The sequence below is a fragment of the Mycobacterium gastri genome, from assembly GCF_002102175.1.
GTDB classification, from domain to species: Bacteria; Actinomycetota; Actinomycetes; order Mycobacteriales; family Mycobacteriaceae; genus Mycobacterium; species Mycobacterium gastri.
The window spans coordinates 1-57,671 of sequence record NZ_LQOX01000146.1; the positions used below are offsets into that span (position 1 = coordinate 1).

Genomic DNA, 57,671 nt, shown 5'->3' on the forward strand with positions numbered 1-57,671 from the left:
CATCACTGGCAAACGGGTGGTCCCATGACCGTGGCTAAACCCTGCTCAAACCGGTCCCATCACGGTGGCGGTCGACATGATTTTTAGCCCAAGTGGTTGCGGGTCGGCGGTGGCAAGGCGCCCGTGTGCATTGCCCGCTCACACGAAGTACGTGTGGCTTGGGTCGAAAGGGCGAAGTCCTCCATGATGAATTGCTAGAGTTCCGGCTAATCACGGTGTCGCGGTAGCAGCCGAGATGAAGTGGCCGCCCGGACCCAGCCAGTAACCAGGAGGCGTCGTCGTTGCCAAGACTACGGCTCCGCGAGAACAACCCAGGTGCAGACCAATCGATAGCAGCAGGGCCGGTCCGCTATCCGATCCGGGTACTCACGGTAGGGACCGCGCCGACTGGACCCAACAGCCGCGGCGGCATGGCGGCGGTAACGAAATTGCTAGTCGAGGACAACGACCCGCGGTTTCACATCCGCTCCGTTCCTACCTACGTCGATGACTGCCTGCCCGCTTGGCTATGGACGGGTATCTCGGGCATGCTCAAGGCTTCGGCGCTGCTGTTGGCCGACGCGGTCGACGTACTGCATGTCCACTTTTCGTTGCGCGGCAGCGTCGTCCGCAAGTCCTTACCGCTATTCGTCGCGCGAATGCGGGGCATCCCGACGATCGTCCATTGTCACAGCTCGCACTTCTTCACCTGGTTCGACAGGCTGCCGTCGCCGCTGCGCCGCGCCGTACGCGCCGCGCTGCGCGCCGACTATGTGGTGCTGCTGGGAGAATCTCATATGGTGGCGTCCTCCGCGAGACTCGGATTCGAGGTGTCCAAAGCCCGACTCCTCTACAACCCCGTGGTCATGCCTCCCGATGCGCCGTCGCCGCGCACCCGCCGGCCATTGTCGGCGGTGTCTTTGGGCAGATTGGGCACCAACAAGGGAAGCTACGACCTCGTCCGGGCAATCGGCTTGCTGCCCAACGATATTCGGCCCAACCTGCGGATCACGTTGGCCGGTGACGGCGAGGTGGAGCAGGTACGTGAGTTCGTCCGCGCCAATGGGCTCGACGACACCATCGACGTCGCCGGGTGGGTCGGCCCTGCAGACAGGGACCGGCTGCTGGCCGAATCGGCGATCTTCGTGTTGCCCAGCTACAGCGAGGGTCTTCCGATGGCGTTGCTGGAGGCGATGGCCAACGGGGTGGTACCGGTGATTACGCCAGTGGGCGCGATACCGGAAGTGGTGGCCGACGGGGTGAACGGCATGCTCGTCAAGCCCGGCAATCCCGGACAGCTGGCGGCGGCGCTGCAGGAGCTCATCGTCGATGACGAGTTACGCAGTCGTCTGGCCGCGGCCGCTTACGCGCGCGCCGGCAAGTTCGACGTTGAGCGCTGGCGGGAAGCACTGCATGACGTGTGGCTCGCCGCCGCATCGCGGCGCCGCTAGGGTTTCAGCCTGCGCCGGCCATCCCGCGGCTACCGCCAAAGCGACGCGGCAGCCCGCCGGAGACCGTGAGCCGAAAGTAGTCGAACGACGAATCGCTGCCGACCGCCAACCGCGGCAATGCCAGCGGGTCACAGCGTCGATGGGCGAATCCCGCCGTGGTCGTCAACGCCCAGCGCACGCCACGCCGGCGCAAGACGTCTTTGGCGCGGGCGTCGAAATCCTGTGGCCGACCATTAGGGTAAGCGAAAATCGTTGGGGGCCAACCAGTCTCACGCTCGATCGCCGCACAGGAATCCACGATCTCCTGCTCGACCTTGTCATCGCTACAGCGGGCGAGGATCGGGTGGGTCACCGTATGCGGATACAGCGTCACCAAGCCTTCGCTGGCGATCTCACGCGCTTCGTCCCAGGAGAGCATCCGGAACGGACCGCTGTCGCCGCCGTCGGGGTAGCCCAGCACCCGGAGCACCTGGTCCAGCACGGCAATCCGTTGCGGGTCGGCAAGGCTTTTCAATCGCTCGACCGTGGTCGCGTAGACCGCACCGCGGTTAGCGGTACCGGCAAGCGATCGAGTGCCCAGCCCCAGGACGGTCAGATCGACCCGAGTCGCATTGGTGCGGGCGATCGCCAGCCAAAGCCGGTCGGGCCACAGGGCTTCGTCACTGCCAATCAAGCCCGTCGCCAGGAACACCGCCGCGGGCAGTTTCAGATCGCGCAACACGGGGACCGCATGCGTGGCGAGGTTACGGGTTCCGTCGTCGAACGTTATCGCCATGGCGCGCGGCGGCAACGTCCCTGCCGCAAGGCGATCGAGGGCCTCGTGGAGCGGAAGGACATTGAAGTGCTTGCGGATGTACTCGAGTTGACGTCGGTACAGCACCGAGCCGAGCACATGCCAACATGCCGGCGACAGCGGTTCGCTTTCCACACCGTGGAACATCACGATGGCGAGCAGGTTGCGGTGTCGCCGCCGGGCGAATGTCGGAACACCGGCGGCACACAGCATTCCAGCCGCAAAGTTCTTGAGGGAGGCGCGGGTCGCGGGCGGCGCGAGGTCCCTAAGTCGTGCCATCACCCATCGAACTCTAACGACCGCTCCCTGGGTCGGGCTGCAACTTTGTGTTCGGATTGTTCGCCAGGTGGCACGGTGTTGCGCGGGTGCGGTCGAGGACCCGCCGGGGATGGACCGGGTGTCAATTGAATTTGCTGCAATGGCCATCTTCCAGAAAGGCGCCCGGTATTGTGTGTCGGTGCCTGCCTTCGACACGGTGGTCGACGAGGACGTCCTTAGCTGCCCGCGTTGGGCCACCCCGGTTCGTCGTACAGATGGCCGGCGGTGATGCGCCATTGTTTCGGCGCGACTGAAACGCGTGATGACTGGCGCCGTCGCGGAGTGGAATCTGCTGTTTACCCAGAGCACCACAGCAACCGGCGGTGATCGATTGAGCAGCACACCATGGGACATCATCTCACCGTCGCGGCTTACCCACATCGTGGATGTCGGAGCCAGCCGGCGTTGCGGCGACTGGCCGTATGCGTCGATGCTCAACGCGGGCCTGTGTTTTGTGACAGGGTTCGAGCCGGGCCGGGAGGCGTTGCTCGAGTTGCAAACCCAGTGCGGCCCCAACGAGCGCTACCTGCCGTTTGCGCTGGGCGACGGCAGCTCCCAGACCCTGAAGGTCTGTCCGGCACCAGGGGCGATGACCAGCCTGCTCGAACTCGACCCGCTGACGCAGGGGCTGTTCAGTCTCTTCGATCGGTTCGGCCAGGTCATCGAGCGCGTCCCACTGGACACCCGCCGACTCGACGACATCCGCGAAATCGAGCATCTCGATTTGCTGAAGATTGACATCCAGGGAGGTGAGCTGGCCGTCTTTCAAAATGGGCGCAGCAAGCTGGCCGACGCGGTGGCAATTCAGACCGAGGTGTCATTTATTACCCTGTATCAACACCAGCCCCCATTCGGAGAGGTCGATTTGGAGCTGCGGCGTCAGGGTTTTGTTCCGCACTGCATCCCCGGCGACGTGAAGAAATGGGTGATCGGCGACTTCGCGGTCGGTGACCCCTTCCGGCCGCTGAATCAGATCTTGGAGACCGATATCGTCTATGTGCGCGACTTCGTCCATCCGGACGGGATGACCGACGAGCAGCTGAAGCATCTGGCGATGATCGCGCATTACTGCTATGGGTCGTTCGACCTCGCGTTGCGGTGTGTGCGGTTGTTGGAGGACAGGCGCGCGGTGGAGGCGGGGAGTTCACGCCGGTATCTGCGGCTTTGCCGGCGGACTGCTGGTTACAAGCGAGCGATCTGGTGGGCGCACTACAGTGCGGCCCGGCTGAAGTATCGGTTGAAGGCATGGGCCAATCCGGCCACCTCCGCCGATGGTCTTCGCTGAAGTGGCGCGGCCAACGGGTGACGTCCGCAGCCGCCGCTACGGTTTGGGTCACGGACGGGAAGCCGGTCGTCAATGAAACTTGCGGAGGATCAAGTGCGTACTCGGACGGAATTGCAGACCGTCGACACCTACAACGAGGAAGTGACGCTCGTTTCGTCGATCATCAAAGGTCTTGGCGGCCCACTGGAGATCCTGGAAGCCGGTTGCGGGCTCGACTGGCCACTCGATCTCGAAGGCGTCGACTATCGGCTGACCGGCATCGACCTGGATGCCGATGCGCTCCAAAGCCGTATCGACAAGATGGGAGACCTGGACGATGCGATCATCGGCGATCTGACGGTGCCAGCGACAATTCCGCCCGGCCGCTACGACGTCATCTACAACTCGTTCGTGCTCGAGCACATACCTGACGCCGAGAGCGCCCTGATGAACATGGTCAACGGGCTCAAATCGAAAGGGCTGCTGGTGCTGCGGATCCCGGACCGGGACTCAGTATACGGCTGGACCGCAAGGCGGATGCCCTTCGGGGTTCATGTCGCTTATTACCGGTACTTCGTTCGTTACCCGGGCGCTGGCAAGCCGGGCCACTCGCCGTTTCCCACCTACTATTCGCCCCTCATTTCCCGTGACGGGATACGCGACTTCTGCAGCAGAAACGGATGCTCCATCTTGGAAGAGCGCGGCCACACCTACTATGTGCGCGGCACCGGTGCTCGGGTCCGGGTGATTCGGGCATACGCGAAAGCCTTGTCGGCCTTGTCGTTTGGCGCTCTCGCCTGGCGGCACAACAATCTCACCTACGTCATACGCAAGTCGCCGCCTGGCCAGATCGACGGATGATCAAGCTTCATCCCCGGCGACCGAAAAACCTACGCCGGTCCGGTTTGAATGGCGACCAGCGACTTGACCAATCCGGCAAACCGTTCGTACCAGATGGTCGACGACGGGAAGTATCGACGCATCTGCGAAATACCAATCAAATCAATCTCATCGACCTGTTCCTGCGCCTCCGCACGAGTGCGCGTTCGAATGTGGCCGCGGTTCCAGTGCATCGATATCTGCACGCGCGCCTCGTAGGGCAACCATTGCATCCCGGGAAAAAGCCAGTGCGGTTCGATCGGAAAATAGCGATACGGTGTCTGCACCCAATGGCGGTCGGCCAGCGAGCGGACGTTGTCAGCCAATCGTTGGCGCCGCACGTGGCCGCCCACATGTTCGAGCAGCGAATTGGAATACACCAGATCGAAGTGGGTGCTCGCGATCGCGGCGGGCAGGTCACACGCGTCCGCTTGGATCGCGACGATACCCTTGGCCGGACCCTTGACCGGCGACTCCTGCGGCAGCAGGTTTACCACCGTGACCGATGTCGGCAGCACCGGCGCCAATCGCCACGACTCGGGTGTTCCGCCGAGGTCCAGCACTCGCATTTCCCGCAACGACGGGAAGGTCTCGATGAGGTGCCGCCACCGTCGCGCCCGAGCGCGCCCGGACAACGATCGTCTGGAATTGACGCCCGTAGCGGCATCCCGCAACCAGGTTGACATTCGCCCCGACTCTTTGAGGTCGCCCGTCCATGAATCTGCATTGCGGCGTTCGAAACACCTGCAGCCGGCAAGTGCCGCGTAGCGAGAGTAATCTGTCGCGCCGCCGTCCGCAAGAGCGCAATGTATTCAGACATAAAGCGAGACTGGGCAATTCCGGCCGGAATCGCCTTATGACGATCGGACGCCGAAGACGGCATAGATACTGACCGTGGTAAATCGGTCGAGCCGCCGAAACCGCTTGCGGGCCTTCTCGAGTACCGGCAGTAACCGTTTGTCGCCGCAGTTGTAGGCCAGGCGAATCATCCGCAGCCCGCTGTCGTCGAACGCGGCCCGGAACTGGTCGGGGGTATTGCCGTTGAGGCCGATGTCCAAGAGCGAGCCCACCGGATGTCCGTTGTGCCGGGCGGCGGCCGCATACACCACGCGCTTGGGCAAAACCGCGTGCGCCCACGGCACTTTCAGCCCGGTGCGACCATGGTCGCCGTAGGGGCTGTAATACAGCGGGCTGAAACCTGCGTAGAGAATTCCCTGCGGCCGGGCCAGTTGCTTGTCGAGCGCCTTCAGCAACGACGCGACGTCCGGGGCATGCTCGAAGGTGTCCTTGGAAACGATCACATCGAACGGCTCGGTCACCGGGAGGGACATCGCATCGGCCGTTCGGAATGTCACCCGGTCGAGCAGCTGGGGAAATTCCTGCACCACCTTGCGGTTGGCGAATGCGATGAGGTTCTCGTCCAGATCGACACCCAGCACGTTGGCCCCCGCTTGAGCCATTTCGATGGACAGCGCTCCCAGGCCGCAGCCGACATCGAGAACGCGTTTGCCGGCCCAGTCCGGGGCCGCGACTCCCAACCGGCGCCAATACTCTTTGTTGGACTCCGTCTGCAATTCGAAGAACTGCTCGGCGTACTCTTCGCTTTGCGTCAACGCGGCGCTTCCTGTCTGTGCGATGGTGTGGCAACTGAATTTAGCCGGTTCACCGATACGGTCGACACGAATCCACCTACCGCGAAAGCGCTGCCGACGTGCTCGCCAGGCGGGTCCACAGCTGCGTCAGCCGCTGATACCAACGGTCGAGTCCGAAGTCGCTCGCCCGCTCGCGTGCGGCGCCGCCAAGGCGCGCTCGCAGCTCCGCGTCGGTCACCAGTGCGCTCAGCGCTTCGGTAATCTCACCGGGGCAGCCGGGGCGGACGGTCAGGCCGTCGACGCGATCACTGACCACCTCCCCCATGCTGCCCACCATCGTGGTCACCGGCGCCAGCCCGTACGCCATTGCCTCCAGCAGCGCCACCGGCAGACCTTCGTTGTAGCTGGGCAATACGAAAACATGTGCACCGCAGAGCAATTCGTCGCGTGCCTCGGGGTCCAGCCAGCCCGCCACGCGAATCGTCGCATCCAGCCCGGCGCTGCTGACCGCCGCGCGCACCTCGTCGACGTCGCCGTCGCCGGCCAGCGTCACCCGCAGCCGGCTGCGTACCGTCGCGTCGAGCGAGGCGACGGCGGCGATCACGTCATAGCTGCCCTTGCGTGCGCCCAGCCGACCCAATGACACCGCATGGACCGGCTCCGCACCGACTTGGGTCACCGGTGTGTCCGGAATCCGGACTGCGTTGGGTAACACGCTGATTCGGCTGTCGGCCAACCGCAGCCGGCTGGCGTATTCATCGAGCTGGCGCTCGCCCAGCACCAGCCAGCAATCGGCGGCCAGCATGTGCCGCACCGCGGCCTGGACCAGCGGCGGCAGTCGATCGAACCAGCCGCCGAAGTCGTAGCTGTGGGCGTGCACCACCGTAGGTATGCCGGTTAGCCGCGCCGCCCACAGCGGGAGTGCCTTGCGGATCACGCTTCCGCCGTGTGCCAGGTGAATGTGCAGGACATCGGGGTGCCCGCGCAGCACCAGCCAGGTGGCGCGCACCATCCCGTGGACCCCGACCCACAGCCGCCGCCACCGGGGTTCGTCGACGAACGTCGGCACCACAGTGATCCGGATCCGCTCGTCGGGATGTGCCGCCATGAGCGCGATCACCGCAGCCATGCCGCCCCGGCTGTCCGCCGCGATCGGCGCCGGACCCACCACCAGCACCCGCAGCCGGTCGTCCACCGACATCTCCCCGACCGAATTCACCCGAGCCCACCGGTGAGCACCGGCGCCGTCGACTCCGCTTCCGGGGCGCTGGGCCGCGCGCCGGCGAACCCCATCGTCGCTCCCAGGGCCAGACCCAGTGAAACGGCGTCCGTCGGCATCTCCGGCAACGGCCACACGGTGGACATCGCGAGGAGGCCGGCGCTGACCGCCGCACTGATCTTCGCCGGCGCCGAGGCCCGGCGCAGCGCCCGAAACAGCGGCGTCAGCGCGAACACGGCAAACGCCGCCATGCCCACCGCCCCAGCCTTGGCTAGCCACCACAGGTAGAAGAGATGGGAGTAGGTCGGATAGAACTTCATAGTGAACTCGTTCGGGTCGTTCCCGTACGGCTGCTGATAGGCGTAGCCCAGACCGTGGCCGAACACCGGCGCCTGGGCGATCGCGCGGTCGAGGTTGTCAACTTCGCGCAGCCTGTCCAACGTCGATGGGTCCACCGCGAGCGCCCCCGTCGAAACCCCGCCGAGCACCCGTCGGTTGAATGCGCTGAACTGCTCGGCGGCCCACGCCCCGGTCGGCGAACCCTTCAGCAAGAACAGCGACCACGCCACCGTCGCCGTAATGACGACCGCGCCGATCGCGGTGAGGGTGACCGATCGGCGCAGGGTTGACCAGCTGAAGCCGGCAAGCAAGACGACGACGGCGGCCACCGCGAAAGAGATCAACGGGTTTCGGCTGAATGACAGCAGCGTGATGATCAACGCGGGTGGGCCCAGCGCCAGATACATTGCGGGCCTGGCTCCCCCGACGATCGCGGCGGCGATCAGTGCGGTCAGCACGGCGGTGGCCGGTGTCTGGGCCGACAGGATGATCCGGAGGGCCTCGCCGGCGCCGGTACCCTGCACGGTTTCCGCCCGGCCGGCGAGCCGGATGGCATGAAACGAACCCACGATCGCCATGGCCGCCGAAAACCACAGAATCACGGCCATCGCGCGGATCGACCCGGTGACGTAATTGCCCTTCACGATCAGCAACGCAAGGATGAACCCGGCGACCATTTCGAGCAGCGTCGTCGATTCACGGATCACCACCCAGGCGGCGTGTCCGGCGGCGAAGCCGGCCACGGTCGAAAACACCACTATCAACGTGAAGATCCCCGGCAGGACGAAGTCGGAGAATCGCGGTTTGACGACGGGGATCAGGTAACAGATCGCCAGCACCAGGGCCGCCTGGTAGGCGTAGATCACCGCCGGGCCGACGACCTTGCCGACATGCAAGCCGGCCGGCAGTGCCGCGAACGCCCAGAAAAGCGCGACCCAGACCATCGCTTCGGGCTTTGCCCAGTACACGACCAGGCTGAAGATCGCGCCGATCAGCATCAGTCCCTGGCCGGTCTGGCGTACCGCGAACACACCGACCAGAAAGCACCCGAACAGAAAAGCGGCGAACACTGCTCCGGTCATCACCAAGCGATGGCGATCCCGCAGGTAGAGAATCACGGCGACCCGCTGACCTTTGCCCGATAGATCCGAGCCGCGGCTCTGGTGTGCCGGGGCACTCGGGCGTCGGTCAGCACGGTGCCGGCGAGCTGCGCGCCGGCCGAGCGCAGCGCGGTCAGCGCGTCGTTGAGTTCCTCGACGGTCGTGCGCCCCGCCCGCACCACCAACACCGTGGCCTGAACGCCGCCGGCCAGTAGGCCGGTGTCGGCCGTCGCCAGCACCGGCGGCCCGTCGACCACCATTCGGTCGAAACGCGACGACAAGTTGGCCAGCAGGGTGTCGATCACTTCCGGCAGATAGGCGCTGCAGGGCGAGGTCTCGCGGCGGACGAATCGAGACGCGAGGATGAACAGCTTCGAAATCGGCGTGGGTTTCACGGTTTCGGCGGCAATAGCGGGGTTGGCCAGCGCGTTGGCCAGTCCCTCCCCCGATTCGACCTTCAGCAAACCGGCGATCACGGGTCGGCGGGTATCGCCTTCGACCAACAGAACGTCTTCGCCGAGTTCGGCAAGCGCCAGCGACAAGTTGAGTGCTGTCGTCGTGGTTCCTTCGCCGCCGAACGGCGCTGCCACCAACACGCGACGGGCCTCAGGTCCGATGGCCCTGAGCAGTCGAGCGCGCAAGCCGCGCACCGCGTCGTCGGCCGTGACGTCGGTGCCGAATCGCGGTGTGGTGCCGTGCTTTCCGGGCAGCTCGGCCAACGTCGGCAGACCGGAAAGTTGTTCCAACTTCCCGCGGGTGCGGACGGTGCGATCGCTCGCCTCCCGGGTCAAGGCCACTGCGATGCCAAGCAGCGCCCCGGCGGTGAGTCCCATCGCCATGTTGCGCAGCGGCATCGGCCTGCTCGGACGGCTGGGTATCTCGGGCTGCTTGACGACGATCGCTGTGGCCATCGGCAGCGGCTTCGGCGGCTGGGGTGCGTCCCGGCCCTGCGGACGCGCGTTCACATCGAGGGTCGGGACCAGTGTGGCAAACGAATCGGCCATCGCTCCGGCGAGCAGCGCGGCCCGCTTGGGATCGGTATCGGTGACGGTGATCGTGAACAGCATCGATTTCGGGGTGTACCTCACCTGGGTGTTGCTCACCAGGGTGTCGCCGCTGATCGGGAGTTGCAGCCGACTGACAGCGCGCTCTGCCACGGCACGCCCACCGGCAATCTCGGCGTACGACGACAACCGGTCTTGTGCAGCCTGCCCGCCCCAGTACACCTCGGTGACGTCGGTCGCCCCGGCAATCGAGATGAGAACGGTGGCCGAGGACTGGTAAGCCTTGTTTTGGAAGAGGGTGACGGCTGCCGCGCCGGCCAGACAGGCCAGCAACGCGGCCGCGACGAGTTTCCAGCGTGTGTGGAGGGTCTGAACGAAGGTGCGGAAATCCATCCACTGCCCTTTCTTGACCCGATGCCATCCGAATAGGGCCCATACTGTTCACTGCGCACCCGCCGCACTGACCGCGAGCACATTATGCAGCATCGTCGTGCAACGTATCGTCAAGATCGCTGCGTACGGCCGAGGAATCGAAAATTTAGATGACGCCCGGTATGCCGCGCCGTGGCTCGCCTGCCTGGCAGGACAGGTAGGGAGTCGGTGAGCATAGCCTGGGATCCAAGCCGTGGCGGATGTTCACGCCCCGCAACCCCATAGCCGTGGCGGATACCCCTGGAAACCAGCCGCTGATCGCGAGGAAACACTGCTGAAGACAACACGAGTGCCCGTAGCACGTGCGGTCAAACGATGGCTCGCCCCGGCAGCGAAAGCTGTCGCGCCACGCTTGTTCTGGCGGCGGAAATACCGTTTGCTACAACGTCTGGGCCAATCCCGCCCGGACGTGCGGCTGGCGGCGTCGTTATGCGATTCGGACCGCGTTTCGCTGGACATCGGAGCCGACGTCGGCGAGTTCACGATCGCGATGTTGGCGTCGTCGCGGTCGGTCATTGCGTTCGAGCCCCGGCCGGCCCAGGCCCGCGACCTGGCGGCCATGTTCGCTGCGGTCGGCGCCGCGGTGCGGGTCGAAGCCGTGGCGCTGTCGGACAAACCCGGCGTGACCGCCATGCGAGTCGTCGACTCCGAACCGGGCCGGAGCACGATCGACACCGACAACGTCCTCGGCGACGTGGATGGCAGCAGCATCCGGTGCATTTACGTGCCGGTCAAGCGCCTCGACGATCTGCAGCTGGATGACCTCGGCCTGATCAAGATCGATGTCGAGGGCCACGAACTGGCCGTGTTGCGCGGCGCCGCGGAAACGCTCAGGCGCAACCGGCCGACGATTCTGGTGGAAGCCGAGGAACGCCATCGCCCCAACGCCGTTGCCGAGATCACCGCGTTGTTGACCGGCTTCGGCTATGCGGGCTACTTCGAACTCGGTGACGCTTCGCTGCCGGTCGAGGAGTTCGACCCGACGCAACATCAGAACCCGGCAAACATCGGCGGCCTGGAGGACCTGTGGGCGGTCCACGGCGTCTACGTCAACAACTTCGTGTTCGCGCCTGCGGAGGGGTAAGGCTCACACCCTGTGTCTGTGGAGCTAAGGGGATTCGAACCCCGTGCCGATCCTGCGGAAATGGCCTCTGAGCTGGTGGTCTATGGGATTTTGTGTTGTTACGCGGATCCTCTGGGTGCTTGGGATATGCCCCGGCGTGTTACGCGACGTAACGTTGCCGGCCCCAACTCACCCTCACCGAGGGGTCGCGATATGCCGCGTCGTCTCCGCGGGCTCGTGCCAGTAGCAGCGGAGCGCACCTCGCCGAGCGCGTACCAGTCATTCAGATCAATGTAGACGTTCTGGCAATCAGCCTCCGGCATGGCAACTCATGAACTAGTCCGCTATCAACCCGTTCCCACAGAGGAGGCTCAACTTAGCGGCGGCGTGCTGGGTGGTGTTCGAAATACTCCACGAGGGCGCGGCGCACCAGCTCAGACTCCGAGTCGGCCTCGTGGTTCTTGACGCGGTGGCGCATTTCGATGCGGATAGCGGCGGGCAACCGCACCGGAAGTGCTGGAGTTTTGCCCTCGCTAGGCGTGCCTTTAGTAGGCCGCCCCATGCGGAGCGTTGCGCCGAGTTCCATCGGACCACGAACGGTGTATTCGCCGGCTTCGACGGCTCGGCTCATCTCTTCGTAGTCTTTGGCACTTCTCTTCGCCATGGTCAGATCTCCTCTCCTCGTCCGTATTGCGGGCCGATGTAGGGGCGTTGTGGCGACAGGTCGTCACGTAGGTCGATGATTCCGCCGGACATTTCGAAGACCTCGTGGGCCACGCGGGGTGTGAGGACCATAGCGTGGAACACCGCCCACGTGATGCCGCCTTCATCTTCGGCTGCGATCTCGAGCCAGGGTTCGTTTTGCATCCCTCCGATGAACATGTAGGTGTCGGCGTCGGCGTAAGCGGTCGTGATGCCATACCGCAGAAGCGGATAGGAGATCACCGCGCGGATCTCATCGCCGGTGATGCTGTGCTGCCAGGCGGTAGGAAGCGGTTTGATCCGCACCCCAATTAGTGTAATGCCCTTTTCGAGATAGTGCAATACACTTTCCATGACTTTACCACTGCCATGTTGGGCGGCGGAATCTCAGCTAGCTCACGACTGCTGAAGCTAAGAGGAGCCGATCGGCGCAAGACGGACTGAGGAAACCAGATTCAAGTGCCGGTTTTTTGTTACAGGCGGTATTACTCCGACTGGGTGAGGACTGCTACGTAACAGCGGACCGAGGGTAAAAAGGGGACTTGAACTGCGGATTTCTGTGGAGCTAAGGGGATTCGAACCCCTGACCTACTCGATGCGAACGAGTCGCGCTACCAACTGCGCCATAGCCCCTGATCGCTAGCAGGCTACCAGCCGCGGCTGCCGATGACCGAACCTGCCGGGGCTACTGACCCACGGCGCGCGGTAGATCGCGCGACCACCCGTAGTGCCGCATCGGGACCGCGCTGTCCAGGTGCTCGAAGATCGGGTCCTCGTCGTCGATTTCCAGGACCACCGCGCCGGGGCGCCGCAGCCGCGACGGCACCACGTCGTAGTCGCGGTCATGGGTGTTCTCCACGCCAACCCGTGCCCGCGCCATCCGATGCATCCGGCGACGACGGACCTTTTCCTCGATCCGGGTTTGCCGGCGCAAATAGGCCAGGTACAGGACCGTGACCGCGGTGGCGGTACCGCACAACCACCACGCCAGCGGCGTCACCTCGAAGGCCGCCACCGCCGAGCCCACCAGGACCAACGCCATCGCCATCAACATGCGCTTGCGAAACGCGTACTTGCGCGCGCTCACCGCGGCGGCGGTCTTGGTGTCGAACCGGCGCCGCCGTGAGGCACCCGGGGTGAAACTCGCCGGCGTGTCATGGTCGGCCTGGGGATCCTCCGGCGGTTCCAAACCGGACGAGTCCTCGACGTATTCGTATTCGTCATCGACACGGGCGGCATGCTCCTGGTCGCCGGCCCGCGCGGCGAACAGTTCTGCGGTGTCGAGTTCAGACTCGTCAGCGGCGTCGTCCTCAATGGCGGGTTCGTCCGCAGCGGATCCGCCATCGACTGCCAGCGGCGTGGGCTCGGCCATTCGGGCGCTGGCCCCGACCGGAAGCGCCGCCGCGTTGTCCTCGACCACCTCGACGTCTAGGTAGTCCGGCCTGTCGACCTCGGTTTCGCGAGCCGCGCGCGCGGCACCGACTTTCGTGACGACCGCCCCCGGGCGGCTGGCTTCGTCGGCAACCTCGGTGTCCTTCGCCACGTCATGGACCGGAGCGGTGTCCTGATCCACGTCGTCTTCTGCCTGGCCGACGGGCTCGGTGCCCCCGTCTTCCTGGGGCTGCCAGTGGGGGTCGCTGCGATGACCGGCGGCGGGACCCGTGCGCTTGAGCAGCCTCGCGCTGGCACCGCCGTTGAGCACCCGGGTCGCCAGGGCGACGTCGCTGGTGCGCCGCACCGCGTCGCGTTTGCTGATGAGCATGGGTACCAGCACGAACAGCCAGAGCACCACGAGCGATATCCACAAGAGCGATTGCGGGATGCTTGGCATGGTGACCTGCTCTCTTCGGTTCCGATCCCCGCGCGGCCCCATCGTTGGCCAACGCGGCCGGGTCATGCGCCCTGAAGCAATTACACACCTGTAATTTGCCTCTCACAAGCACCACGAGTCACACGTGTCGCGTCAGCCACAGTTTTCCCGACCAACGGTGGCTGGCCCGAGCCTTGCTGAACCGCACTTCGCGGCTCCCGGTCAGGGCAAACTCGCCAGGCCGGCGCGGATCAGCCTCGACACCACCGACCCGTCGACCTCTTCGATGGTGATCGCCACCAGCAGGTGGTCGCGCCACGCCGAGTCGACCTCGAGGTAACGGCGCAACAGCCCCTCCTCCCGAAAACCGACCTTTGCCAAAACGGCACGGCTGGCGGCATTCTCCGGACGCACGGTGGCCTCCACCCGATGCAGTCCTACCCGGCCGAAGCAGTGGTCGAGGCCCAGCGCCAAGGCTCCGGTGGCCACCCCGCCTCCGGTATGCATGCTCGGCACCCAGTAGCCGATCCAGGCCGATCGCAGCGCTCCGTGAGTGACGTTGCCAACGGTCAATTGACCGCAGAACTTCCCGTCGAGCTCGATGACGTAGGGCAGCATGCGGCCTTTGCGAGCCTCCGAACGCAGACCCGAACACACCGCCGGCCACGCGGCAACCGAATGCCGAATCGCCCAGTCACCTTCCGCGCTGGGCTCCCAGGGCTCCAGGTGGGCACGATCGGCCATCCGGATCCGGCTCCACTGCGCGCCGTCGCGCATCCGGACCGGTCGCAACCGGATCACTCCCGCCCGGACCCGCAGCGGCCCCACGTTCATCGGCCACCCGGGATGCCGGTAACTCGAGCGCAACAGGTTCACAAGAAGGTGCCGCGGTTGCGCCTAGCCGTGCTGAGCCAGGAAGGCGACGTCGACGATCTCCCCGGTGCGGATCTGCTCTGCCCCGGTGGGAACCACAACCAGACAGTTGGCCTCGGCCAGGGTGGCCAGCAGGTGTGACGATCCGCCCGCGGCCCCGCCCAGCGCCTGCACCAGGTACTCGCCACTGTCCTGATCGCGCATCAGCTGACCGCGCAGGTAACCCTTGCGCCCGGCCACCGAGGTAATCGGCGACAAGGTGCGGGCCTGCACAATCCGGCGCATCGGCTGCCGCTTGCCCAGCGACAGCCGGATCAGCGGCCGGACCATCACCTCGAAAACCACCAGCGCGCTGACCGGATTGGCCGGCAGCAGAAACATCGGAACCCGATCCCGCCCCAGCTGCCCGAACCCCTGGACAGATCCGGGATGCATCGCAACGCGGACGACTTCCATCTCGCCGAGTTCGGACAGCACCGCGCGCACCGCTTCGGCGGCCGCGCCGCCGACCCCGCCGGCGATCACCACCAGCTCCGCGCGGTTGAGCTGACCCTCCACGATCTCGCCGAGTTCCTTGGGGTTGTTGCTGACGATGCCGACCCGGTTCACCTCGGCCCCGGCATCCCGGCCGGCGGCGGCAAGGGCATAAGAGTTGACGTCGTATACCTGCCCGTTGCCCGGGGTCCGACAGATGTCGACCAGCTCGCCACCGACGGCCATGACCGACAGTCGCGGACGCGGGTGCACCAGCACCCGTTCCCGGCCGACCGCGGCCAGCAGCCCCACCTGCGCCGGGCCGATGATGGTGCCGGCCCGCACCGCGACGTCACCGGGCTGCACGTCGTCACCGGCATGGCGCACGTAGGCACCCGACGGCGCACCGCGCAGCACCCGCACCCGCGACATCCCACCGTCGGTCCACCGCAACGGCAGCACGGTGTCGGCCAAGGTGGGCAGCGGGGCCCCGGTCTGCACCCGGGCCGCCTGGCGCGGCTGCAGCCTCGTCGGTGTGCGCGCACCGGCTTCGATGGTGCCCATCACCGGCAGGGTCACCATGTCGCGATCGTCAAGAACGGCGTCGTCGGCGAACAGCTCGGTACCAGCGGCCCCGAGGTGTTGGCCGACACCCATCACGTCGACGCTGCGCACGGCGTAGCCGTCGATAGCGGCCTGGTCGAAACCGGGCAGCGGGCGCTCGGTCACCACTTCTTCGGCGCACATCAGACCCTGCGCCTCGGCAATGGCAACCCGGATCGGCCTCGGGGCTACCGCGGCGGCAGATATCCGGGCCTGCTGCTCCTCCACAGAACGCACAGCGCGCCTTTCCGTCGAGCCAGGTGGGCGAGCTGGGCCCGATCACCCGGCTCGCCCCGAGCGCGGGTCGCCCCGCTCCGCCCGGCTACTGCTCGGTCAGACCCAATCGCGCCACCAACCATCGCCGCAACTCCGGGCCGTAATCGTCACGATCCAATGCAAAGTCAACCGCAGCCTTGAGGTAGCCGCCGGGATTTCCCAAGTCGTGTCGGGATCCCCGGTGCACGACCACGTGCACCGGATGGCCCTCGGCAATCAGCAGCGCAATGGCGTCGGTGAGCTGAACTTCCCCGCCTGCTCCCCGGTCGATGCGGCGCAACGCATCAAAAATCGCCCGGTCGAGCACATAGCGACCGGCTGCCGCGTACATCGACGGAGCATCCTGCGCCTTGGGCTTTTCGACCATCCCCTTGACCCTCAGCACGTCGGGCATCTCGGCATCAGGGGCCGGTTCGACGTCGAAAACCCCGTAGGCGCTGATCTCCTCGGGCGTCACCTCGATGGCGCACAACACCGTGCCGCCCAGCCGGGCCCGAACCTTCGACATGGTGTTCAGCACCCCGGTCGGCAGCACCAGGTCATCGGGCAGCAGCACCGCGACCGCGTCCTCGTCAGCCGATAGTGCCGGCTCTACGCAGCCGATGGCATGTCCGAGTCCCAGCGGCTCGGACTGCACCACGGACTCCACCTTGATCAGCTCCGGAGCGCGGCGCACCTTGGCCAGCATGGCCGTCTTGCCGCGGGCCTCGAGAGTGCCCTCGAGCACCAGATCCTCGACGAAATGGGCGACCACACCGTCCTTGCCCTCGGAGGTGACGATCACCAGGCGCTCGGCACCGGCGGCAGCCGCCTCGGCGGCCACCAGCTCGATTCCGGGCGTGTCGACCACCGGCAACAGCTCTTTGGGCACCGTCTTGGTCGCGGGCAGAAACCGCGTGCCCAGGCCGGCTGCGGGGACGATCGCCGTAAAAGGGACCGGAACATCCGATGACATCGTTCACACGATAACTCGCACCCGATTTGCCGGGTGGGTTCGGAGTGGCGAAATCCCGGCCTGTCATCGTTGTGGGCGTGACAAGCGCGGGCAAGGCAGCGTTGCGGCGGCGGATGCTGGCCGCGCGTCGCCTGGTTGCCGACGACATCCGCGCCACCGAGGCTGGGCTGTTCACCCGGCACCTGGAGCCGTTGGTGAGCGGCCGCACCACGGTCTGCGCCTATGTGCCGGTCGGCGGCGAGCCCGGGTCGATGGACATGCTCATGGCATTGCGGCAGCGCGCGGCGCGGGTGCTGTTGCCGGTGGCCCGGGTGGCCGCGGACAACGTCCCGTTACCGCTGTTGTGGGGTGAGTACCGCCCCGGCGAGCTGGTGCGGGGCCGGTGGGGACTGCTGCAGCCGCCCGAGCCGTGGCTGCCGGAATCGGCTGTGGCCGAGGCCGCCCTGGTACTCGTGCCGGCGCTGGCCGTGGACCGCCGCGGCGTGCGGCTGGGCAAGGGGCTTGGCTTCTACGACCGCTCACTGGCCGCCATGAACCCGCACACATGGCTGATCGCGCTGGTCCGCGACGAGGAATTCGTCGACGAGCTGCCGCAGGAAGCCCATGACGTGCGAATCACCCACGTCATCACGCCCGCACGCGGATTGATCGCGCTCCCGTGTGGGAATGACTGATGTCACGTGGTGGTTCTAGCACTTGAAAAGGTAGAGTGCTAGCCCAAGCCGAATTTTTCCGGAGGTTCTTGTGCCGACTTATAGCTACGCGTGCACCGAGTGCGCCGACCGCTTCGACGTTGTGCAAGCCTTCACCGACGATGCGCTGACCACCTGCGGGAAGTGCTCCGGTCGGCTGCGCAAGCTGTTCAACTCGGTTGGCGTCGTATTCAAGGGCAGCGGTTTCTACCGCACCGACAGCCGCGAAACGGACAAGAAGTCCAAGAGCTCGGCCAACGGGTCGTCATCGACCGAGAGCAAGTCGCCGAGCGAGAGCGCGTCGTCGAGCGAGAGCAAGTCGTCGAGCTCGGCGGAGAAGTCCACCAGCTCCTCCGCCCCGGTTACCGCGGGCGCCGCGAGCTGACCGGTTATCCACAGGTCGCTTCCTGACCGGCATCGCCGGCGCTGCTTCGCGCATACGGTGTGTCGGTGGCCGAAACATCGCTGAACGCATCCCTGTTCAGCCGCCTAGCGATGCTGTTGCGCCCGGATTGGACCCGGACCGTCCTGGCGCGGCGCATCGCCGCCGCTGGACTCGTCGTGCTGGCCGGCGTAGCAGCGCTACGATCGAATACCGAGGTCGACGGTTCGCAGGTGGTGGTTGCCACCCGCGACCTGCGCCCGGGCAGTGCCCTGACCTACGACGACGTCCGACTAGAAAAGCGTTCGGCGGCAACGCTTCCCGCTGGATCACAGTCCGATTTGGGGGCAGTCGTCGGCTCGACGCTGGCGGGCCCGGCGCGACGCGGCGAGGTGCTCACCGATGTGCGGATCCTGGGCAGCCGACTGGCCGAGTCGACGGCGGGTCCCGGCGCCCGCATCGTCCCGCTCCATCTGGCCGATAGCGCGCTGATCGACCTTGTCCGGGTCGGCGACGTGGTGGACGTACTTGCCGCGCCCGCTACCGACTCACCGGCGGCGGCGTCGATCAGCAAGGTCGTGGCTACCGACGCCGTCGTCGTGCTGGTGTCGGCCAAACAGGAGCTTCAGTCACACGATGACCGCGTCGTGTTGGTCGTCCTGCCGGCACGCCTGGCGAATACGGTCGCAGGCGCGGTGTTGGGGCAGACGGTGACGTTGACTTTGCATTGAAACGGTCTCGAAAGCCAACCCGCACCTGAGATAACGTCTGCCTTCGACGTGGTTCGACGTGCCCACACAATGCAGACCGACTTCAGACCGACCAGAAAGGCGCCACCCATGCTCAAGGGGTTCAAGGAGTTTCTCGCGCGGGGCAATATCGTCGACCTGGCCGTCGCGGTGATCATCGGTACCGCGTTCACGGCGTTGGTTACCAAGTTCACCGACAGCATCATCACGCCGTTGATTACCCGGGTCGGTGTCAACCAGCAGACCAGCTTCGGCATCTTGCGGTTGGACATCGGCGGCGGGCAGGCCATCGACTTGAACATCCTGCTGTCGGCGGCCATCAACTTTGTGCTGATCGCCGCCGTGGTGTACTTCCTGATCGTGCTGCCGTACAACAGGCTGCGCAAAAGGGGTGAGGTCGAGCAGGCGGACGACGCGCAGGTGGTCCTGCTCACCGAGATCCGGGACTTGCTGGCGCAAACGAACGGCGAGAGCCCGTCGGGCAAGCATGGCGGCGCGGCCTCGGCTGTGTCGCCGCCGCCGAACCATGGGCCTCGGGCGGATACCTGATCCGCGGGTGACTGAAAGTCAGATCTCGAGACTCGACAATTGCCCGATGATCTGAGCGGCCAGCGGATTCAGCGTCGCCATGCCGTCTCGCACGGCGTAGCGGGAACCGGCGAGGTTAACCACCAGCGTACTTCCCGACACTCCCGCCAAGCCGCGCGACAGCCCCGCGTCGATGATCCCTGCCGATAGCCCCGAGGCGCGGATGGCTTCGGCGATACCGAGGATTTCCCGGTCCAGGATGTCGCGGGTGGCCTCCGGCGTGACGTCGCGAGGCGTGACCCCGGTCCCACCCACCGACACCACCAGGTCCACCCCGCCGATCACCGCGGTGTTCAGCGCGTTGCGGATCTCAACTTCGTCGGCCGACACCGCGACCACACCGTCGACAACGAAACCCGCCTCGGTGAGCAGTTCGGTGACCAGCGGGCCGCTGTGGTCTTCGTCGCCGTGGGCAGTGCGATCGTCGACGACGACGACAAGTGCCCGGCCCACCACCAACTTCGCACCCTGTTCCATGGGTGCAACCGTATATCCGAGCTCTGACAACGGAGGACCTGCCTTCATCACTGCTCCGCCTTGCCTAGCGTGACTTGCACGGTACGGCTGCCTCCCGAGGGGTCTTGGAAAGTCAGCGCCACCTTGTCGCCCGGCGCCTTGGACCTCACCGCGGCGACCAGTGCGTCGGCGCTGTTGATGGGGCGGTCGTCCACCTTGGTGACGATGACCCCTTTGGGCACTCCGGCAGTGGCGGCCGCGCCGCCTTGCGCCACCTCGACCACCTTGGCGCCGGGAATGCCCTTGTCAGTCGTCACCTGGACGCCCAGCGAGGCGTGTGTCGCCTTGCCGGTGCTGATCAGCTCGTCGGCAATCCGCTTGGCCTGGTCGACCGGGATGGCAAAGCCCAGGCCGATCGAACCGCTCTGGGCATCGCCGGAATCCGCGCCCAACGTGGCGATGGCCGAGTTGATGCCGACCAGCTGGCCGTTCATGTTGACCAGCGCACCACCGGAGTTACCGGGGTTGATGGCGGCGTCGGTCTGGATGGCGTCCAAGACGGTGTTCTGGTTACCGGACTCGCCGGTGGTCGACACCGGCCGGTTGAGGGCGCTGACGATGCCCGTGGTCACCGTGCCGGCCAGACCCAGCGGGGACCCGATCGCCAGGACCGGCTGACCGACCCGCAGATCCGATGACGACCCCATCGATATCGGGGTCAGTCCGCTGACGCCTTGGACCTTGATTACGGCGATGTCACTGGTCGGATCGGCCCCGACCACCGTGAACGGCGCCGTCCGGCCGTCAGAGAAGGTCACCGTGGTTTTCGGCGGCGGAGCACCGGCGGGCGGCTTGGCGGCGGCTGCGACGACGTGGTTGTTGGTCAGGATCAGCCCGTCGCTGGACAGGATGACACCCGAGCCCTCCTCCGATGCGCGCCCCATATCGGTCTCCAGCATGACGACGCTGGGCACCACCTTGGCGGCCACCTGCTCGACCGAACCCGGCGGCATGTTTGCTGCCGGAATGCTGGGAGCGCCGCTGGCGACCACTCCGCCACCGTTGGTGCTCGCGGGTGACCGGGTCAATTCGACGACCGATGCGGCCGCGCCACCGATGCCGGCCGACACTACGGCGATGGTGAGTGCGCCAATCGCCAGCATGCCGGCGCGGGGACGTCGCTGGTGAATCACCGTGGGAGGCGGTGACATTGGCGGCAGCATTCCGGTTATCGGGCCGGGACCGGTGCCGCCACCGGCGGGGCCCTGCCCGGTGCCGCCGGGGATGGGGCCCACCCCGGTACCGCCCGGCAGCGGGCGCGGCCCGGTACCCGCGAAGGGGTCGTAGGGCCGGCCGTACTGCGGCTGCGATCGCTGGTAGCGCCAGTCGTCGAACTGCTGATTGTATGTTTGCGAAGACCCCTGCACATAAGCCGGGGGCACGGGCTGGTTGGGCGCGGCACGATATTCCGGCTGCTGCGGCGGTGGCGAATACCTCGGGTGATTCGTCATGTCGCTAAGTTGCTCTTCCTCTACTGGGGCTTAGTGAGCCCTGTGCTTGGCCATGCGCTGCGGGCATGGGCTTGTTGTCAACAGTAACTGCACCACTACCTTGCGCGCGCGGACTGAGAATCCACTGAGATAACGTTCGTCGAACTCCGTGAGTTCGTGGAGTCCCCGGCGCCCTCATCAGTACGACCGGCTTCAGCCGTGGCCCCGGTGCTCACCGGGGTCGTCGGGTAGGTCGGACCCGGCATCGGGCGGCCGGGCAGCAGCACGTGAATCGATGTTCCCGGGGGCTGGCCACCCGGAACGGTGTCTTCAACCCGCAGCGATCCGCCGTGGTTGAGCACCACCTGTTTGACGATCGCCAGGCCCAGCCCCGAACCCGGCATTGCCCGCGCCGATGCGGACCGGTAGAACCGCTCGAACACCAGACGCCGCTCTTGCGCGGGAATGCCGGGCCCGCGGTCGGATACCACCAGCTCGGCGTGTGACGGGTCGAGTTGTCTCAGCATGACGCCGACGTGGCCACCCGGTGGACTCCACTTGGCCGCGTTGTCCATCAGGTTGAGCGCCGCCCGTGACAGCCCGGCGGCATCACCGTAGATCTGCCAGGAAATCACCTGGACGTCGAAGTGAATGTCGTTGCGGCGCCGCCGCACCCGCTCCAGGCTGCGGTCGATGACGTCGGCCATGTCGACCGGCTCGTGCACCACCTCACCGGCGTCGCCGCGCGTCAGATCCACCAAATCGCCTACCAGAGTGGACAATTCCTCGATCTGGGCCAGCACATCGGCACGCAGGCCGACCATCTCCTGCTCCGGCAGTCGCGGCGCTCCGGGCTCCATCGACGCCATCAGCAGCTCGACGTTGGTGCGGAGCGACGTCAACGGGGTGCGCAACTCGTGCCCGGCATCGGTGACCAACCTGGCCTGTCGTTCCCGGGATTCGGCCAGCGCCCGCAGCATCAGGTTGAACGCCTCGGTAAGTCTGGCCAATTCGTCGCTGCCGAAGACGGGGATGGGCCGCAGGTCGTCGGTTCGCGCCACCCGCTCGGCCGCCTCGGTGAGACGGCCCACCGGACGAAGCCCGGCCCTGGTTACCATCCCGCCGGCCACCGCGGCGACCGCCACGCCGACACCACCGACGATCAGCAGTACCGCGCGAAGCTTGGTCATGACCGCCTCGGTCGGCTTCAAACTCTTGGAGATCAGCAGGGAACTGCCGTTGGGCAAATGGATGGCAAGCACCCGCTGATCGGCCGCCGTCCGCCGCGACATGAACAACTCACCGTGGATGACGGCCTTTTCCGGCGCTCCGACGGGCAGGTGCTGTCCGGGCTGGTTGGCGGTATAGATCGAGTGGCCCGGGTTCACCAGCATCGCGTTGACGTCCGAATACGCCGTGCCCTCAATGGCTTTGCCCGGGTCGGCGGCGAGCGACCCGCTGGCTATCAGCAACTGCGCGCGGCTCTGCAGCTGATTGTCGATGTCGTTGTAGAGGGCGGCCGAGATCACCGCATACACCGCGAACGACATCAGAACGACGACCATCGCCACCATCGACATAGCCAGCAGCATGACCCGCCACCGCAGGGACAACGAACTGGTCGTTCGCAGCGGTACCCGTGCTCGGCGGCGGAACCCGAGCATCAGGGCGGCGTTTCGCGTAGCACGTAACCCACTCCCCGGACGGTGTGGATCAGCCGCGGCTCGCCATCGGCCTCGGTCTTGCGGCGCAGATACCCCACGTAGACCTCCAGCGCATTGCCGGACGTGGGAAAGTCGAAGCCCCACACCTCTTCGAGGATGCGGCTGCGGGTGAGCACGCGTCGCGGATTGGCGATCAGCATCTCCAGCAAGGCGAACTCGGTGCGGGTGAGGCTGATGCGGCGCTGCCCGCGGGTGACCTCACGGGTTACCGGGTCCAGGCTAAGGTCGGAGAAGCGCATGGCCACCGACTCGGCGGTGTCGTCGGGCTTGGTGCGGCGCAGCAAGGCCCGCATCCGCGCCAGCAATTCTTCGAGAGCGAACGGCTTGGGCAGGTAGTCGTCGGCGCCGGCGTCGAGGCCGGCCACCCGCTCCGAAACCGAGTCACGAGCGGTCAGCACCAGGATCGGCAGGTCATCGCCGGTGCTGCGGAGCTGACGGCACACCTCCAAGCCGTCCAGCCGCGGCATCATCACATCGAGCACGAGTGCGTCGGGCCGATCGCTGGCAATCATGTCGAGCGCCTCGAGCCCATCGTGGGCCAGTTCGACCGAGTAGCCGTTGAAGGAAAGCGACCGGCGCAGGGACTCGCGTACCGCACGATCGTCGTCGACGACAAGAATTCGCACGGACACTAGTTTCGTACGACCGCCTGAGACTGGCCTGAGAGGCGCGCCGTCGGGAGGTCGGGCTCGGCCGGCGGGCTCGTCACATGCGCCACAGTGGCCCCTGCCGGGAGCAGCTAGCGCCGGTCGAGGTCGACGAGGCCCAGCCGCGCCGCCTTGAGCAGCCTGCGGGGCACTTTGTGCTTCTGACCCGCCACGGTGACTCCGACCAGTTCGGTCGAGGTGGCCTTCCACTGCGAGCGCCGGCTTCGGGTATTCGCGCGCGACGTCCTGCGCTTGGGTACCGCCATGGTGGGGCCTTACTCCTCGATCGTGGTTGGGTCGGTGCGTGTCGCGTTGCATGGCCGGTGGCCCAGCCGCGACGAGTACCCCAAGGGTAGTCGGTGACCTGCAGGTCGCCAAAACAGGCGTGCCGGGCCGAGTGAGGCGGGTATCACACCGCTCAACCCGTGCGGCTATGCTGACCTACCGGTTGGTTGGCCGGTTTGATCCGTCGTTAATCCCAATGAAGGGAGGACGCGCATGGCCTCTGTTGGTGGCGCGTCCGGAGCCGTGCGGATTGCCAACTGCTCGGGTTTCTACGGCGACCGCCTCTCGGCCATGCGTGAGATGCTCACCGGCGGAAACATCGACTACGTCACGGGTGACTACCTTGCCGAGCTGACCATGCTGATCCTTGGTCGCGACAAGATGAAGCACCCCGACCGCGGCTACGCCAAGACGTTCCTCACCCAACTCGAGGACTGCCTGGGGCTGGCCTGCGACCGCGGGGTCCGCATCGTGGCCAACGCCGGCGGCCTGAACCCGGCCGGATTGGCCGACGCGATCCGGGCCCTGGCCCAGCGCCTCGGCGTGCCGGCCCGGGTCGCCCACGTCGAAGGTGACGACCTGCAGCCGCGGGCAGCCGAGCTCGGCCTCGACACGCCCCTGACAGCCAACGCCTATCTGGGCGCTTGGGGCATCGTCGACTGCCTCAACGCCGGAGCCGACGTCGTCGTCACCGGCCGGGTCACCGACGCCTCGGTGGTCGTCGGGTCGGCGGCCGCGCACTTCGGCTGGGGCCGCACCGACTACGACCAGCTGGCCGGCGCGGTGGTCGCCGGTCACGTCATCGAATGCGGCGTGCAGGCCACCGGCGGCAACTACGCGTTCTTCACGGAGATTCCCGCGGTGCCGGGCCTCTTGCACGCCGGCTTCCCGCTGGCCGAGGTGCACGCCGACGGCTCCTCGGTGATCACCAAACACCCCGGCACCGGCGGTCTGGTCAGCACCGACACAGTCACCGCGCAGCTGCTCTACGAGATCACCGGCGCCCGCTACGCCAACCCGGATGTGACGGCCCGGATGGACACCATCGAGCTATCCAGCGACGGCCCGGACCGGGTACGCATCAGCGGTGTGGTGGGCGAACCGCCGCCGCCCACCCTCAAGGTGTCGATGAACAGCATCGGCGGCTTCCGCAACTCCATGACATTCGTGCTGACCGGCCTCGACATCGAGGCCAAGGCCGACCTCGTGCGGCGCCAGCTCGAAGCCGCGCTGACCGTCAAGCCCGCCGAGCTCGAGTGGACCCTGGCCCGTACCGACCACCCCGACGCCGACACCGAGGAGGCGGCCAGCGCCTTGCTGCGGTGTGTGGTGCGCGATCCCGATCCCGCCAATGTTGGGCGTCAATTCTCTTCGCCGGCAGTCGAATTGGCGTTGGCCAGCTATCCAGGCTTCACCGTGACCGCCCCACCCGGCGACGGTCAGGTGTACGGCGTCTACACCCCGGGCTACGTCGACGCCGGGCAGGTGCCGCACGTCGCGGTTCATCCCGACGGCACCCGCACCGAAATTCCTTGCTCCACTGAGACTTTGGAGCTGGAACCGGCGGCTCTCCCGCCGCTTCCCGAGCCGTTACCCGCGGCAGCGACCCGGCGGGCGCCGCTGGGTTTGATCGCCGGCGCCCGCAGCGGCGACAAGGGCGGTTCGGCCAACGTCGGGCTGTGGGTGCGCACCGACGAGCAGTGGCGCTGGCTGGCCAACACGTTGACCGTCGAGTTCCTCAAGGAACTATTGCCCGAGACGGCAGAACTCGACGTCACCCGGCACGTGCTGCCCAATCTGCGGGCGCTGAATTTCGTGATCGAGGGGATCCTGGGTCAGGGTGTCGCCTATCAAGCGCGTTTCGATCCGCAAGCCAAGGGGCTGGGCGAATGGCTGCGCAGCCGCCACGTCGACATTCCGGAGACGCTGTTGTGAATATCTGGACCACACCGGAGCGCGAGCAGCTGCGAAAGACCGTCCGCTCGTTCGCCGAACGAGAAGTCCTGCCGCACATCGACGAATGGGAGCGAGTCGGCGAGTTGCCGCGTGACTTGCACCGGCGCGCCGGGACCGCCGGCCTGCTGGGAGCGGGATTTCCCGAAGCCGTCGGCGGGGGCGGGGGCGACGGCGCCGATTCGGTGATCATCTGCGAGGAGATGCACCAATCCGGGGCGCCTGGAGGGGTTTTCGCGTCGCTGTTCACCTGCGGCATCGCGGTGCCGCACATGATCGCCTCCGGCGACGCGCGGTTGATCGACACCTTCGTTCGTCCCACCCTGGCCGGTGAGAAAATCGGCGCGCTGGCCATCACCGAACCCGGCGGCGGTTCGGACGTCGGGCACCTGCGCACCAGCGCCGTCCGGGACGGCCATCACTACGTGATCAACGGCGCCAAGACCTACATCACCTCCGGGGTGCGCGCCGACTACGTCGTCACCGCGGTGCGAACCGGCGGACCCGGCGCGGCCGGGGTGTCGCTGGTGGTGGTCGAAAAGGGCACGCCGGGTTTTGAGGTCACCCGCAAGCTGGACAAGATGGGCTGGCGTTCCTCGGACACCGCCGAGTTGTCCTACACCGACGTGCGGGTACCGGCTGCGAATCTGGTGGGCGCCGAGCACACCGGATTCGCCCAGATCGCCCAGGCCTTCGTCTCCGAACGCATCGGCCTTGCCGCACAGGCATATTCGAGCGCGCAGCGATGTCTGGACATCACCGCGCAGTGGTGTCGCGACCGGGAGACGTTCGGGCGTCCGCTGATCTCGCGTCAGGCGGTGCAGAACACCTTGGCCGAGATGGCCCGGCGCATCGACGTCGCCCGGGTCTACTCCCGTCACGTGGTGGAGCGTCAGCTGGCCGGGGAGACGAACCTGATTGCGCAGGTGTGCTTCGCCAAGAACACCGCCGTCGAGGCCGGCGAATGGGTGGCCAACCAGGCGGTCCAGCTCTTCGGCGGGATGGGCTACATGGCCGAGTCCGAAGTCGAACGTCAGTATCGGGACATGAGGATACTGGGTATCGGAGGCGGAACCACCGAAATCCTGACCACACTTGCCGCCAAACTGCTGGGGTATCAATCATGACCGTCTTGCGGTCCACCCTCGACGCCCATGCCGGCGCGTACGCCGAAGCGGCAACGGCGACGGCGGCAAAGCTCGACGAAATCGCCGCCGAACTGGCGAAGGCGCTGGCCGGCGGCGGGCCCAAATACGTCGATCGTCACCACGCCCGCGGCAAGCTCACGGCCCGGGAACGCATCGAATTGCTCGTCGACCCGGACTCGCCGTTCCTCGAGCTGAGCCCGCTGGCGGCATACGGCAGCGCCTTCACGGTCGGTGCGAGCACGGTCGTCGGCATCGGTGCGGTGTCCGGCGTGGAATGCTTGATCGTCGCCAACGACCCGACGGTCAAAGGCGGCACCAGCAACCCGTGGACGTTGCGAAAAATCCTGCGGGCCAATCAGATCGCGTTCCAGAACCGGCTTCCGGTGATCTCTTTGGTGGAATCCGGCGGGGCGGACCTGCCGACGCAGAAGGAGATCTTTATTCCCGGCGGAGCAATGTTCCGCGACCTCACCCGGCTGTCCGCAGCCGGGATCCCAACTATCGCACTGGTATTCGGCAACTCCACCGCGGGCGGCGCCTACATTCCCGGCATGTGCGATCACGTGGTGATGATCAAGGAACGCTCCAAGGTGTTCCTGGCGGGCCCGCCGCTGGTGAAGATGGCCACCGGCGAGGAGTCCGACGACGAGTCGCTGGGCGGCGCCGAAATGCATGCCCGCATCTCGGGTTTGGCCGACTACTTCGCGCAAGACGAGCTCGACGCCATCCGCATCGGACGTCGCATCGTGGCCCGGCTGAACTGGGTCAAGCAGGGGCCCGCGCCCGGGCCGGTCACCGAGCCGTTGTTCGATGCCGAGGAGCTGATCGGCATCGTCCCGGCGGACCTGCGCATTCCGTTCGACCCGCGGGAGGTTATCGCCCGCATCGTCGACGGCTCCGAATTCGACGAGTTCAAGCCGCTGTACGGCTCGTCGCTGGTGACCGGGTGGGCCCGGCTGCATGGCTACCCGCTGGGCATCCTGGCCAACGCGCGCGGCATACTTTTCAGCGAAGAGTCGCAAAAGGCCACCCAGTTCATCGAACTCGCCAACCGCTACGACACGCCACTGTTGTTCTTGCACAACACCACCGGCTACATGGTCGGCAAGGTCTACGAAGAGGGCGGCATGATCAAGCACGGCTCGATGATGATCAATGCCGTGTCCAACTCGACCGTTCCGCACATCTCGCTGTTGATCGGCGCGTCGTACGGCGCGGGCCACTACGGGATGTGCGGACGCGCCTACGACCCGAGGTTCCTGTTCGCCTGGCCCAGCGCCAAGTCCGCGGTGATGGGCGGCGCGCAGCTGGCGGGAGTGCTGTCCATCGTGGCCCGCGCCGCCGCCGAGGCCCGCGGCCAGCAGGTCGATGAAGCGGCCGACAGCGCGATGCGTGCCGCCGTCGAAGGCCAGATCGAAGCCGAGTCGTTGCCGTTGGTGTTGTCCGGGATGCTCTACGACGACGGGGTGATCGACCCGCGCGACACCCGCACCGTGCTGGGAATGTGTTTGTCCGCCATCGCTAATGGCCCGATCAAGGGGACGTCGAACTTCGGCGTCTTCCGGATGTGATGCAAATGCCGATCACTCGAGTACTGGTTGCCAATCGCGGCGAGATCGCACGCCGGGTGTTCGCCACCTGCCGCCGGCTGGGCTTGGGCACCATCGCCGTCTACACCGAACCCGACTCCGCCGCGCCGCATGTCGCCGAGGCCGACGCGCGGGTGCGGCTGCCCAAGACCAACGACTATCTCAACGCCGACGCCGTCATCGCGGCGGCCCGGGCCGCCGGTGCCGACGCGGTACACCCCGGCTACGGATTCCTCGCGGAGAACGCCGATTTCGCCGCCGCGGTCCAAGACGCGGGCCTGACCTGGGTGGGCCCGCCGGTGGACGCGGTGCGGGCAATGGGCTCCAAGATCGAGTCCAAGAAGCTGATGGCGGCTGCCGGAGTGCCGGTGCTCGACGAGCTCGATCCCGACACCGTCACCCAATCCCAGCTGCCGGTGTTGGTGAAGGCGTCCGCGGGCGGTGGTGGCCGCGGGATGCGGGTCGTCCGCGAATTGTCTGCTTTGCCAGCCGAAGTCGAGGCCGCCAGGCGCGAAGCGCAGTCCGCGTTCAGCGATCCGACGGTGTTCTGCGAGCATTATCTGCCGACCGGACACCACGTCGAGGTGCAGGTCCTGGCCGACATGCACGGCACCGTGTGGGCCGTGGGCGAACGGGAATGCTCCATACAGCGCCGACACCAGAAGATCATCGAAGAAGCGCCCTCGCCGTTGGTGGAGCGCATACCCGGCATGCGCGCCAAGCTGTTCGACGCCGCTCGCCTGGCCGCCTCCGCCATCGGCTACGCCGGTGCGGGGACGGTGGAGTTCCTCGCCGACGATGACGGTGAGTTCTACTTCCTGGAAATGAACACCCGGCTGCAGGTCGAGCACCCGGTCACCGAGGAGACCACCGGACTCGATCTGGTCGAACTGCAGCTCGCGGTCGCCGAAGGCGGCCGGCTGGATGCTAAACCACCTGTGGCCCAAGGGTATTCGATAGAAGCTCGCCTCTACGCGGAGGACCCCACGCACGGCTGGCAGCCGCAGGCGGGTCCGGTGCACAGGATCGACGTGCCGTCGGTGAGCGCGCAGTTCTGCACGCTGGGGCGCCGGACCGGGATCCGGCTGGACTCGGGTATCGTCGCCGGCTCGTCGGTGTCGATCCACTACGACCCGATGCTGGCCAAGGTCATCTCCTACGCTCCGACGCGCCGGCAGTCGGCGTTGGTGCTCGCCGACGCACTGGCCCGCACCCGCCTGCACGGCCTGCGCACCAACCGCGAGCTGTTGGTCAACGTGCTGCGTCACCCCGCATTTCTCGACGGCGCCACGGATACCGCGTTTTTCGACACGCACGGCCTGGCAGAGCTGTCGGCACCGCTGGCCGGCGCGACGATGATCCGGATGTCGATGATCGCCGCGGCCCTGGCCGACGCGGCGCACAATCGGGCAACCGCGAAGGTATCCGGGGTGTTCGGCTCTATCCCCAGTGGTTGGCGCAACCTGGCGTCGGGCTATCAGGTCAAGACGTACCTCGACGACGGCGGCGAGGAGCACCGCATCGAATACCGGTTCACCAGGAAGGGATTGGAGCTCCCCGGCGACGAATCCGTGGAGCTGATATCGGCCATGTCCGACCAGGTCGTGCTGGCCGACGGTAACGGCGTGGCCCGCAGCTTCGCAGTGGCGCGTTACGGCCAGGACGTCTACGTCGATTCCGCGATCGGACCCGTGCATCTGGTCGCACTATCCCGCTTCCCCGAGCCGGGTTCGGCCGTCGAGCAGGGATCGCTGGTGGCGCCGATGCCCGGCAACGTCATCCGCTTGGGCGCCGAGGTCGGCGATACCGTCACAGCGGGTCAGTCATTGATCTGGCTGGAGGCGATGAAGATGGAACACACCATCAGCGCGCCGGCGGACGGGGTACTCACCCAGCTCCACGTCCAAACCGGCCAGCAAGTCGACGTCGGTGCCGTGCTGGCACGCGTGGAAGGACCCGAAGCACAAGGAGATTCGCAATGACAGACACCAGCTTCATCGAAAGTGAAGAGCGCCGGGCGCTACGCAAGGCGGTGGCCGAATGGGTGTCCAACTACGGCCACGAGTACTACCTGAAGAAGGCGCGCGCGCACGAACACACCACCGAATTGTGGTCTGATGCAGGAAAACTCGGCTTTATAGGAGTGAACCTGCCCGAGGAATACGGTGGCGGTGGCGCCGGGATGTACGAGCTGTCGCTGGTGATGGAGGAGATGGCGGCCGCGGGTTCGGCGCTGTTGCTGATGGTGGTGTCGCCGGCCATCAACGGCACCATCATCGCCAAGTTCGGTACCGACGAGCAAAAGCAGCGCTGGCTGCCGGGCATCGCCGACGGGTCGCTGACGATGGCGTTCGCGATCACCGAGCCGGACGCCGGGTCCAATTCGCACAAGATCACCACCACCGCCCGTCGCGACGGCAGTGACTGGATCATCAAGGGCCAGAAGGTCTTTATCTCCGGCATCGACCAAGCGCAGGCGGTACTGGTAGTGGGTCGCACGGAAGAGGCCAAGACCGGCAAGCTGCGCCCGGCGTTGTTCGTGGTGCCCACCGACGCGCCCGGCTTCACCTACACGCCGATCGAGATGGAGCTGATCAGCCCGGAACGCCAGTTCCAGGTGTTCCTCGACGACGTGCGGCTGCCCGCCGATGCGCTGGTCGGGGCCCAGGACGCCGCCATCGCACAGCTTTTCGCCGGTCTCAACCCCGAGCGCATCATGGGTGCGGCCAGCGCGGTCGGCATGGGCCGGTTCGCGCTAGGTAAGGCCGTCGACTACGTAAAGACCCGCCAGGTGTGGTCCACCCCGATCGGCGCGCATCAGGGGTTGGCACATCCGTTGGCGCAGTGCCACATTGAGGTTGAACTGGCCAAGCTGATGATGCAGAAGGCGGCGACACTCTATGACCACGGCGACGACGCCGGCGCCGCCGAGGCGGCCAACATGGCCAAATACGCTGCGGCCGAGGCCTCGACGCATGCCGTCGACCAGGCCGTGCAGTCCATGGGCGGCAATGGGCTGACCAAGGAGTACGGCGTTGCCGCGATGATGACGTCGGCCCGGCTGGCCCGGATCGCCCCGATCAGCCGTGAGATGGTGCTGAACTTCGTCGCGCAGACATCGCTGGGTCTGCCTAGGTCCTACTGAAGCCGTACTGATGGACAGGCTCGTCGAATACACCCGAGAGGGCGTTGCTGCCCGGCTCACGCTCAACTCGCCGCACAACCGCAACGCACTGTCGAGCGTCCTGGTCAGCCAGCTGCATCAGGGACTGCGCGACGCGGCGGCGGATCCGGCGGTACGGGTGGTGGTGCTCACCCACACCGGCGGCACCTTCTGCGCAGGTGCGGACTTGAGCGAGGCCGGCGGTAGCGACCCGCGTGGCGATCGCGAGCGCGGCGCAGCCGGGCGAAGCGGGTCGCCACCATCGGCCCGTGGCGATCGCGAGCGCGGCGCAGCCGGGCGAAGCGGGTCGCCACCATCGGCATACGACATGGCGGTGGCGCGGACCCGGGAGATGACGACGGTGCTGCGCGCCATCGTCGAGTCCCCGCGGCCGGTCATCGGCGCGGTCAACGGGCATGTCCGAGCCGGCGGGTTCGGTCTGGTCGGGGCCTGCGACCTGGTGGTCGCCGGCCCGCGCAGTACCTTTGCGCTGACCGAGGCGCGGATCGGCGTAGCCCCGGCGATCATTTCGCTGACGTTGCTGCCCAAGCTTTCGCCGCGCGCGGCGGCCCGTTACTACCTGACCGGCGAGACGTTCGGCGCCAGCGAAGCCGCCGAGATCGGCTTGGTCACCTTGGCAGCCGACGACGTGGATGCCGCGGTGGCCAAGCTGGTCGCCGAGGTGGGTCGCGGTTCACCGCAGGGCCTGGCGGCGTCGAAGGCGCTGACGACCGCCGCAGTACTGGAAGGATTCGACCGAGACGCCCAACGGCTCACCGAGGAGTCGGCGCGGCTATTCGTTTCGGAGGAAGCGCGCGAGGGCATGCTGGCATTCCTGCAGAAACGTCCACCGAGTTGGGTGAAATCCGACCCGGCGAGTCGCTGAGCAGCACCATTGCCGGCTGGGCGAGTCGGACTTGGCGGGGGGCGAGGTTGCAGTTTAGCCAACCAGCTTGCAGCAAATCCTGGACGTCGTACGCTCGTGGGTGATGAGCAACCCGGCCCAGCGCGACACGAAGGACACGCGTGACGATTCGTCGCTCGCGGCTGACACCGATCGTATTCAGATCGCGCAGTTGCTGGCGTATGCGGCGGAACAGGGTCGCCTGCAGCTCAACGAGTACGAAGATCGGCTTACCAGGGCTTACGCGGCAACCACCTATCGAGAGCTGGACCAGCTTCGAGCCGACCTGCCCGGCGCCTCGGTAAGCCCCCGTCGCGGCGGTAACTGCAACCCGGCACCGTCCACCCTGCTGCTCGCCCTGCTGAGCGGATTCGAGCGGCGGGGCCGGTGGAATGTGCCCAAGAAGCTGACCACCCTCACGTTCTGGGGAACCGGCGTGCTGGATTTGCGCTACGCCGACTTCACCTCAACCGAGGTCGAGATCCGCGCCTACTCGATCATGGGTGTGCAGACCATCCTGCTGCCCCCCGAAGTCCACGTCGAAATCCGTGGCCGCGGGATAATGGGCAACTTCGACCGCGAAGTGGCGGGCGAGGGCAGCCGGGGTGCACCCAACGTGAAGATCCGCGGCTTCTCGTTCTGGGGTGGCGTGGGCATCAAGCGTAAGGGACGCAAGCCCCGAAAGTAGCTCGGTACGGCCGCCGAAGGTGAATAGCCCGGTTGGCGGGTGTGTGCCATACTCCCCGGAAGGTTTGCTTGCTGGCTGACCGGGAGGGTCGATGATGGAGACGTTGCGTGTCGTTCCTGAGGTCCTGACTCGGGTGGGATATGCGTTGGCCAATCACGGTGAGTCACTGCTGGTTTTGCACCAGTCGTGCCACGGTGCAGCCGAAGGCGCGCGGTCGGGATGGGTCGGTTCTTCGGCTGGCGCGCTGTCGGGGTTGCTGGGTAGCTGGGAGACGGTCAGCGCCACCCACGCCGACCGATTCGGTGAGCATTCCTGCGGCATGCATCTCGCGGCGGTCGGCTTCGCTGAGATGGACCAGAGCAACGCCGCGGCGCTCGCCGCGGTCCGTGCGCAGGCTGGCAGCAACGGTCGATTCGATGGCGTTGACGTTAGCTGATATTGAGCGCTGGGATCCCGCAGCGATCAGGACGGTGTTTCAGGCGGCGATTGACCGCGCACACGGCACCCGCACCACATCGGCGGCGCTCACCGACACCATGCGGTTGCTGGACTTCGGTGGCGATGCCGCCGATGCGGCGCTGGCGGCAACGCACCGCACGACAATGCTTCTCGACGACCATGCCGATGCGTGCGAGGCGGTCGCACGGGCCGCGGAGAAATCGGCCGAAGAGGTGGCCGCAATCAAGTTGCGGCTGCAGGCTATTCGCGATAGTGCCCGGGATTACCACCTGACGATTGACAACGCGACCGGTACGGCGTTGCCGCCTGCTGATTTGTGGTCGTACTCCCCTGCTGATCAGCAGTCGATTCTCGATGCCGCGATCAGGCTGACCGAAAGCATCAAGCGTCTGCTGGCTGACGCCGAGACCGCCGATGAGGATCTGGCCGCGGCGATTCGGGGCGCCGCCGGCGACTTGTCACCACAGCAGGTCAACGCCCAACTCAGCCATGAGCCACCTAAGATGCCGCAGATGCCGCCACCGGGTAGCGATCCGAAGGAGGTGAGCAAGTGGTGGCATTCGCTGACCCCGGGACAGCAGGATCGGGTCAAACAGTGGTTCCCCAACGCCATTCGCAACCTCGACGGTATCCCAACCGGAGTCCGCAACGAACTCAATATGCCGGTGCTGCAACGCGAACTCGACCGGCTGCAGCGCGGTTGGCTGGATGGTAATGGCGTGTGGCACACCGATACCGAGAAGTTGGCGGATCTGCAGGCGCTGCAGCGAGCACTTACCGCCAACCCGGGCAGCAGCCTGATTCTGTTGGACACCACCAGTAATTCCCGCAAGGTGTTGGCGGCAGTGGGGGTCGGCGACGTCGACAATGCGGAACGGGTCGGTGTCACAGTCGGCGGCCTCAACACGCGGGTGAGCTCCAGCGTTGAAGCGATGGTCAGGGAAGCTCAAGTCCAACGAGGCAAGGCATCCGACCTGAGGAAGTTCGCGGGCGCACCGAATTATGACGCGGTCGCTTCCATTGCGTGGCTGGGGTATGACGCGCCGGACAGCCTAAAGGACGTGACGCATGACTGGTCGGCTCGCGATGCCGCAGGGACGTTGAACCGCTTCTACACGGGCCTGGCGGCGGCCACCAATGTCTCGGATCAACACATCACCGCGTTCGGGCATTCGTACGGATCTCTGGTGACAAGTCTGGCGTTGCAGCAGGGCTCCCCAGTGAGCGACGTCGTACTGTACGGTTCGCCTGGCACCGAACTCACCAACGCATCGCAATTAGGTGTGCTGCCAGGGCATGCCTACTACATGATTGGCGTCAATGATGATGTGTCGCAGATAATCCCCGAATTCGGTGCCTTTGGCGCCGCACCGCAAGATGTGCCAGGCATGACTGAACTGTCGACCAGTACTGGACTAGCCCTGGGGGGCGAGTATGGGGACGGGAACCTTCATGAGCGGGCCTACGGCCATTCGGAGTATGCCCGCGTGGGCAGCAACGGCGAACTGCGCATGAGCGGCTACAACATGGCCGCGGTGCTGGCCGGACTGCCCGACGACCTCATCACACCCCGCGCCGTCGGCGTGGACAGACTTCCCGGCGGCGCCGGCCCCTATGAAGTCCCACCTCCGATCCCCCTACACCGCGCATGAGCCGAGCACATCGATTCGCTGCCGCCGGGCTGCTCGCAATCACCATGCTGCTCACCAGCTGCATCAAGCCGACGACCTTCAACCCCTACGCCAACCCCGGCCGCGACGAACTGGACCGCCTACAAAAAATCGTCAACCAACGCCCCGACCTAGAGACGGTCCAGCAGCAACTCGCCAACCTCGACGCCACCATCCGGGCGGCGATCGCCAAATACGCCCCACAGACAAAGTTCACCAGCACCCCAGTGAGTCATCCGACTAACGGCTGCAACGACCCGTTCGTCCGCAGCATCGGCCGGCAAGAGGAAAGCGACCATTTCTTCGGCGAACCTGCACCCACCCCAGAGCAATGGCTGCAAATTGTCACCGAGCTGGCACCGGTGTTCAAAGCGGCTGGTTTTCGGCCCAACAACTCCGCCCCCGGTGAGCCACCCCTGCCGTTGGGATCGGCCAATGATTCGCAAATCCGCGACGACGGCACGCTGATCAATCTCGTAAACCACGGACATTTGCTGGCCTACTACTACAACACCGGTTGCCATCTCCCGGCCGCCTGGCGCACCGCGCCACCACCACCAAACATGCGGCCCCCCAACGACCCCGATGTCCACTACCCATACCTGTACGGGTCGCCCGGGGGCCGAACCCGCGACGCGTATTGATCCGCGGTCGGCGCTCCGGTAAGCCCGGCACCAGTCACCGTGGTCGCAAACCACGTCGAGAACGCGTCCAGTCGTCAAGTCGCCGATGTTCAAAGATATTCCTCAGGAGCGTGTTTCACGCTCCTTCCAACGATCCGGCTCTTCTTCCAGCAGGGCGCGATCCCACTCAGCTCTGGTGGCCACTGCTTCATAGGTGTCCTGCAAGAATCCCAGAAGCACCTGATCCGGGTCGGCCGCCTGTCGCACGATCTCGTAGGGCAGTAGATACTCGCCGTGGTCTTTGCTGTAGTAGGCCTGCCCGGGAGTGACAGCGTGACCGGCGAAGCCGTCGGGTTCGGGGTAGGCGTAGGCATAGAAGGCGCCCTCGTCACCACCGCCTGGCCAGAATCCGCAGCTGCTCAGTTCCCGCGAATATCCTTCCGCCATAACCCAATCGCCCAAGTTGGGGGCACCGCCAGGATGGCGGGGTGCGCCACGGCCGGAAAATCTGGTACACGCGATATCCATTGCACCCCAGAAGAAATGTACCGGACTCACCTTTCCGGCGAACCGAGACCGGAACCGGCTCAACACCCGGTTGGCCTGAAGCAGCTGGCGCCAGAACAGGTTCGCCGCAGGCGGGTCGTACGAGGCGTGCTCGACGTCCTCGGCGAACCCAGGAGCCGGGTCGACTTCGTTCGGGTGTGGCTGGATGCGCGTGGGGCAGCCCAATTCGGCTAATGTCTGCATGGTTTCGGCGTAGAAATCGGCGACTCATTTCGGTTCCAGTCGGACGGTACGGGTAGCACCGGTGCTGCTGCGGATCACCAACTGGTGGTCGATGAAGTCGAATTCGATATCGAAGATCTCGTTCCCATAGGGGATTGCCGACGTCGTCAAACCGCGGGGGGTAACGTACAGCGTCACCTGCCACCAGTGGTTGACCATGGGAGCATGTGCGAGCCGGATCTTGCCGACGATCTGAGTCCACATATGCAGCGTTTCCCGGGTGGCGTCCACTCGTCGACGCGCAAGCTGGGCCAGGCATTAATGCTTCGGTGCGCAGTCATATCGATCTCCTCGGTCACAGTGCTAGAGGTGAATCGGCTCGGCAATCGGCGGGCACCCGCCATGCTGATTGCTTCAAACGGGATACCCTCCCCTCCGGTATACATGCGCGATATCCCCGGCAAAGTTGTGGTTGGTAACCAGGTCAAATTGCGGCCCATCCGGGGCGCGGGTGGGCGAAGTCGAGGTCACCCAGCCCACTCGGTTCGACGGTTCACAATTGCGTTGACGAACAACGGTTCCCGTCCCGGGGTACCCCAATCGGGAAACCGCGCCGCGAGAATGGCGACGACACAGCCAACTGTGTGGTAGGCAAGCGAGGAAACTACGCGGTATCTAGGAGGCACCCGGTGAGCACCACACCAATTGCCGACTACGCCCTGCTATCTGACCGGCATACTGCAGCGCTGGTCAGCCGCAGCGGTTCAGTCGACTGGCTTTGCTTGCCCCGGTTCGACTCGCCATCGGTGTTCGCCAGACTGCTCGACGCGGACGCCGGGTTTTTCTCGGTGCACCCCACCGATCCCGGCGCGGAGGTCAAACGCCGTTACGTCGACCAGACCATGGTGCTCGAGACGACGTTCACCACCGGCACCGGCACGCTGGTGCTATGCGATGCCCTCGCCACCGGGTACGTGGATGACCCACACCAGTTGGGCGCGACCGCCCCTCGGCTGCTGGTGCGGTCGCTAACGTGTACCGCGGGCGAGGTAGAGGTGAGCGTCGAATTCTCGGCACGCCCGGAGTACGGGGTGGTCACACCGTTGGTGTCCACTGCCGACGGCTGCATCCTGGTACGCGGCGGCGCCGACGTCCTGCTCCTGTGCTGCCCAATTCCGCTGGGGATTACCGATTCCGACGCCAGCGGCCGATTCCGGATGCGAGAGGGTGAGCGGCTGTCCCTCGGGTTGCTACATCGCACCACCTCGGAGGCATGTCCCGCATCCATGTCACCGGCCGAGCTCGAGGCAGCGCTCACGGCGACGATCGATGCGTGGCGATTGTGGTCGAAAGTCCATCAAAGCTATGACGGACCGTGGCGCGATCTGGTGCATCACAGCGGCAGAGTTTTGCAGGCATTAACCTACCAACCCACGTGGGCCGTGGTCGCCGCCCCGACGACGTCCCTGCCGGAAGAGGTTGGCGGAGAACGTAACTGGGATTACCGGTATTCGTGGGTTCGGGATGCCAGCCTCACCCTGGAAGCCCTCTGGGTAGCCGCTTGTCCAGACGAGGCGGAGCAGTTTTTCGACTATCTCGCGGTCAGCTCCGCCGGGCAACTACGCGCCAACGAGCCTCTCCAGATCATGTTCGGCATCGGTGGCGAACATGATCTGTCCGAACGTGAGCTCGGTCATCTCCGCGGCTGGCGCGACAGCCGCCCGGTGCGCGTCGGCAACGGCGCGTGGGGGCAAAGCCAGATCGACGTGTACGGCGAACTGCTGGGTGCGGCGCATCGCCTGGCCAAACAGCTGCACCCGGACCGTCCCTGCGCCGCCGCGGGACGCGAGTTCCTCATCGGCTCCGCCGATGCCGCCGCACGTCTTTGGCAGCAACGTGATTCGGGCATCTGGGAAGTGCGTGGCGACCCACAGCACTTCCTCTACTCCAAGCTGATGTGCTGGGTCGCGCTCGACCGCGCCATCGCCATGGTCGATGCACTCGGCGCCGGGGACAGGGTCGACGGCTGGCGGGCGGCTGCCGATGAAATCCGGCATCAGATCCTCACTCGCGGGTGGAGCGACGCGGCCAACGCGTTTACCCAGGCATTCGAAAGCAACGACCTGGACGCCTCCGCGCTGATGATTCCGCTGGTCGGATTCTTGCCCGCCGACGACCCTCGTGTGCTGGCCACCATCGACGCCATCGCCGATCAGCTCGTCGACTCGCGCGGCTTGGTCTATCGCTATCGAACCAGCGTCGACACCAACGCCGACGGCCTCACCGGACAGGAGGGCACGTTCCTGCTGTGCACATTCTGGTTGGCGCAGGCCCTGGCAGCCTCCGGTCAGCTCGACCGGGCGCGCGAGGTGTTCGAGCGCGCCATCGGTTACCGCAACGACGTAGGACTTCTCTCCGAAGAGGTCGACCCCGCCACCGGTGAGCTGTTGGGCAACTTCCCGCAGGCGTTCAGTCACATCGGGCTGGTCAATGCGGCCTGGGCCATTGCCCAAGCCGAGGCTCGCGGCTGACCAAAGCAGCTTATCCTGGGGCGAACCGCCTGCCACGGCGACTCCGGGATGCGTTGTCTTGAGTTGTCGACTCGACCCCATCCATATTGGCCCGCAATCACATCGGCACAGCGCCACGGTTGTCTCACGTGCTCACCGAGTCGGCTGTCCTGCCGCTGCATCGAGTGTGCGGTGACGGCTTTGAGAGTGTATGTGGGGCGGGAACATCCACCATCGGCGGCCCTGACGGCACGCTCGGCGCCATCAGCGCGCACTCGACACCATCAGCGCGCACTCGACGCCATCGCCGCCGACCCAAGCCCACCAGCACGCGATTTCCATCTCCCCACACCGGAGCGCAGCCCCACGACCGCTCGCAGCGACAAGCCAAGTCGCACAGGTTTTGTCGCTATGAGGTGGGCACAACTAACACCCTCACCCACAGAGACCAATGCGGCTAATGTGACAGTAGCCGCTAGATCAGGCAAACCAGGAGAACAACCCACGCAACGCCAAAGGCTAGATATGCCAATGGAATCCGTCGGCACATCGTTGTCCCACGGTAATTGCCCGCTACCTGCGTCGCCGCGACCGGAGGTAGTCGCCGACCACCGCCGCCCCCAGCCCGTCGAGATCGGGTTCCACGACCCGACCCTCCACCCGTCGTGCAACCTGATCGATGAACCGGGCCAGACCCGGGTCGCTGCCCAGCCGGAAGATCGTTACCTGCGCACCCAGCCGGGCCATGTCGTCGAAACCCCGTACCGTGTGGGCAATGGTCCGCGGATGTGGCGGATAATCAAAGAAGACAGCAGAACCCGTCCCCTCTCCGCTGAAATCCTCCAAATGAGCGGTCGGCTCACCGTCGGTCACCACCAGCACGACCGGCTGTGCGTTGGGGTGTTTGCGCAGGTGACGTCCGGCCAGCGCCAGCGCGTGATGCAGGTTGGTACCCTGCTCGTAGACACCTTCCAAACCCGTCAGCTCCGCCGCCGTCACGGTTCGGGCGTAGCGGCCAAACGCAATGATCTGCAGGGCATCTGAGCGGAAACGCGTACACACCAGGTGGTTGAGCGCCAGTGCGGTTCGCTTCATCGGCAGCCAGCGATTTTCCATCACCATCGAAAACGAGGTGTCGACCAGCAGCGCAACCGCAGCCTGGGTACGTGTTTCGGTCTCGGACACCTCAACGTCGTCGACGGTGATCCGCAGTGGCCCGTCCAGGGTGTGCGTCCCTGCCTGGCGCAGCACGGCATTGGTCAGCGTCCGGGAGATGTTCCACGGCTCGGTGTCACCGAACTGCCAGGGCCGGGTGGCACCGGTCAGTTCTCCGGCGGCTCCTGCGCGCCGGTGGTCCCGTTCGCCACGACGCCCGGAAAGCTGTTGCACCACATCACGTAACGCGGTCTCGCCCAGCCTGCGCATCGCCTTGGGTGATAACCGCCACTGGCCGTCGGACCCGCGATCCAGGAAACCCTGATTGACCAGTGCCCGTTCCAATTCGGCGAGCGTTCTCGCGTCGACGGCGGCCTGGTCGCCGAGCTGGCGGGCCAGCGCGTCCAAGTCGACGTCGTCCATCGTGGCGCCCGGGTAGCTCTGCGACAATTGCTCGGCCAGCTGCTCCAGCTCAGCGACATCGACCAGCGCCTGGGTGCCCTCGCCCATACCGAACGGGTTGTCACCGGAGAACCGTTCGGATCCGGTCCAGTCCTCTCCGGGGCGCGCGGCTTGCAGATGGCTATCGAGCCGGCTCAGCGCCTGCATCAGCGACGGCGACCCAAATGCCTGCTGCGCCAACGCATCAAGCTCATCGCGCTGCTCCTGGCTAAGACTATTGCGGAACCGCTGCGCCGCGGCTGCCCGCTTGGCCAGCGAGTCCAGCAGCTCCTCGACATTGCGCGGGTTCTCCGGAAAGAACTCGCCGTGCTTGTCCATGAAGTCTTGGAAGTCCTGCGGGGTATCCTCGCCGCGGGCGTGCTTGTCCAACAAGTCGTTGAGATCGTCCAGCATCTCGTTGACCCGGCGACGATCCTCGTCAGTCGCACCTTCCAGCGCCTGCTTCATCCCGGCGAAGCGTTGGTCCAGCAGCTCGCGGCCGAGCAAATCCTTGATCTGGTCGTATTTTTCGCGGGCCTCACCGCTGCGCCAGCGGTACTCGGAAAGCTCCTGAACAGCTTTGGCCGGCGACGGCGGTAACGCATCCAACTGCAGCTCCGAGAATCGGGCGTCATCGTCCAGCGCGCGGGCCAATGCCTTGCGTTCGGCCAGCACCGCTTCGTCGAGCAGTCTCTTGATCTCTTGCAAAGTGCCATCTAAGTTGTTGCGGCGCAACAGCTCCCGGCGGCGCCGGTTTGCCTCGGCGGCCAACCGGTCGGCGCCGGGCATCGTCTTGGTGCCGCGGCGCAGCAGCTCGGACAATGCCCGGCGCGGCGAAGTGCCGGCCATCACGTCCTGGCCGATCTGTTCGAGCGCCTCACGCAAATCGACCGGCGGCGCCAGCGGGTCGGGTCCGCCGGTGTAGGCCGAGTAGCGCGAAGAGTGCGCCCCAAAAGGCTTAGCCATAGACGGTCTGGCCTTCCCCGGACACCTTGTCGATGCGCTTGGCAAGGTACAACGCCTCCAACGCGAGTTCCAGCGCGGCGGCGCGCTCACCCTCGGATTCCGCGACCAGCTTTCTGGCGATCCTATCGACGACGGGCAGCCCCGGCACCGCGGCCAGCACGTCCTTGGCCGACACCCGCTCGCCTGTCGTCACTGCGGAGCCCCGCTCGACGGCGGTCACCAATTGGCCAACGTCGAGGCCTCCGAGCACTCGGGACGCGGTGTCGGCGGTCGAGCGGCGCAACAGATGCTCCAGTACGGCCTGTTCGCGGCCCTCCTCACCGGACTCGAACTCGAGCTTGCCGCGCAGCACGTCGATGACCGTGCCCAGATCGACCACCCGGGCCACCGGATCGGTCTCACCCAGCACCGCGCCGCGGTGCCGCGCCGCGGCCGCGACGGTTTCCGCCGCCGCGATAGCGAACCGGGCCGACACCCCGGACCGTTGGTCGATCGAGTGCGACTCGCGCAGGTATCGGGCGAACCGCGCGATCACCTGCATCAGATAGTCGGGCACCTGCGCGCTCAGGTGCGCCTCCTGCACGATCACACCCACTTCCGCGTCCAACTCCAGCGGGTAGTGGGTGCGGATTTCGGCGCCGAAGCGGTCCTTGAGCGGCGTGATGATCCGACCGCGGTTGGTGTAGTCCTCGGGGTTGGCGCTGGCGACGACCAGGACGTCCAACGGCAGCCGCAGCGTGTAGCCGCGGACCTGGATGTCGCGCTCCTCCATGACGTTGAGCATCGACACCTGAATGCGCTCGGCCAGGTCGGGTAATTCGTTGACCGCGACGATGCCACGATGTGCCCGCGGTATCAGCCCGTAGGCGATGGTCTCGGGGTCCCCGAGGCTGCGGCCCTCGGCGACCTTGATCGGGTCGATATCACCGACCAGGTCGGCCACGCTGGTGTCGGGGGTGGCCAGCTTCTCCGTGTAGCGCTCGCTGCGATGCTTCCATGCCACCGGCAGGTCGTCACGCAGCTGCGCGGCCCGCCGGATCGATTCCGGCGTGATCGGCCGGTACGGGTGCTCTCCCAGTTCGGCTCCGGCGATCACCGGCGTCCACTCGTCGAGCAGTCCGGCCAGCGCACGCAGCAGCCGGGTCTTGCCCTGGCCGCGTTCGCCGAGCAGGACGAAGTCATGGCCTGCGATCAGGGCCCGCTCCACTTGTGGCAACACCGTGTCCTCGAAGCCCAAAATGCCCGGCCAGACGGCCGCGGTATCTGACCCGTTAGCCAACGCGGTCAGCAGGTTTTCCCGGATTTCTTGCTTGACCCCCCGCTCGCGATGACCGGAGGCACGTAGCTCGCCAACGGTGCGCGGCAGGTTGCTCGGTGAAGTCACCACTCCACGCTACGACGCCATCTTTCTTCTGGCGACGAGAGTGGATGTCAACGCGGACTTTCCGGGCACTTTAAAGCCCTCAGTGGGCGAAGTGACGTGCTCCGGTCAGATATAAGGTGACCCCGGCTTCGGCCGCCGCGGCGGTTACCTCGTTGTCGCGCACCGACCCGCCGGGATGCACGACCGCCTTGACCCCCGCAGCGGTCAGGGTCTGCAGTCCGTCGGGAAACGGGAAGAAAGCATCCGATGCCGCGACGGCGCCGCGGACTCGCTCACCGCCGCGTGCATTACCTCGTTCAACGGCCAGCCGCGCGGCATCGACCCGATTGACCTGACCCATGCCGACCCCCACGGTGGCCCCGTCGGCGACGATCACGATCGCGTTCGACTTGACCGCACGGCAGGCGCGCCAGGCGAACACCAGGTCGGTCAACGTCGCCGGGTCGGCCGGTGATCCGGTCGCCAGCGTCCAGTTGGCCGGGTTGTCGCCGGGCGCGTCGAGCTGGTCGCGCTGCTGCATCAGCAGCCCTCCGCTGATCGGCCGCAATTCGGTGCCGCCGTTCTGCGGTTCGGGCGCCAGCAGCACCCGGACGTTCTTCTTTCGCGCCAAAAGCTCTAGGGCACCCGGTTCATAGGCCGGCGCGACGATGACTTCGGTGAAGATGGTGCTGACGTACTCCGCCATCTCGACGCTGACCTCGGTGTTGGCCGCGATCACGCCGCCGTAGGCGCTCAGCGGGTCGCAGGCATGGGCCTTGCGATGTGCGTCGGCGACGGACACCGACGAGATCGCGATGCCGCACGGGTTGGCGTGCTTGACGATTGCCACACAGATCTGTTCGTGATCGAAGGCCGCGCGCCAGGCCGCGTCCGCGTCGGTGAAGTTGTTGTAGGACATCTCTTTTCCGTGCAGCTGCTCGGCTTGTGCCAGGCCGGGCCAGGCGCCCGGGTCGGTGTAGAGGGCGGCCTGCTGGTGCGGGTTCTCGCCGTAGCGCAGGATCGCCTGACGGCGCCAGTTCCTGGCGAACCAATGCGGAAACCCCGGCTCGGATTGATCAAGCTCAGGCGCCAGGGTCGACTGCATCCAGCTCGCGACGGCGATGTCGTAGTCGGCGGTGTGCTGAAATGCCAGCGACGCCAGCTTTTTACGCTCGCCGAGGCTAAATCCGCCGCTGCGCAGCGCGGCAAGCACCCCGTCGTATCCGAGTGGGTCGGTGACCACGGCCACGCTGGGAAAATTCTTGGCCGCCGCCCGCACCATCGAGGGCCCGCCGATGTCGATCTGTTCGACGCATTCGTCGATGCCGGCGCCGGATGCGACCGTCTGAGTGAACGGATACAAGTTGACCACCAGCAGTTCGAACGCCGCTACCCCGAGCTTGTCCAGCGCGGCCCGGTGTTCGGGCTTGCGCAGGTCGGCCAGCAGCCCCGCGTGCACCCGTGGGTGCAGGGTCTTGACCCGGCCGTCGAGCACCTCCGGAAAGCCGGTGAGCTCCTCGATGCGAGTTACCGGAATGCCTTTGCCGGCAATGGCCTTCGCCGTTGATCCGGTGGAGACGATCTCGACGCCGGCCGCCGTCAGGCCCTGAGCCAGCTCCACCAGCCCGGTTTTGTCGTACACGCTGATCAGCGCGCGGCGGATCGGCTTCCTTACGCTCTCGCCGGTCATACTGTGCTCATCCCAGGGTCGCCTTTCGTCCGATGCAGGTCAGCCCGCCGGTAGCAATCGCGGCCACCACGTCGACGAGTAGTCGCCGTTCGATGACCTTGATGCGCTCGTGCAATGTCTCCACGTCGTCACCGTCGAGCACCGGAACGGCCTGCTGCGCCAGTATCGGCCCGGTGTCCACGCCGGCATCCACCAGATGCACCGTACAGCCGGTGACCTTCACACCGTAGGACAACGCGTCGGCCACGCCGTGGGCACCCGGGAATGCCGGCAGCAGGGCGGGATGGGTGTTGAGGATACGCCCGCCGAATCTTGAAAGGAATTGCGGCCCAAGGATTCTCATAAATCCTGCCGATACCACCAGGTCGGGTGAATGGGCGGCCGTCGCATCGGTCATGGCCGCGTCCCAAGCGTCGCGGCTGGGGTAGTCGGCGACCCGGACCGTGAAGGTCGGCACCGATGCCCGCGCCGCGATCTCGGCGGCCCGGCACTCGCGATCCACCCCGACGGCGACGACCCGCGCCGGATAGTCCCCCCCGGCGGCATCGAGCAGCGCGTTCAGCAGCGATCCGGTGCCCGATGCGAGGACCACCAGCCGCGCCGGTGCACTCGGGGGTACCCGGAGCGGTTCCTGCACACGGCGAGCCTAGTCTGGCGACGATGCCGGGCGCGCCAGCGGCCGGAGAAGGAGCCAGACAAATCAGGCCCCGTCTGGCGACGATGCCGGCCGCGCAGGCGCGTCGAACGAACCTGCATCACAGCTATTGCCTCGCGCGTGTCGGCGCGCAGTACGCAGACTCGACAGGGTCAGTACAGGGTCAGTACAGGCTCGCCCTCGGACACCGTGCTGCCGCAGCAGGCGGCGCACAATGCACGGCCTAATCCTCGCGCTGAGAGCCTGAGTCCGACTCCGCTTCACCAGCTAAGGACACGCCGTCATCTCCGGCAACATCGACGCCGACGTCCTCAGGATCTGCCGGCTCATCGACGACATCGTGGGGCTGATCGCTCTCGTCGAACGCGACCGCAGGCGTCTCGTCCTGGTCAGCTGGCGGCGCGGGCCGCGGACGCCTGGTGATCCCGCCGGCCATCGCCACCGTGAGGCAGCCAACCACGGTGAACCAGAAGAAAACACCGATCAGCAGGGCCCCCTCGTCCACGCCGACAGCGCCGAAGTTGCCCAGCTTGCCACCGCCGGCGTAACCGAGCAGCCCCATCACCAACGCCCCGATAAGTGCTGCCACCAGCACCTTGGCCATTGCCGGAGGCAACGGCAGCGGCCGGCGGGCGCACTGCTGCCCCAGCGCCACACCAGATGCTGCTCCGATGATCAGCAGGGCGACCCACGCCGGCCCGAGCGGCGGCGTGGGTGCCGCGGCCAGGATCGGCACGGCCGGAATGTCGCCGCCGAAGACGGTGAACGAGCTGAACGTCGCAAAGCCAATATGGGCACTGGACCCAACCGCGACCGCCGCGGCGCCGACGAAGACGTTGGGTGCATAGAGCACCGAGAGAGCAGTGAGATTGAATTGGCCCCAGATCGAATCGGTGATCCCGTACAGCTCCTGCATGGTCGCCCAGTGAACAACCAGCGACCCTGCCGTCACCAAGCCGGACAGTCCCAGCAACGCCAAGACCCCACCGGCAGCGGCGCGCACTGAATCGCCCAGCCAATTCGGAAGCGGAGAAGCCGCCAAAGCCCGTCTGCCCACCCGGGACCACACCCCGATCGCCGCGCCGATGGCATGGACCACCAGCACGCCGGTGAACGCCCGCAGCGCGTTGGGTGTCTGCAGCTCGGTAATGACCGACGACGCATCGTGGATGACCGCCAGCGCAATCGCCGCGATCAGCAGCGGCCCGCCCAACGCCGACGCGACAACCCATCGCACGACCAGCCAAGAGGAGTAGGGCGAGATGGCCGCAGCCGTCGTGCGCGCGGTGCCCCACACCATCAGCAGGACCGGCAGTAGCGGCATTACGCCGAGTTCGCGACCGCCGATGGAGATCGGCACCTGGTGGACGCCCAGCCACATACTGGCGATCGCGCCCAACGCCCCGGTCATGTCGCTGTTGGCGATCAGTAACTGCAGCAGCGTAACCGCGGCGATGATGACCAGCGCCACCACCGCCGGCGCGAACGCAACCTTGACGAGGTCGCGCGCCTGGCGAGCACCCGCTGCTCGGTTGTCCTCGCTTTTTGCCGACACCCTTTTCACTCTTCGCGCACGTGCCTACTCAGCGCGAGAGCGCCCAACTAGACCGGCGCCGAACCGGGTGACGACGACTGCTGGCCGGGCCCTTGCCCATACGACGGCGGTCCGCCGGCGGGGTTTGAGTAGTTGACCGGAGCCGACCCGGCCTGGGATCCCGTTCCGGCACTGACCGGCGGCGGCGGGCCGAAGCTCGGAAAGCCGGTGGGTGGGGTGGACGGACCCTGGTGCATCGGCTGGGGCGGCGACGGGGCGGGTTGCTGGGCGCCGAATCCGCCGGTCGACGGGTTGGAGCCGGCGCCGGGCGAATAACCGCCGTATTGCGATCCGTATCCGGACGGTTGCGCAGGGCTGGGCGCTGCCTGCTGCTGCGCGCCCGGTCGACCGTAATATCCGCCGGGCTGACCGCCGTACTGTCCGTACTGGCCGTACTGGCCATACTGCCCGTAAGCATCGAATTTGGGCCGCGGTGCCGGCGCCGAGATGACACCCGCATCCAACAGCAGCGCGCCGACCGCGGCAACCGACTGAAACACGATGAACACCAGGACAACCCACAGCGCCCAGCCGGTCGAATAGGCACTTGGCTTGTTGAAGGTCGCCGAGATCATCAGCAACACGCCCAACACCGAGACCACCCCGACGATGGCCACGTAGCTCTTGGCCTTGGGCAGCAGACTCACCCCGGCAAGCAGGGCGGCCAGCAGAGCCAGGCCGACAGCAAACCCGGTGTCGCCGGAAACCTCGCTGCCGGCCCCGCCGAGTTCCGAGCTGACCGTAAACATCGGCCCGAAGCTGGCGAGATACGCCAGCAGCCCGAGTGCGGCAACCGCCACGCTGAGGTACATCGGAAGCTTGCTGACACCGTCGTCAGTCTTGGCGAAAGACGGCGTGGCGCCTCCGTAGGAGCCGGCCGATTGCGCGGGCGGATATCCGGGACTACCTGGTGAGTAGGTCATGGCTCCTCCTGTTACCTCCGGTGCCGTCGCTACGCCTGCTGCAATGCGACGATTGCTCCCTGCGACACAATTCGATGACCCACGCTAGCGCACGGCCGGGTACTCACGCCGTGGCGACCTTGCCGCCCGCGATACCGGCCCCGGCACCGCTGCCGATCGGCAGATGAGCCGCTTGCCCGGCGGAGGTAGAACACGTTCTAATTCTGTTCATGGATTACGGGCTTGTCCTTTTCACCAGCGACCGTGGGATCTCCCCGGCGGCAGCCGCGAAACTGGCCGACGACCATGGCTTTCGCACTTTCTACGTGCCCGAACACACGCATATCCCGGTCAAACGGGAAGCCGCCCATCCCACGACGGGTGACGCGTCGCTGCCGGACGACCGCTATATGCGCACCCTGGACCCGTGGGTGAGCTTGGGTGCGGCTTCAGCGGTCACCTCCCGAGTCAGGCTGTCAACCGCGGTTGCGCTGCCGGTGGAGCATGACCCGATCACGCTGGCCAAAAGCATTGCCACGCTGGACCACCTATCCGGGGGCCGGGTCAGCGTCGGCGTCGGATTCGGCTGGAACACCGACGAACTCGCCGACCATGGCGTGCCGCCGGGGCGCCGGCGCACCATGTTGCGCGAATACCTTGAAGCGATGCGGGCGTTGTGGACGCAAGAGGAAGCGGCCTACGACGGCGAATTCGTCAAGTTCGGACCCAGCTGGGCGTGGCCCAAGCCCGTTCAGCCACACATTCCGATCCTGGTGGGCGCCGCCGGTACCGAGAAGAACTTCAGGTGGATTGCGCGTAGCGCCGACGGCTGGATCACCACGCCGCGTGACGTCGACATCGACGAGCTGGTGAGGTGGCTGCAGGACACCTGGGCGGCGGCTGGCCGCGACGGGGCTCCCCAGGTCGTGGCCCTGGACTCCAAGCCGGTGCCCGAGAAGCTGGCGCACTGGGCCGAATTGGGAGTGACCGAGGTGCTCTTCGGCCTGCCGGACCGCTCCGCAAGCGAAGTCGCCGCGTATGTGGAGCGGCTGGCCGGCAAGCTCACGAGCTTGGTATGAAGCCGTTGATCTGCCGCTCGGCCGGGCGGAAAGGACCCTCAGCCCTCCTTTTATTCCAGGTTGTAAGCCCAGGCGTACGTTCTGTCTTGCACCGGGATTCCCTCAGTGTGACCACTTGCTCTCGGTGACGTGATCAGTTCGTCGCCTGTCCGCTGAATCGGAGTGTCCGAAACCGGATTAGCCGCCGCGACCTCGCTGAACGCTGCGAACAATTCGGCCATCCGCCGCAGATGCTCGGCCGGGCCCAGACCCGTCGTAGCGCGTCGGGCGTTCTCTATCAACGCGTACTGCGTCGGCGCGTCGACCAGTCCGTGCATCACCGTGTAGCGCGACATCAGCTTCTCAATGCCCGGCCCGCGGTCGTGCAGGCCACCGTCGACGGTCTCGGCTTGTCATCCCGCCCCGCGAAATACCGCAGGGCCGACGTGGCCTCCCAGCCGAAGACCAGCGCCACATCCGACCGGCCCGCGGCGATCTCGCCGGCCAGCTCGGTGATGAGGTGTTGTGGCCCCTGGCCGCCGACGATCTCCAGAAGCGCGCGACGCGGTTCTGCGCCGATGTGCTTGGCCACCCGACCGCGGGTAGTTGTTGGACCCGACCCGGCGGTGCATTGGGGACCGACCGGAGATTTCGCAATGTCGCGTCGCCGCGATGGTTTCGACTTCGGCAGCTACCGCGGTAGCGCCGCAATTGTCGAGGGCGGCTTGGGTCCCCGCGGCCAGTTCCACGGGTGACAGGGCCCGTACTCGCGGTCGTCGATACGCTCGGGCGCCTGCTCGACACCCACGATTACGGGCATCCGTCGATCAAGATTCATAGCCTTACTATCTACCGCGAGCAACCGCCGCAGGTCCCCAATGGGGCTAGATCGCGTGTGCGAATCTCGGATCCTGCGCGCCTCGATCGCGATATGCTAAGCACCTCCCGCACATGCGTCCAGTGGGGCACTGACAATCGATGGCCGACTGTCGTTTCCGCGTCGGGGAGGAGGCCCAATGTCCTTTGTCGCCATGGCGCCTGAGTTCGTCATGGCGGCCGCGTCCGATTTGGCCAACATCGGCTCGACAATCACTCAGGCAAATGCGACGGCTCTCGCCCCTACTTCGGCGGTGCTGGCCGCCGGCGCCGACGACGTATCGGCGGCTGTCGCCGCGCTGTTCGGGGCGTACGGGCAGGCCTATCAAGCACTCAGCGCCCACGCGGCGGCCTTCCACAACCAGTTCGTGCAGCTCATGGGCGCAGGCGTGACACAGTACTCCGCCGCCGAGGCGGCTGCCGCCTCCCCGTTGCAGCTCGTGGAGCAGCAGGTGCTCGGCGTCGTCAATGCGCCGACCCAGCTGCTGCTGGGACGCCCGCTGATCGGCAACGGCGCCAACGGCGCACCGGAAACCGGCGCCAACGGTGGTGACGGCGGGCTGCTGTGGGGCAATGGCGGCGCCGGCGGTAGCGGTGCAATCTCCCGCAACGGTGGTAATGGTGGCGCCGCCGGACTGTTCGGAAACGGCGGAGCGGGCGGTGCCGCCGGTTTCGGCGGGGTCGGCGGAAACGGCGGTGCTGGCGGCCTTATCCTCGGCGCTGGCGGTGCTGGCGGCATCGGCGGAGGGGCCGTCGCGCTGGCCACTCCTGCCGGTCAGGGCGGTGCGGGTGGATCGGCCGGGCTGTTCGGCATCGGCGGTGCCGGCGGCGCCGGCGGGACGGGTCAAACCCTCGTCGGCGGCACCGGGGGGACGGGCGGGGCCGGTGGGTCGGGCGGCGTCTTGTTCGGAGCAGGAGGCACCGGCGGAGCCGGTGGGGCCGGGGGTATCACTTCCGGAGCAGCCGGTGCCGGCGGAGCCGGCGGCAACGCCGGGCTTACTGGTTTCGGCGGCGGTGGCGGAACCGGTGGCTTCGCCGCTCAGGGCAACGCCGGAGCCGGGGGGAACGGCGGCGCCGGGGGCGCGTTCTTAGGTGTCGGAGGTAACGGCGGCGACGGCGGCACCACGCCGGTCTTCGGCCCCGGCGGGGCCGGCGGGTCGGGCTTACGCGGCGGGAACGGCGGTGCGGGCGGCGCTGGCGGATTCGTTTTCGGCATGGGTGGGGCCGGCGGAGCCGGTGGTGCCGGCGACTTCGGCGGGGCCGGGGGTACCGGCGGTGGCGGCGGCACCTTGTTCGGGCCAGGCGGTAACGGCGGCGGTGGCGGTGGCCTCGGCGCTAACAGCGGAGGCGTTGGCGGAGCCGGCGGCGACGGCGGCATCCTGTTCGGCGACGGCGGCAATGGCGGCGCCGGCGGCGAAAACTTCTTTGCCGCCGGAAAGGCCGGCGCCGGCGGCAACGGCGGCAGCGCCAAGCTGATCGGCAACGGAGGCAACGGCGGAAATGGCGGCAGTGGCGCCGGCGGCAGCGGAGCTGCGGGAGTGGGCGGTTCGGCTGGGCTGCTCATCGGAGCAGAAGGCCTCTCCGGCCGGCCCGGATAAGCCACACCCGCTCTCGCCACCAGACGCAGTATCAAACGTTTCCGACCGGTGAGCGCTGCCGCCGCTACGACCAGCCCATGACCCCACTGGACCGGTTGCTCGCTGCCAGGGTCGTTGCACCAACCCAAGAATCGGAGCTACTCGCCTCAACCTGGCCGCGATGGCGCGCCAGATCGCCGACCTGCAGAGCTGGCTGCTCGTTCTGCCCAAGGAAAAGACCGACAGCTCTACCTCATCAGCACCCCCACCGCACTACCCGACATCCGCGAAGGCATCCGGACCAAAGCCTCCTAAACGAGCCCATTCGGTTCTTGTGACGTGACCGGGTTCCCCCCTCGGTCGCTCCCGCAACGGGGCTGGCTCAAGTGGTTTCGTTGGGTTGTCTTGGGGCCACGCCGCTACGGGCGCATCCCTCGCGCGTCAAGAGCGCTTCGCGTCGCTTTCGCGATGGCCTTGGGCCCACCCCTTGACCCGCGAGCCTCTATGCGCCCTCTGGCACCGGCGAACGGGAGCAAGTCAGAGACCTGCCCCATTGGCGCGGCCCAGAAAAGACACGGTCGGAGGCGCGCGGTGAGCACCACCCACATCAGCAGAACGCCATTTTCGCCGTATCGGCGGCATCGAGGGCATTTCTTATGTGATGCATGGATCAGATTTTGCGGGCATCTTGACGCATCACGCCATCCACCCGCTGCCACCCGGGACGCAATTTTCATCCCCAGGGCGAAAGCGCAGCCCTCAGCGTCTGCTCGCCCTAAAGAGTCTTCAGGATTTCCCGGGCTAGGGCCGCGGTTGCCGACGGCGTCTTGCCGACCTTGACGCCGGCCGCCTCGAGTGCCTCTTTCTTGGCGGCCGCGGTGCCCGACGAGCCGGACACGATCGCGCCCGCGTGGCCCATGGTCTTGCCTTCCGGGGCGGTGAAGCCCGCGACGTAGCCGACGACCGGCTTTGACACATTGGCCTCGATGAAATCGGCCGCGCGCTCCTCGGCGTCGCCGCCGATCTCGCCGATCATCACGATCAGCTTGGTGTCGGGATCCTTCTCAAACGCCTCAATCGCGTCGATGTGGGTGGTGCCGATCACCGGGTCGCCGCCGATCCCGATGGCAGTGGAAAAACCGAGGTCCCGCAACTCGAACATCATCTGGTAGGTCAACGTGCCGGACTTGGACACCAGGCCTATCGGACCGGGTCCGGTGATATTGGCCGGGGTGATGCCCACCAGCGCCTGGCCCGGTGTGATGATGCCCGGACAGTTCGGGCCGATGATGCGGGTCTTGCCGCCCTTGCCCACGTTGTAGGCCCAGGCGTACGCGGTGTCCTGCACCGGTATGCCCTCGGTGATCACGACCAGCAACGGAATTTCGGCATCGATCGCCTCGATGATCGCGTCCTTGGCGAATCTCGGCGGCACGAAGATGATCGAGACGTCGGCGGCGGTCTTCTCCATCGCCTCGGTGACACTGCCGAACACCGGCAGCTTGATCAGCCTGCCGCCCTTGTCCTCATGCGTGACGGTGGTGCCCGCCTTGCGCGCGTTCACGCCGCCGACGATGTGGGTGCCCGCCCTGAGCATGCGAGCGGTGTGAACGGTGGCCTCAGCGCCGGTGATGCCTTGGACGATGACCTTGTTCTCTTTGGTCAGGAAGATAGCCATGGGTCGTGCTTCCTTTCAGGCTTTCAGGCTTTCAGGCTTTCAGGCGCTCGCCAGCTCGGCGGCTTTGTCGGCGGCCTCGTCCATCGTCGGCACCAGCGTCACCAGGGGGTGGTTGGCTTCGGCCAGGATGCGCCGCCCCTCGTCGACGTTGTTGCCGTCCAGCCGGACCACCAGAGGTTTGTTGGCCTCGTCGCCCAGGATCTCCAACGCGCTGACGATCCCGGTGGCCACGGCGTCGCAGGAGGTGATGCCGCCGAAGACGTTGACGAACACGCTCTTGACGTCCTCGTCGCCCAGCACCACGTCCAGTCCGGCGGCCATGACCTCGGCCGACGCGCCGCCACCGATGTCGAGGAAGTTGGCTGGCTTGACGCCGCCGTGCTTCTCACCGGCATAGGCGACGACGTCGAGGGTCGACATCACCAGGCCGGCGCCATTGCCGATGATGCCGACCTGTCCGTCGAGCTTGACGTAGTTGAGGTCGTGTTCTTTGGCCTTCAGCTCCAGCGGATCGGTGGCGGCGCGGTCCTCGAACTCGCCACGATCGGGATGACGGAAATCGGCGTTGGCGTCCAGAGTGATCTTGGCGTCCAGCGCCAGGATCTGGTTGTCGGGGGTGCGCACCAGCGGGTTGACCTCGACCAGCGTGGCGTCTTCGGCGACGAACAGCTCCCAGAGCTTGGAAATGGTGACCGCGGCGGCGTCGAGCACCTCGGCCGGCAGGTGACCCTGCTCCGCGATGGAACGCGCAAACGTCAAGTCGACGCCCTTGACCGCGTCGACGGGAACTTTGGCCAGCCGCTCCGGCTTGGTGGCGGCCACTTCTTCGATGTCCATGCCGCCCTCGACCGAGCACATGGCCAGGTAGGTGCGGTTGGCGCGGTCCAGCAGGAAGGAGATGTAGTACTCCTCGGCGATCTCGCTGGCCTCGGCGACCAGCAGTTTCTTGACGATATGGCCCTTGATGTCCAGGCCGAGGATGTTCTGGGCGTGTTGGTATGCGTCGTCTGGGGTGGCGGCGTATTTGACGCCACCCGCCTTGCCCCGCCCACCGATTTTGACCTGTGCTTTGACCATCACCGGACGACCGATCTCGGTGGCGATCGCCTTGGCTCCCTCGGCGCTGTCGGTCACTCGGCCGGGCGTGCTGGGCACGTTGTGCTTGGCGAACAGTTCCTTGGCTTGATACTCGAAAAGGTCCATATGCTCACTGTCTTCGCTGGGCTATCTGCTGGGCCTATAGGCGGCAAAGCCAGATTCGGCAAACCGCACGGTTGGAACTGTAGCGAGACGCCAAACCACCGCCGCGATCGCATCCCATCGGTGTGGCGCACGTCACGATATACCGCCGGTATCCAAACGTGATACAGATCACATTTGCGCTTGGGTTATTGTGCTGAGGTTGCCAGCCCGGATGGTGAGCAGATACCGTCTCAGGGTCCCAGATAACGTTATGGTCACGATACGAGGACATTTCAGCGTTGTCCCAGCACCGATTCGCCCGTCCTGCCGCTGCAGGCGGGCTTTATGCATCCCGCGATCGTTGGCTTCAGCAGCATCACCGTAACGAAATCACCGAGATCATCCCATTGGATGGATTCGACGGGTTCGACGAGCTGGAACTCGCCGACCTCGACGAGCTCGACTTCGGCGATCCCGAGTTCGGCACTGATGTGCAGTTGCTGCAGGCCCCCGAACTCGACGACCTGCAAGAGACCGACGACCTGACGCCCGCTTGGCTGGCCGGTCCCACTGAGGTGCTGGCCGCTTTGAGCATCGAGTCCGGGACCCAAGCACCTGCCCCGCGCTCGCACGTCGCGACTGTGACCCCGGTGCCCCGGCGAGGCGGGCAGCACCGCAAGCAGCCGACCAGCGCGGCCAAGGGACGCCTGCTGATCTCGGCCATGGCAGCCGGCGCGGCGGCCGCCGCGGCACATACGGCGACTCATCAAACCGACACCACCACGGCCGACACCGTGTTGAGCGCCAATGCGTCGGCGCTCACCGGCGGGTCGGCCGGCGCTTCCCGGGGTGTGCAGGTCATTGCCGCGCAGCCGGCGGCAAACGCGGCAGTGCACAACGCGGAACTCGCCCATGGTGTGGCGTTTGCGCAGGAACGGGCCCAGCGTGAAGCACGACTGCAGCAGCCGCTGTATGTCTCGCCCGCGAAAGGCATATTTACGTCGAATTTCGGGTATCGCTGGGGTGTGCTGCACGCTGGTATCGATCTGGCCAATTCCATCGGGACCCCGATTTACGCGGTGTCGGACGGCGTCGTCATCGACGCCGGCCCTACCGCCGGCTACGGCATGTGGGTCAAGCTGCGCCACGCCGACGGCACCGTAACCCTCTACGGTCACGTCAACACCACGCTGGTCAGCGTCGGACAGCGGGTGATGGCGGGCGACCAGATCGCCACCATGGGCAACCGGGGCTTTTCCACCGGCCCGCACCTGCATTTCGAAGTGCTCCTGGGCGGCACCGAGCGGATCGACCCCGTGCCGTGGCTGGCCAAGCGCGGAATCTTTGTAGGCAACTACGCCGGCTGACCGGTGACCGCAGCGAGCCGTCCCCCCACGCCTGAGAACCCGTCCGAGCCCACTGGATCTCACGAGGAACCGCGCACCCGCATCATCCGCCGGGCGCCGACCGGACCACTACCCGTAATATCCGATTCTGCGGCCACCCAGATCTCGCGCCACCCAACAGCGTTGGACGCGACCGGCCAGGCGGACCACTTTCCGCCGCTACCGGCAGCGATCGGCCACGAGCCGAGCCCCTGGACGGCCGTCGCGGCCGCGGCGGTCAGCATCGTCAGCGGATGGGCCACCTCGGTGGTGGCCACCGACCTGATCGCCGGATGGTGGCGGACCGACCGACTGTTCTGCATCGCGGTGGGCTTTCTGGCGCTGGTCTTCGCCGCAGCCACCGTCACCGGCGTGATCATGTTGTTGCTCCGCCGGTCTCTGGGGCGCTATCTGATCGCGGCGGGCGCGGTGGTCGCGGTGTTGACCTACGGTGGCGTGTTCATCGCCGGTGCGCGGGTCGGGTGGATCGTGCACACACTGCCGCTACTGCCGATCGCCAGCGTGGTGTTGGCCCTGCATCCAGCGACCAAACGCTGGCTCGAGGAGTAGCGACGTCACCGAATGTGTTGTCACGGCAAGGATTCCGCGGCATTTCCGCCGTGAGAACACGCTCGATGCAAAGACACTAGAGTTTGGTGACCGGGGCGTGGTTGTGCATCAGCTTTACCCGTCCCGAACTGCCGAAGTCGATCAGCGACATCGCGGACTCCCCTACGCCGGAGACTTCCTCGACCCGGCCCAAGCCGTACTTGTCGTGGGTGACTCGATCGCCAGGCTGTAGCACCAGCAGCGGACGCTTGCTCGCGCCCGCAGAACGGGTGGGCGCCGACCGCGGGGCGCCGAACCGGCCGGCTCCGCTCACCGGCGCACTGAACGACGGCTTCGGCGCGGTGCGGCGCCAGTCGATGAGCTCCTGCGGGATCTCACGCAGGAAGCGCGATTCCGGATTCAGCATCGGCTGCCCCCAGGAAGACCGCACCATGGCCCGGCTGACATAAAGCCGTTGCCGGGCCCGCGTGATGCCGACGTAGGCCAGCCGCCGCTCCTCGGACAGTTCGGTCGGGTCGTCCAGCGCCCGCACGTGCGGGAACATCCCGTCCTCCCAGCCGGTCACGAACACCACCGGGAACTCCAGCCCCTTGGCGGTGTGCAACGTCATCAGCGTGACGACACCGGCGCCGTGCTCGGGGATCTCGTCAGAGTCGGCGATCAGCGACACCCGTTCCAGAAACGCCGCCAACACACCGGTGTCCGGCACGTCTTCGTTGTCCGGTTCTAGCGCAGCGGTATTCGCCTGGTCGGCACTGAATTCGTGTGCGACGCTGACGAGTTCGTTGAGGTTGTCCAGCCGCGCCAGCTCCTGGGGGTCGGTCGACGATTCCAGCTCCCGACGGTATCCGGTGCGTTCCAGCACCGCCTCGACCAACTCACCGAGGTCCCCTTGAGACGAGTCGAGGCGGCCCCGCAGCTCGTCGAGCATCTGCACAAAGCCCGCGATCGCCTTCTCCGCGCGGGTGTTGAGCATCGGGACCTTGCCCTCGGCCGCGGCTTGC

Annotated in this window: 51 protein-coding genes, 1 tRNA gene and 1 pseudogene (1 of these 53 running past the window's edge); 23 read left to right on the forward strand and 30 right to left on the reverse strand. The window is 66.2% G+C overall.

From position 1 onward, the window contains the following. Positions 1 to 410: 410 nt before the first annotated feature. The gene (locus AWC07_RS23560) at positions 411 to 1,430 is read left to right on the forward strand and encodes a glycosyltransferase family 4 protein (protein ID WP_084293251.1); all 1,020 of its coding nucleotides are present in this window, start codon (positions 411 to 413) and stop codon (positions 1,428 to 1,430) included. Positions 1,431 to 1,434: 4 nt separating this feature from the next. Here the strand turns inward: AWC07_RS23560 and AWC07_RS23565 are convergent, their stop codons facing one another. Next, complete coding sequence (locus AWC07_RS23565) at positions 1,435 to 2,502, reverse strand: polysaccharide deacetylase family protein (protein ID WP_051507761.1); 1,068 nt, start codon at positions 2,500 to 2,502, stop codon at positions 1,435 to 1,437. 301 nt (positions 2,503 to 2,803) lie between these two features. On the opposite strand from AWC07_RS23565, the gene AWC07_RS23570 reads away from it, so the two are divergent. Next, positions 2,804 to 3,826: an FkbM family methyltransferase gene (locus AWC07_RS23570; RefSeq protein ID WP_084293253.1), complete on the forward strand. Its 1,023-nt coding sequence runs from the start codon at positions 2,804 to 2,806 to the stop codon at positions 3,824 to 3,826. A 93-nt stretch (positions 3,827 to 3,919) separates the two neighbouring features. Next, a complete protein-coding gene (locus AWC07_RS23575) occupies positions 3,920 to 4,666 on the forward strand; it encodes a class I SAM-dependent methyltransferase (RefSeq protein ID WP_244187680.1) in 747 nt (248 codons plus the stop codon). A 29-nt stretch (positions 4,667 to 4,695) separates the two neighbouring features. On the opposite strand, the gene AWC07_RS23580 is transcribed toward AWC07_RS23575, so the two are convergent. The 5 genes from AWC07_RS23580 to AWC07_RS23600 form a co-directional block, all read right to left on the reverse strand. Next, positions 4,696 to 5,370 (reverse strand): class I SAM-dependent methyltransferase, encoded by a 675-nt coding sequence (locus tag AWC07_RS23580; protein WP_036408844.1) that lies wholly within the window; start codon positions 5,368 to 5,370, stop codon positions 4,696 to 4,698. A gap of 168 nt (positions 5,371 to 5,538) precedes the next feature. Continuing rightward, the gene (locus AWC07_RS23585; RefSeq protein WP_244187681.1) at positions 5,539 to 6,297 is read right to left on the reverse strand and encodes a class I SAM-dependent methyltransferase; all 759 of its coding nucleotides are present in this window, start codon (positions 6,295 to 6,297) and stop codon (positions 5,539 to 5,541) included. 76 nt (positions 6,298 to 6,373) lie between these two features. Then, the gene (locus AWC07_RS23590; protein ID WP_036408846.1) at positions 6,374 to 7,495 is read right to left on the reverse strand and encodes a glycosyltransferase family 4 protein; all 1,122 of its coding nucleotides are present in this window, start codon (positions 7,493 to 7,495) and stop codon (positions 6,374 to 6,376) included. Beyond that, positions 7,492 to 8,916, reverse strand: a complete 1,425-nt coding sequence (locus AWC07_RS23595; protein WP_208622461.1) for an O-antigen ligase family protein — start codon at positions 8,914 to 8,916, stop codon at positions 7,492 to 7,494. Before AWC07_RS23595 ends, AWC07_RS23590 begins: the two co-directional genes overlap by 4 nt. 32 nt (positions 8,917 to 8,948) lie before the next feature. Next, a complete protein-coding gene (locus AWC07_RS23600; protein ID WP_036408849.1) occupies positions 8,949 to 10,331 on the reverse strand; it encodes a tyrosine-protein kinase domain-containing protein in 1,383 nt (460 codons plus the stop codon). A 328-nt stretch (positions 10,332 to 10,659) separates the two neighbouring features. Between AWC07_RS23600 and AWC07_RS23605 the strand changes: the two genes are divergently transcribed. Further along, complete coding sequence (locus tag AWC07_RS23605) at positions 10,660 to 11,454, forward strand: FkbM family methyltransferase (RefSeq protein WP_036409848.1); 795 nt, start codon at positions 10,660 to 10,662, stop codon at positions 11,452 to 11,454. Positions 11,455 to 11,809: 355 nt separating this feature from the next. Here AWC07_RS23605 and AWC07_RS23610 read toward each other — a convergent pair whose 3' ends face one another. The 7 genes from AWC07_RS23610 to AWC07_RS23640 all read right to left on the reverse strand — a co-directional run bounded on the left by AWC07_RS23610 (position 11,810) and on the right by AWC07_RS23640 (position 17,126). After that, positions 11,810 to 12,097: a hypothetical protein gene (locus AWC07_RS23610; protein WP_208622462.1), complete on the reverse strand. Its 288-nt coding sequence runs from the start codon at positions 12,095 to 12,097 to the stop codon at positions 11,810 to 11,812. Between the two features lie 2 nt (positions 12,098 to 12,099). Beyond that, on the reverse strand, positions 12,100 to 12,441 hold the full coding sequence (locus AWC07_RS23615; protein WP_036409846.1) for a hypothetical protein: 342 nt from the start codon (positions 12,439 to 12,441) through the stop codon (positions 12,100 to 12,102). Between the two features lie 254 nt (positions 12,442 to 12,695). Further along, a tRNA-Ala gene (locus AWC07_RS23620) sits at positions 12,696 to 12,768 on the reverse strand. Positions 12,769 to 12,820: 52 nt separating this feature from the next. Continuing rightward, positions 12,821 to 13,966: a divisome protein SepX/GlpR gene (sepX, locus tag AWC07_RS23625; RefSeq protein ID WP_036409844.1), complete on the reverse strand. Its 1,146-nt coding sequence runs from the start codon at positions 13,964 to 13,966 to the stop codon at positions 12,821 to 12,823. A gap of 201 nt (positions 13,967 to 14,167) precedes the next feature. Then, positions 14,168 to 14,821 carry a GNAT family N-acetyltransferase gene (locus AWC07_RS23630; RefSeq protein WP_084293330.1) on the reverse strand — a complete coding sequence of 218 codons (654 nt, stop codon included), beginning with the start codon at positions 14,819 to 14,821 and terminating at the stop codon, positions 14,168 to 14,170. Between the two features lie 21 nt (positions 14,822 to 14,842). After that, on the reverse strand, positions 14,843 to 16,132 hold the full coding sequence (gene glp, locus AWC07_RS23635) for a molybdotransferase-like divisome protein Glp (protein WP_036409840.1): 1,290 nt from the start codon (positions 16,130 to 16,132) through the stop codon (positions 14,843 to 14,845). A gap of 85 nt (positions 16,133 to 16,217) precedes the next feature. Further along, positions 16,218 to 17,126, reverse strand: coding sequence for a UTP--glucose-1-phosphate uridylyltransferase (locus AWC07_RS23640; RefSeq protein WP_036409838.1), 909 nt, complete (start codon positions 17,124 to 17,126; stop codon positions 16,218 to 16,220). Positions 17,127 to 17,203: 77 nt separating this feature from the next. Here AWC07_RS23640 and AWC07_RS23645 point away from each other — a divergent pair, with 77 nt between their 5' ends. The 4 genes from AWC07_RS23645 to mscL all read left to right on the forward strand — a co-directional run bounded on the left by AWC07_RS23645 (position 17,204) and on the right by mscL (position 19,498). Next, positions 17,204 to 17,800, forward strand: a complete 597-nt coding sequence (locus tag AWC07_RS23645) for a 5-formyltetrahydrofolate cyclo-ligase (RefSeq protein ID WP_036409864.1) — start codon at positions 17,204 to 17,206, stop codon at positions 17,798 to 17,800. 70 nt (positions 17,801 to 17,870) lie between these two features. Then, a complete protein-coding gene (locus tag AWC07_RS23650) occupies positions 17,871 to 18,203 on the forward strand; it encodes an FmdB family zinc ribbon protein (protein WP_036409837.1) in 333 nt (110 codons plus the stop codon). 65 nt (positions 18,204 to 18,268) lie between these two features. After that, the gene (locus tag AWC07_RS23655; protein WP_036409862.1) at positions 18,269 to 18,931 is read left to right on the forward strand and encodes an SAF domain-containing protein; all 663 of its coding nucleotides are present in this window, start codon (positions 18,269 to 18,271) and stop codon (positions 18,929 to 18,931) included. Between the two features lie 108 nt (positions 18,932 to 19,039). Continuing rightward, the gene (gene mscL / locus AWC07_RS23660) at positions 19,040 to 19,498 is read left to right on the forward strand and encodes a large-conductance mechanosensitive channel protein MscL (protein ID WP_036409859.1); all 459 of its coding nucleotides are present in this window, start codon (positions 19,040 to 19,042) and stop codon (positions 19,496 to 19,498) included. A gap of 18 nt (positions 19,499 to 19,516) precedes the next feature. Here the strand turns inward: mscL and AWC07_RS23665 are convergent, their stop codons facing one another. From AWC07_RS23665 to rpmF, 5 genes are all read right to left on the reverse strand, one after another. Continuing rightward, entirely contained in the window at positions 19,517 to 20,062 is a 546-nt protein-coding gene (locus AWC07_RS23665) for a MogA/MoaB family molybdenum cofactor biosynthesis protein (protein WP_036409835.1), read from the reverse strand. Next, positions 20,062 to 21,504, reverse strand: a complete 1,443-nt coding sequence (locus AWC07_RS23670; protein ID WP_036409834.1) for a S1C family serine protease — start codon at positions 21,502 to 21,504, stop codon at positions 20,062 to 20,064. Before AWC07_RS23670 ends, AWC07_RS23665 begins: the two co-directional genes overlap by 1 nt. 95 nt (positions 21,505 to 21,599) lie before the next feature. After that, the gene (locus AWC07_RS23680; protein ID WP_036409831.1) at positions 21,600 to 23,147 is read right to left on the reverse strand and encodes a HAMP domain-containing sensor histidine kinase; all 1,548 of its coding nucleotides are present in this window, start codon (positions 23,145 to 23,147) and stop codon (positions 21,600 to 21,602) included. Further along, positions 23,147 to 23,833 (reverse strand): two-component system response regulator MprA, encoded by a 687-nt coding sequence (gene mprA / locus AWC07_RS23685; protein WP_036393573.1) that lies wholly within the window; start codon positions 23,831 to 23,833, stop codon positions 23,147 to 23,149. Before mprA ends, AWC07_RS23680 begins: the two co-directional genes overlap by 1 nt. Before the next feature lie 113 nt (positions 23,834 to 23,946). Beyond that, positions 23,947 to 24,120, reverse strand: a complete 174-nt coding sequence (rpmF, locus tag AWC07_RS23690) for a 50S ribosomal protein L32 (RefSeq protein WP_036409829.1) — start codon at positions 24,118 to 24,120, stop codon at positions 23,947 to 23,949. A 262-nt stretch (positions 24,121 to 24,382) separates the two neighbouring features. Between rpmF and AWC07_RS23695 the strand changes: the two genes are divergently transcribed. The 10 genes from AWC07_RS23695 (at position 24,383) to AWC07_RS23740 (ending at position 36,357) form a co-directional block, all read left to right on the forward strand. Beyond that, positions 24,383 to 26,074: an acyclic terpene utilization AtuA family protein gene (locus AWC07_RS23695; protein ID WP_139829850.1), complete on the forward strand. Its 1,692-nt coding sequence runs from the start codon at positions 24,383 to 24,385 to the stop codon at positions 26,072 to 26,074. Next, a complete protein-coding gene (locus AWC07_RS23700) occupies positions 26,071 to 27,219 on the forward strand; it encodes an acyl-CoA dehydrogenase family protein (RefSeq protein ID WP_036409825.1) in 1,149 nt (382 codons plus the stop codon). Before AWC07_RS23695 ends, AWC07_RS23700 begins: the two co-directional genes overlap by 4 nt. Continuing rightward, the gene (locus tag AWC07_RS23705) at positions 27,216 to 28,811 is read left to right on the forward strand and encodes an acyl-CoA carboxylase subunit beta (protein ID WP_036409824.1); all 1,596 of its coding nucleotides are present in this window, start codon (positions 27,216 to 27,218) and stop codon (positions 28,809 to 28,811) included. The genes AWC07_RS23700 and AWC07_RS23705 overlap by 4 nt, the downstream gene beginning before the upstream one ends. Positions 28,812 to 28,816: 5 nt before the next feature. Further along, positions 28,817 to 30,811: an acetyl/propionyl/methylcrotonyl-CoA carboxylase subunit alpha gene (locus AWC07_RS23710; protein ID WP_036409857.1), complete on the forward strand. Its 1,995-nt coding sequence runs from the start codon at positions 28,817 to 28,819 to the stop codon at positions 30,809 to 30,811. Next, on the forward strand, positions 30,808 to 31,974 hold the full coding sequence (locus AWC07_RS23715) for an acyl-CoA dehydrogenase family protein (protein WP_036409822.1): 1,167 nt from the start codon (positions 30,808 to 30,810) through the stop codon (positions 31,972 to 31,974). Before AWC07_RS23710 ends, AWC07_RS23715 begins: the two co-directional genes overlap by 4 nt. Positions 31,975 to 31,984: 10 nt before the next feature. Beyond that, complete coding sequence (locus tag AWC07_RS23720; RefSeq protein ID WP_085105258.1) at positions 31,985 to 32,878, forward strand: enoyl-CoA hydratase family protein; 894 nt, start codon at positions 31,985 to 31,987, stop codon at positions 32,876 to 32,878. Positions 32,879 to 32,981: 103 nt separating this feature from the next. Continuing rightward, a complete protein-coding gene (locus AWC07_RS23725; protein WP_036409818.1) occupies positions 32,982 to 33,584 on the forward strand; it encodes a DUF1707 SHOCT-like domain-containing protein in 603 nt (200 codons plus the stop codon). 91 nt (positions 33,585 to 33,675) lie between these two features. Continuing rightward, positions 33,676 to 34,020, forward strand: a complete 345-nt coding sequence (locus AWC07_RS23730; RefSeq protein WP_139829847.1) for a hypothetical protein — start codon at positions 33,676 to 33,678, stop codon at positions 34,018 to 34,020. Further along, the gene (locus AWC07_RS23735) at positions 34,001 to 35,695 is read left to right on the forward strand and encodes an alpha/beta hydrolase (RefSeq protein WP_084293329.1); all 1,695 of its coding nucleotides are present in this window, start codon (positions 34,001 to 34,003) and stop codon (positions 35,693 to 35,695) included. The genes AWC07_RS23730 and AWC07_RS23735 overlap by 20 nt, the downstream gene beginning before the upstream one ends. Beyond that, positions 35,692 to 36,357, forward strand: coding sequence for an LppA family lipoprotein (locus tag AWC07_RS23740; RefSeq protein ID WP_036409815.1), 666 nt, complete (start codon positions 35,692 to 35,694; stop codon positions 36,355 to 36,357). Before AWC07_RS23735 ends, AWC07_RS23740 begins: the two co-directional genes overlap by 4 nt. Positions 36,358 to 36,459: 102 nt before the next feature. Here AWC07_RS23740 and AWC07_RS23745 read toward each other — a convergent pair. Then, positions 36,460 to 37,406: pseudogene (locus AWC07_RS23745) on the reverse strand (DUF5996 family protein). A 348-nt stretch (positions 37,407 to 37,754) separates the two neighbouring features. On the opposite strand from AWC07_RS23745, the gene AWC07_RS23750 reads away from it, so the two are divergent. Continuing rightward, complete coding sequence (locus tag AWC07_RS23750; protein WP_036409812.1) at positions 37,755 to 39,596, forward strand: glycoside hydrolase family 15 protein; 1,842 nt, start codon at positions 37,755 to 37,757, stop codon at positions 39,594 to 39,596. Between the two features lie 552 nt (positions 39,597 to 40,148). Here the strand turns inward: AWC07_RS23750 and AWC07_RS23755 are convergent. The 6 genes from AWC07_RS23755 to AWC07_RS23780 form a co-directional block, all read right to left on the reverse strand. Then, positions 40,149 to 42,137, reverse strand: a complete 1,989-nt coding sequence (locus tag AWC07_RS23755; RefSeq protein WP_036409810.1) for a VWA domain-containing protein — start codon at positions 42,135 to 42,137, stop codon at positions 40,149 to 40,151. Further along, a complete protein-coding gene (locus AWC07_RS23760) occupies positions 42,130 to 43,524 on the reverse strand; it encodes a sigma 54-interacting transcriptional regulator (protein WP_036409807.1) in 1,395 nt (464 codons plus the stop codon). Before AWC07_RS23760 ends, AWC07_RS23755 begins: the two co-directional genes overlap by 8 nt. Before the next feature lie 76 nt (positions 43,525 to 43,600). After that, positions 43,601 to 45,190: a bifunctional phosphoribosylaminoimidazolecarboxamide formyltransferase/IMP cyclohydrolase gene (gene purH / locus AWC07_RS23765; RefSeq protein ID WP_036409806.1), complete on the reverse strand. Its 1,590-nt coding sequence runs from the start codon at positions 45,188 to 45,190 to the stop codon at positions 43,601 to 43,603. Between the two features lie 7 nt (positions 45,191 to 45,197). Then, a complete protein-coding gene (purN, locus tag AWC07_RS23770) occupies positions 45,198 to 45,827 on the reverse strand; it encodes a phosphoribosylglycinamide formyltransferase (RefSeq protein ID WP_036409804.1) in 630 nt (209 codons plus the stop codon). A 241-nt stretch (positions 45,828 to 46,068) separates the two neighbouring features. Next, a complete protein-coding gene (locus AWC07_RS23775; RefSeq protein ID WP_051507795.1) occupies positions 46,069 to 47,409 on the reverse strand; it encodes a cell division protein PerM in 1,341 nt (446 codons plus the stop codon). A 38-nt stretch (positions 47,410 to 47,447) separates the two neighbouring features. After that, on the reverse strand, positions 47,448 to 48,362 hold the full coding sequence (locus AWC07_RS23780) for a DUF5336 domain-containing protein (protein ID WP_036409802.1): 915 nt from the start codon (positions 48,360 to 48,362) through the stop codon (positions 47,448 to 47,450). Between the two features lie 209 nt (positions 48,363 to 48,571). Between AWC07_RS23780 and AWC07_RS23785 the strand changes: the two genes are divergently transcribed. Then, positions 48,572 to 49,420: an LLM class F420-dependent oxidoreductase gene (locus AWC07_RS23785; protein ID WP_036409800.1), complete on the forward strand. Its 849-nt coding sequence runs from the start codon at positions 48,572 to 48,574 to the stop codon at positions 49,418 to 49,420. A 50-nt stretch (positions 49,421 to 49,470) separates the two neighbouring features. On the opposite strand, the gene AWC07_RS23790 is transcribed toward AWC07_RS23785, so the two are convergent. Both AWC07_RS23790 and AWC07_RS23795 read right to left on the reverse strand, forming a co-directional pair. Next, complete coding sequence (locus AWC07_RS23790; protein WP_051507794.1) at positions 49,471 to 49,755, reverse strand: hypothetical protein; 285 nt, start codon at positions 49,753 to 49,755, stop codon at positions 49,471 to 49,473. Then, complete coding sequence (locus tag AWC07_RS23795; RefSeq protein ID WP_051507793.1) at positions 49,755 to 49,991, reverse strand: hypothetical protein; 237 nt, start codon at positions 49,989 to 49,991, stop codon at positions 49,755 to 49,757. The genes AWC07_RS23790 and AWC07_RS23795 overlap by 1 nt, the downstream gene beginning before the upstream one ends. A 424-nt stretch (positions 49,992 to 50,415) precedes the next feature. Here AWC07_RS23795 and AWC07_RS23800 point away from each other — a divergent pair, with 424 nt between their 5' ends. Next, positions 50,416 to 51,873, forward strand: a complete 1,458-nt coding sequence (locus AWC07_RS23800) for a PE family protein (protein ID WP_036409797.1) — start codon at positions 50,416 to 50,418, stop codon at positions 51,871 to 51,873. Between the two features lie 754 nt (positions 51,874 to 52,627). Here the strand turns inward: AWC07_RS23800 and sucD are convergent. Then, entirely contained in the window at positions 52,628 to 53,530 is a 903-nt protein-coding gene (gene sucD / locus AWC07_RS23805) for a succinate--CoA ligase subunit alpha (protein WP_036417252.1), read from the reverse strand. A 39-nt stretch (positions 53,531 to 53,569) separates the two neighbouring features. After that, positions 53,570 to 54,733 carry an ADP-forming succinate--CoA ligase subunit beta gene (gene sucC / locus AWC07_RS23810; protein WP_036417250.1) on the reverse strand — a complete coding sequence of 388 codons (1,164 nt, stop codon included), beginning with the start codon at positions 54,731 to 54,733 and terminating at the stop codon, positions 53,570 to 53,572. Positions 54,734 to 55,011: 278 nt separating this feature from the next. Between sucC and AWC07_RS23815 the strand changes: the two genes are divergently transcribed. Together AWC07_RS23815 and AWC07_RS23820 are read left to right on the forward strand one after the other, a co-directional pair. After that, a complete protein-coding gene (locus AWC07_RS23815; RefSeq protein ID WP_036417247.1) occupies positions 55,012 to 56,079 on the forward strand; it encodes a M23 family metallopeptidase in 1,068 nt (355 codons plus the stop codon). Between the two features lie 3 nt (positions 56,080 to 56,082). After that, positions 56,083 to 56,667 (forward strand): hypothetical protein, encoded by a 585-nt coding sequence (locus tag AWC07_RS23820; protein ID WP_036417245.1) that lies wholly within the window; start codon positions 56,083 to 56,085, stop codon positions 56,665 to 56,667. A 76-nt stretch (positions 56,668 to 56,743) separates the two neighbouring features. Here AWC07_RS23820 and pcrA read toward each other — a convergent pair whose 3' ends face one another. Further along, positions 56,744 to 57,671 carry the end of a DNA helicase PcrA gene (gene pcrA / locus AWC07_RS23825; RefSeq protein WP_036417243.1) on the reverse strand. Its footprint extends 1,400 nt past the window's final position, so 928 of the gene's 2,328 nt are visible here — the last part of the coding sequence; its start codon lies beyond the right edge, outside the window — the gene reads right to left on this strand; its stop codon occupies positions 56,744 to 56,746.

Bases quoted from the DNA above. Each gene is read 5' to 3' on its own strand.
- AWC07_RS23715 (WP_036409822.1), top strand. From the start codon at position 30,808: ATGACAGACACCAGCTTCATCGAAAGTGAAGAGCGCCGGGCGCTACGC.
- AWC07_RS23640 (WP_036409838.1), bottom strand. From the start codon at position 17,126: ATGTCATCGGATGTTCCGGTCCCTTTTACGGCGATCGTCCCCGCAGCC.
- AWC07_RS23710 (WP_036409857.1), top strand. From the start codon at position 28,817: ATGCCGATCACTCGAGTACTGGTTGCCAATCGCGGCGAGATCGCACGC.
- AWC07_RS23720 (WP_085105258.1), top strand. From the start codon at position 31,985: ATGGACAGGCTCGTCGAATACACCCGAGAGGGCGTTGCTGCCCGGCTC.
- sucC (WP_036417250.1), bottom strand. From the start codon at position 54,733: ATGGACCTTTTCGAGTATCAAGCCAAGGAACTGTTCGCCAAGCACAAC.
- AWC07_RS23780 (WP_036409802.1), bottom strand. From the start codon at position 48,362: ATGACCTACTCACCAGGTAGTCCCGGATATCCGCCCGCGCAATCGGCC.
- AWC07_RS23730 (WP_139829847.1), top strand. From the start codon at position 33,676: ATGATGGAGACGTTGCGTGTCGTTCCTGAGGTCCTGACTCGGGTGGGA.
- mscL (WP_036409859.1), top strand. From the start codon at position 19,040: ATGCTCAAGGGGTTCAAGGAGTTTCTCGCGCGGGGCAATATCGTCGAC.
- AWC07_RS23610 (WP_208622462.1), bottom strand. From the start codon at position 12,097: ATGGCGAAGAGAAGTGCCAAAGACTACGAAGAGATGAGCCGAGCCGTC.
- AWC07_RS23790 (WP_051507794.1), bottom strand. From the start codon at position 49,755: ATGTCGCGCTACACGGTGATGCACGGACTGGTCGACGCGCCGACGCAG.
- purH (WP_036409806.1), bottom strand. From the start codon at position 45,190: ATGACCGGCGAGAGCGTAAGGAAGCCGATCCGCCGCGCGCTGATCAGC.
- AWC07_RS23785 (WP_036409800.1), top strand. From the start codon at position 48,572: ATGGATTACGGGCTTGTCCTTTTCACCAGCGACCGTGGGATCTCCCCG.
- AWC07_RS23595 (WP_208622461.1), bottom strand. From the start codon at position 8,916: ATGACCGGAGCAGTGTTCGCCGCTTTTCTGTTCGGGTGCTTTCTGGTC.
- AWC07_RS23755 (WP_036409810.1), bottom strand. From the start codon at position 42,137: ATGGCTAAGCCTTTTGGGGCGCACTCTTCGCGCTACTCGGCCTACACC.
- AWC07_RS23600 (WP_036408849.1), bottom strand. From the start codon at position 10,331: ATGGATTTCCGCACCTTCGTTCAGACCCTCCACACACGCTGGAAACTC.
- AWC07_RS23725 (WP_036409818.1), top strand. From the start codon at position 32,982: ATGAGCAACCCGGCCCAGCGCGACACGAAGGACACGCGTGACGATTCG.
- AWC07_RS23570 (WP_084293253.1), top strand. From the start codon at position 2,804: ATGACTGGCGCCGTCGCGGAGTGGAATCTGCTGTTTACCCAGAGCACC.
- AWC07_RS23800 (WP_036409797.1), top strand. From the start codon at position 50,416: ATGTCCTTTGTCGCCATGGCGCCTGAGTTCGTCATGGCGGCCGCGTCC.
- AWC07_RS23565 (WP_051507761.1), bottom strand. From the start codon at position 2,502: ATGGCACGACTTAGGGACCTCGCGCCGCCCGCGACCCGCGCCTCCCTC.
- rpmF (WP_036409829.1), bottom strand. From the start codon at position 24,120: ATGGCGGTACCCAAGCGCAGGACGTCGCGCGCGAATACCCGAAGCCGG.
- AWC07_RS23670 (WP_036409834.1), bottom strand. From the start codon at position 21,504: ATGACGAATCACCCGAGGTATTCGCCACCGCCGCAGCAGCCGGAATAT.
- AWC07_RS23740 (WP_036409815.1), top strand. From the start codon at position 35,692: ATGAGCCGAGCACATCGATTCGCTGCCGCCGGGCTGCTCGCAATCACC.
- AWC07_RS23560 (WP_084293251.1), top strand. From the start codon at position 411: ATGGCGGCGGTAACGAAATTGCTAGTCGAGGACAACGACCCGCGGTTT.
- AWC07_RS23735 (WP_084293329.1), top strand. From the start codon at position 34,001: ATGGCGTTGACGTTAGCTGATATTGAGCGCTGGGATCCCGCAGCGATC.
- sepX (WP_036409844.1), bottom strand. From the start codon at position 13,966: ATGCCAAGCATCCCGCAATCGCTCTTGTGGATATCGCTCGTGGTGCTC.
- AWC07_RS23665 (WP_036409835.1), bottom strand. From the start codon at position 20,062: ATGAAGGCAGGTCCTCCGTTGTCAGAGCTCGGATATACGGTTGCACCC.
- AWC07_RS23580 (WP_036408844.1), bottom strand. From the start codon at position 5,370: ATGTCAACCTGGTTGCGGGATGCCGCTACGGGCGTCAATTCCAGACGA.
- AWC07_RS23705 (WP_036409824.1), top strand. From the start codon at position 27,216: ATGACCGTCTTGCGGTCCACCCTCGACGCCCATGCCGGCGCGTACGCC.
- sucD (WP_036417252.1), bottom strand. From the start codon at position 53,530: ATGGCTATCTTCCTGACCAAAGAGAACAAGGTCATCGTCCAAGGCATC.
- AWC07_RS23680 (WP_036409831.1), bottom strand. From the start codon at position 23,147: ATGCTCGGGTTCCGCCGCCGAGCACGGGTACCGCTGCGAACGACCAGT.